The sequence below is a fragment of the Roseateles aquatilis genome, assembly GCF_002205645.1.
Lineage (GTDB): Bacteria > Pseudomonadota > Gammaproteobacteria > Burkholderiales > Burkholderiaceae_C > Roseateles > Roseateles aquatilis.
The window spans coordinates 1-56,358 of record NZ_NIOF01000007.1 but is presented as its reverse complement, the minus strand read 5'-3'; the positions used below and the strand labels follow the sequence as shown (position 1 = coordinate 56,358).

Sequence of the window (56,358 nt, the reverse complement as noted above, 5' to 3'; positions counted from 1 at the left end):
CGGGTGCGGGAGCTCGACGCGCAATTCGACTATCCGGTGCGGCTGATCCGCACCGACCTCGCCAACCTCAGCAACGACCAGCGCGCGCGCCTGGGCCGGGGGGAGATCCTCGTCACCGGCTTCAATCGCCGCATCTACGCGGCGCTGCCCGGGGAGCCCGATCAACTGCTGCTACTGGGGCCGCTCGACTCCAAGCGCGCCGGCGAGTTGCCCAAGGAGCTGGCGGCGCAGCTCGGCGTGGCGGTGGTGCTGGCCCTGGCCGTGGCGATCCTGGCGTGGTGGCAACTGCGACCGCTGTGGCGCGACCTGCGCGGCCTGCAACGCGCGGCGGAGCGCTTGAGCGCGGGCCGGCTCGACACCGAGATGCCGGCGCTCAAGAGCCGCCTGTTCGCGCCGGTCGTCGCGGCCACGCGGGCGATGCTGGAGCGGCTGGCCGCCGCGATGGCGACGCAGCGGGAACTGACGGGCGCGGTCTCGCATGAGCTGCGCACGCCGCTGGCGCGGCTGCGCTTCGCGGTCGACGCGCTCGTCGACGAGGACGACCGCAACGCCCGCGAGGCGGCGGTGCAGGCCTGCGAGCGCGACATCGACGAGCTCGACGAGCTCATCGATGCCAGCCTGACGCTCGCTCGCCTGGACATGGGCGCGCTGCAGCCGCAACTGGCGGCGGGGGACCTGGGCGACATGCTGACGAGGGAAGCGCGCTCGCTGGCGCCGCTGCTCGACGGCAAGGCGCTCGACACGGACCTGCGGCTGCCGGCGTCGCTGCCCTTCGACGAGCGGCTGCTGCCCTATGCGATCCGCAACGGCCTGCGCAACGCGGCGCGATACGCGAAGGGCAACATCCTGCTGTCGTCCTGGGTCGAGGCGGGGCAACTGTGGCTCGCGATCGACGACGACGGGGAAGGTGTGCCGCCAGCGCTGCGCGAGGCGGCGTTCGAGCCGTTCAAGCGCCTGGAGCGCAAGGGGCGCGGCACACGGGGCTTCGGCCTCGGCCTGGCGATCGTGCGCCACGTGGCGCAAGCCCACGGCGGCCATGCGCGCCTGGGCGAGGCGCCCAGGTTGGGTGGGGCGCGGTTGTTGTTGTATTGGCCAGTGGGGTGAGAAGGACTCGGTTGGAGCGCCCATAGCGCCTGCGAAAGCAGGTGTTTGAGCCGCCGAGCCAAGTGAAACCGCCAAGCGCCTGGCAAAGCATCCTGAAAGCCATTCGGGATGGCGGTCCGACGGGTCACCCGCATTTCATTTCCGTCGTCGGACAGTAGATGGCCGGGGCGGTTTCGGCCAATTCCGACGCGTGTGCTCGAAGTTGAGTATGCGAACTTTGGTGCGTGTCAATCGGTAGACGATGAAGTAGTTCGGTCGAACGACCATCTCTCTGACACCTGCAACACGACTCGATTCGCGATAGAGGTTCGGAAAGGTCAAGACCATGGATAGCCGTTCGAAGACTTCATCGTTGAACTCCTCGGCTGCGATCGGGTTCGCGGTCGAGAGTTCATCAATGAACCTGTCGTAGACAGCTAGCGCCCGGGGACTCCATTCAAGGCTTCTTTGGGCGGACATGACGTCCCCCAGCGCTACGGATCCTGTCGCGCGTCTCCTGCCAGACCTGCCGATAGTCCGTGCCAGGCCTTTTGTCCCTGAGAGACAGAAGAATCTGTTCCTTGAACCATGCGTCCCAAGCCGCTTGATCGAAGTCGTCCGCTTGTGAGGGTTCGATCGGCGTTCGCCTGAATGCGACCCGGTCGGTGGATGGTGAATGAATGACGTTGAGATCCACGATGTTCAGCTCCAGAAGACGTCTCGCGAGGGTTTCGAGTGTCCGGAACATGCGCGGCGCACCATTCGGCGATGTCAAGCGGTAGCTGCGGTCCGCTCGCAGCAGCCACAGATGCCAGACGCGTCCATGGGCCACGGCTTCGGCTCGCAGCGTTTTGCCCGAAGCGGCCCATGCGCGCAGCGTGGGTTCGTCGATGGGTGTTGGCGGAGATCCGGTGGTGTCCATGGCGCGATGAAGGGCGGGTGAAGGCTGCAGGGCTCAGTGCGGGAGCATAGGCCGAGTGCCCCACCCGCTCGTTCGACATCGGCGGCATGGACGGAGCTATCGTGGCCGAACGCAGGACTCTCGCCTATGACCCTGACTATTGGCGTTTTGACTTGTGCAGGTCTTTCGAAAATAGGCGAGCTGTGATGCGGGCAGGCGCTCGGCCCCACGTGAAGCACCGTCAAGCGCCCCGCCCCCGGCTGTCATCAACCGTCACACAAGGCCCCAACTCGCGCCACAGACGCGGCGGCGTCGAATTTCCACAATGAGCCCCATGTCGAACGAGCCCTGAGCCCACGGACGACATCGATCAACAGCTCTGAAGGAGTTTCGAATGAACCGCTACAACAACAACACCCGCACCTCGATCAACGGCAAGAAGGCTGGCCTGCTGGCCGCCGCGGCGCTGGCGCTGACCCTGGGCTCGGGTCTGGCGCGCGCCGATGCGCAGACGCCGTATTACATCGGTGGTGACGTGGCCAAGTCGACGCAGCGCGTGGACGGCAATTCGCAAAAGCGCACCACGGACAGCTACAGCATCTTCGGCGGCTACAAGTTCAATGAGAACTTCGCCGTGGAAGCCGCCTACACCGACCTGGGCAAGGCCAACTTCAACGGCGTGAGCGCCAAGAACAAGGTCTACTCGCTGGACGGCATCGCCCGCGCCCCGCTGAGCGACAAGTTCGGCGTCTACGGCAAGGTCGGCCTGGCCTACGCCGAGCGCAACTTCGACGGCGGCCTGAGCGACACGCACAAGACCGGCCTGAAGATGGGCGTGGGCGTCGACTACGCGCTGACCAAGAACGTCACGCTTCGCGCCGAGGCCACCCGCTTCAACAACATGCCCAGCGCCAACGGCTTCGACAAGAAGCTGGACCGCGTCGGCCTGGGCCTGGCTTACCAGTTCTGATGTCCTGACCCGGCATCGGCGCTTTCCGGGCAGCTCCTACGCGACATCCCCCAACTCCCGAATACCGGAAAGCGACAAGGCAGTGCAGCAATGCACTGCCTTTTTTCGTCGCATGACCGATGCGGCGGGCGCTCATCCACAAGCAGCACCAAAAGGATCGGGCCCGCGAGGGCCCGATCATCGTGAGGGAGGCGGAAGGATCCTCAGATCCGCTTGGCCAGCGCCTCGGCCTTGCCGGTGTAGTTGCCCGGCGTCATCGCCAGCAGGCGCTGCTTCTCGGCCTCGGGCAGCTCCAGGCCCTGGATGAAGGTCTGGAGGGACTCGCGCGTGATCGTCTTGCCGCGGGTCAGCTCCTTCAGGCGCTCGTACGGGTTGGGCAGCGCGTAGCGGCGCATCACCGTCTGGATCGGCTCGGCCAGCACTTCCCACGAGGCGTCCAGGTCCGCGTCCAGCGCGCCCTGGTTGAGCTCCAGCTTGTCCAGGCCCTTGCTCAGCGAGTCGTAACCCAGCAGCGCGTAGCCCAGCGCCACGCCCATGTTGCGCAGCACGGTGGAGTCCGTCAGGTCACGCTGCCAGCGCGAGATCGGCAGCTTCTGGCTCAGGTGCGTCAGCACCGCGTTGGCCAGGCCGAAATTGCCCTCGGCGTTCTCGAAGTCGATCGGGTTGACCTTGTGCGGCATCGTCGACGAGCCGATCTCGCCTGCCTTGGTCCGCTGCTTGAAGTAGCCCAGCGACACGTAACCCCACACGTCGCGCGACCAGTCCACCAGGATGGTGTTGGCGCGGGTGACGGCGTCGAACAGCTCGGCCATGTAGTCGTGCGGCTCGATCTGGATCGTGTACGGGTTGAAGGTCAGGCCCAGTTGCCGCTCGATGACCGATTGGCTGAAGGCTTCCCAGTCCAGCTCGGGATAAGCGGACAGGTGCGCGTTGTAGTTGCCCACGGCGCCGTTCATCTTGGCCAGCAGCTTCACGTCCGCGATCACCGCGCGGGCGCGGCGCAGGCGCGCCACGACGTTGGCGATCTCCTTGCCCACCGTGGTCGGGCTGGCCGTCTGGCCGTGCGTGCGGCTCAGCATCGGCGCGGCGGCCATCGCCTGCGCCATCTCCGTCAGCTTGCCGATCACGCGGTCCAGCGCGGGCAGGATCACCTGATCGCGCGCAGCCTTCAGCATCAGGCCGTGGCTGGTGTTGTTGATGTCCTCGCTGGTGCAGGCGAAGTGGACGAACTCGCCCGCCGCTTCCAGGTCCGCCTTGCCGGCGAACTGCTGCTTGATCCAGTACTCGACCGCCTTGACGTCGTGGTTGGTCGTCTTCTCGATGTCCTTGATCGCCTGCGCGTCGGTCTCGGAGAAGTCGGTCACCAGCGCCCGCAGGAACTCGCGCGAGGCCGCGGGCAACGGCTTGAACTCGGCCAGACCGGCGTCCGACAGGGCAATGAACCACTCGATCTCCACCTGAACGCGGCGGTGCATCAGGCCGAATTCCGACAGCAGCGGACGCAGCGCGGACATGCGCGATGCGTAGCGTCCATCCAGGGGCGACAGGGCGGTGAGGGCGGAGAGATTCATGGCGCGCGGCGGCCGGGCGGTCCGGCCGCGTGAGGGTGGGGCAAACCCGTGGATTCTACAGAGGGGGTCGCCGGAGGCGGTCACAATGGCTCCCGCGTTCACGATCGAGCTCCAGAGGGAAGAAGGAAGGCATGAGGGTAGGCATGAGGGTAGGCATGGGGGAGAAGACGATTCGCCGCGGGGCTGTCCGGGGCGCGGATTCGAGGACCACGACGCGGCCGCGCGTGGCGCTGATCGGCGCGATCGCCGTGGCGGGCCTGCTGGTCAGCTGCAAGCCTTCGGACCACGCGCCCAAGCCGCTCGCGCCAGTGGAGGCCGCCTCCGCCAGCCCGGCCGTCAGCGCCACCTTGCTCAAGCAGAGCGATGACCTGCTCGGCCGCTACCGCCAGATGATCGTGCTGATGGACGGCGAGGCCGCCATGAAGCCCGCCGATCGCGAGGCCGTGCACGCCGTCGGCCTGATGCTGTTCCATGACATGCAGGAGAGCATCACCGCGCTCGCCGCCACCGCCGGCCGCAGCACCGATCCCGCCGGCCTGGCCGCGTTGTCCGACCTGCTCGACCGCATCGAGGGCGAGCCGTCGTGGTTCGACGCCGACCGGCTGGCGTTCAAGGAGTTCCTGACCCAGCTGGCGCAGCAGTTCTCCACCTCGCAGAGCATCGCCGGCCTGAAGCTGGCCAAGCGCGCCGGCGAGGACCTGACGGTGCTGGCCGAGATCGAGCAGGCCTACGCGCAGGAGCTGCGCGACACCTTCGGTCGCTTCGCGCAACGGGGCATCGTGCCCAAGCGCGAGAAGTGGACCGACTACGTCGCCAAGCTCAAGGCGGTCTACACCCGCGAGGGCATCCTCAAGGACTACGCGACCGTGCTGCCCGACCTGCAGGCCCGGCCCACCATCACCGAGATCACGGTGCCGCCCGAGACCTCGACGCCGGGCACGCCGGCCACGCGCGGCCCGACCAAGGAAGAGCGCGAGTTCTTCGGCCGTCAACTGCCGCCCAAGACCGTGCTGCTGACCTTCGACGACGGCCCGCACCCGCGCTACACCGACGAGATCCTGGAGATCCTCAAGCGCTACCAGGCGCCGGCCGTGTTTTTCGAGCTGGGCCGCAACCTCGGCAGCGTCGACGCGCAGGGCAAGGTCAAGCCGGGCCCCGGCACGCAGGTCGCGCAGCGCGTGCTGGCGGCCGGTCATCCGATCGCGAACCACAGCTTCAGCCACGGCGTGATGTCCAAGTTCGAGCTGGACAAGGTCCGGCAGGAGGCCAGCTCCACCGAGGCGCTGCTCGATGCCGCCGGCCGCAGCGGCCAGGCGCTGTTCCGCTTCCCCTACGGCGCGCGCAACGACGCGGCGCTCGGCGCGATCGAGGCGTTGAAGCTGCGCTCGATGATGTGGAACGTCGACTCGCTGGACTGGTCCGATCCGATCCCGAAGTCGATCGCGGCGCGCGTGCTGGGCGAGCTCGGCAAGCAGCAGCGCGGCATCGTGCTGTTCCATGACATCCACGCCCGCACCGTCGAGGCGCTGCCGCTGGTGCTGGACCAGCTCAAGGCCGAGGGCTACCGCTTCGCGGCCTGGAAGGACGGCAAGATCGTGCCGGTCGACGCGCCCGCCGACACCGCGGCCGCGCCCGAGCTGGCCGGCGCCAACCTCTATCGCGACAGCGTCGCGCTGGTGATCGGCATCGACCAGTACAAGAGCTGGCCGCGCCTGCAGCACGCAGTGCGCGACGCCCGCGCGATCCAGGAGACGCTGCAGACGCAATTCGGCTTCCGGCCGGAGAACGTCACCACGCTGACCGACGGCGACGCGACACGCGCCAACATCCTGCGCGCGCTCAACGCCATGACGCGCAAGGGCCCCGACGGCAAGGTCAAGCGCGACGACCGCGTGTTCGTGTTCTTCGCCGGCCACGGCAGCACGCGCAAGCTGCCCAGCGGGCGCGACGTCGGCTACATCATCCCGGTCGATGCCGGCACCGACGACCTGCAGACCGACGCCATCGCGATGCCGCAACTGCAGGAGCTGAGCGAGGCGCTGCCCGCCAAGCACGCGTTCTTCGTCATCGACGCCTGCTACTCGGGCCTGGGCCTGACGCGCGGCGGCCCGGTGGGCGGCAACAACTTCGTGCGCGACAACGCGCGCCGCATGGGCCGCCAGATGATGACGGCCGGCGGCGCCGACCAGCAGGTCGCCGACGACGGCCCCGGCGGCCATTCGGTCTTCACCTGGACGCTGCTTCAGGCGCTGTCCGGCAAGGCCGACCTGAACGGCGACGGCCTCATCACCGCGACCGAGCTGGCCGCGTATGTCGCGCCGGCCGTGTCCGCGATCGCGCACCAGACCCCGGCCTTCGGCAGCCTGCCGGGGTCGGAGGGGGGCGAGTTCATCTTCGAGCTCGCGTCGACGCAGGAGCAGGCGCTCAGCGGCGACAGCAACCAGCTCGACGCCAAGGCCAGCGCCCTGGCCAAGCAGGCGGACGAGGCGCGCAACGCGCAGTTGCAGCCCGTCGCCGCTACCGTCGCGTCGGCTTCGGCGCCGGGCGGCGCAACGGCGGCGAGCGCTACCTCGGTGCAGGTCACCCTCAAGGGCCTGGACGGCAGCGACACCGCGATCGCGACCAGCGCCGCGCCGGCCCCGGCCAGCGCGCGCGTGGCCGCGCAGCGCGCCAACGACCGCGGCCTGCAGCTCTACAAGGAGCGCCGCTACGACGAGGCCGAAGCCGCCTTCACCGAGGCACTCAAGCTGCAGCCCCGGTTCGCGCTGGCCGCCAACAACCTGGGCTTCATCTACTACAAGCGGGACAAACCCACCGAGGCCGCGCGCTGGTACCGCAAGGCCATCGAGATGGACGGCAGCCGCGCGCTGGCGCACCTGAACCTCGGCGACGCGCTGCTGCGAGCCGGCGAGGACGCCCAGGCGCAGGCGGCGTACCGCGCGTTCATCGAGCTGTCGCCCAAGCACCCGCGTGCCGCAGAGCTGAAGGCGTGGGTCGAGCATCCGGACAGCGCGAGGAAGCCCGAGCCGTCGCGCTGAGCTTCTCCCTCCACCGCGTGAAAGGAACCGAGGACACACGCCGACGTATCGGTGAGGCGTCCGACATGCCGATGAAGCGCCCGGCACGTCGATGACGTGCGCGATATGTCGGCGACACGTCCGATAGATCGATGAGGTGCCCGATGTCTCGGCGATGCGTCCGATGAGTCGATGAGGTGCGCCGACATGTCGGTGTATGGGGGGAAGGGCTTTCGTGGCGCAGCCGGGAGAATCTTTCTCCCATGCGGATCCGGACAGAAGGCAGGTGGAACCAGCGGCGTCAAAGGGAGCAAAGGCCAGCCGGGTTGTCCCTGATGCAGGGCGCGATGGGCTTGCTGCTTAATCCGTTTTTTTCCGCTCGGTTGACGTTTGGTTACCGCTTCGTTCGATGGATCTCCTGGCTTCCGATGGCGTCGCACCGCGCCTGATCCGCGTGCATCAGATCGATCCCCTGGCTTGGGCGCCGCTGCTGGCGGCCAGCGAGGCCGAGGGCTGGCACATGCTGCGCCGGCTGATGGACGAATGGCGCAGCGGCGCCAACCGCTATGAGCAGCCTGGCGAATCGCTGTGGGCCTGGTTCGACGCGCGTGGCCTGGTGATCGCCGTGGGCGGGCTCAACGTCGAGCCGCCTCCCGGTCGTCCGGGCACTGGCCGCATGCGGCGCTTCTACGTTCATCCCGACTGGCGCGCGCATGGGCTGGCACACCGGCTGGTGAACGCGGTGCTGGCGAGCGCGCAAGGGCATTTCAGCCGCCTGCATGTCAATTGCGAAAGCGCTGGATCGGCCGCGTTCTGGACGCGCTGCGGTTTCGCGCCGGTGGACCTGCAGAGCGAGCCGGTGGAGCGCCCGGCCCGTTACACGCACGTGCGGCTGCTGCCGCGATATCAGGCGGCTTGAGCCCCTCGGGATCCGCCAGGGATTCCCCACACGTCGGCCTGCGGCCGATGCCTGCGCTGATCGAAGCCGATGCCGATGCCGATGCCGATGCCGATGTCAGCGGGCCGGCGGCCAATGCCGCGCGCACACGTCCGCGACCTCGGGCAGCGCCTCGATGCGCTTGAGCAGCGCGAAGAACTCGGGCCGGTGCTGCTCCAGGTGCGGGCGCGAGCCCGACCACTTCGACACGATGACGGCCATCAGGTCCAGCGCGCCGGGCTGCGCCCCGCTCAGCCAGGGCGACGGCGGGAACATGTCCGCGAAAAGCTCCCAATGACGATGCAGCCGGGACTTCGTGCCCAGCACGATCGCCTGATGCTGCGCCTGATCCTCGCTGGTCGTGTAGCGCCGCGGATAGTCGATGACGCTGATGCAGCTGTAGCAGTTGGCGGCGATGTAGACCAGGCCGCGCAGGATCTGATCCCGCCGGGGATCGTTGTCTCCGAGCAGGCCCGCTTGCGGAAAACGCAAGCCCAGATGCATCAGGATCGCGCCGCTCTCCGTCAGCACCGCGCCCTCGGGCGTGCGCAGCGTCGGGATCTGCATCAGTGGATTGAGCGCGCGCAGCTCGTCCTGCGCCGAGCGGTCCTCCCAGGACGACGCGTGCACCACGCGGAACGGCGCGCCGCAGCGCTGCAGGCCGATCTCCACGATCGCCGAGCCGGAGCCCTGCGTGCCGTAAAGGACATAGCCGTCGGCGGGCGAGCCGGCGTGGTCTTGCGGGGAGGCGCTCATCGCTGGAGTCCTTGGCCCGCGAGCGCGGGCGATGAAGGAAGCGGCGAGTGTAGGAGCCAGGGCCGGCGGTGGACGGAAGTCCCGGCCAGGCGCAGGGCCGGGCACGCGAGGTGCCCGCTGGCCGCGATCAGCGCTCGAAGAAACGCATCCGTTCCTCATCGGCCGGGTGCGAGTTGAAGGCGATCTGCAGCAGCTCGCCGGCGCGGTCGAGCGCGGTGTCGGTGGCGGTCGCACCGTCCGCGGTCTGCGCCGCCCTGGCCTTCGCGGCGCGTTCCGTGCGGCGTTCTCCGAGCCGCTCGAACAGCACCAGCATCGCGCGCGGGGGCCGGCCGCTGGCGATCAGCAGGCGCTTGGCCTGTGCGTCGGCGGCGCGCTCGAAGTCGCGGGAGTAGCCGGCGTTCAACAGCACCGCGGGCGCGCCGGCCAGCAGGCTGGAGAAGTCGCCGATCGCCACGCCCACCAGCGCGCTCGCCAGGCTGAATCGCATCATGAGCCGCAGGCCATGGTGCTCGCGGACATGGCCGAGCTCATGCGCCAGGACGCCGAGCACCGCGTCGGGCTGGTCCTTCAGCAGCGTCAGCAATTCGTCGGTGACGACGATGTGGCCGCCGGGCAGCGCGAAGGCGTTCGGGCCCAGCCGGCCGCCGGTGTCGCGGAAGTGCAGCGTGTAGGGCGTCGCCTCGCCCGGCTGGCTGGCCACCATCGCCGCGAAGCGGTCGCGCCACAGTTGTTGCTCCGCGGCCGGCAACTTGCTGGGCTTGAGCAGCGCCGATTCCAGCCGCTGCAGCGATTCGTCGCCGATCGAGTCCTCGATCGACGTCGGCACATTGCGCGCGATCACGTCCGCGGCGATCGGCACGCCCCAGCGCCACGCCGCGACGCCGACGGCGACGACCGCCAGCAGCGCGACCAGCGTGCGGCGCCAGCTGGAGATCCAGTGCATCGCCAGCCCGGAGCCCAGGCCTCGGCCCTGCGTCGCCTCGCTGGCCCAGGTGTCCCACGCGGCCGTGTCGCGCGCGGTCACCACGCCGCCGTCGGGCAACTGCGCCTGACGCTGGCCGTGCCGCGTGCGTTCCGGCCAGACCACGCGACGCAGCGGATAGCGCCGCTCGACGCCGTCGAGGTCCTGGTCGTGCACGACGAGCTGGTCGTGCTCCAGCCACAGGCGGACCGGTCGTGCGCGGGCGCTGCGACCGTCGAAGTAGTCCGCGTGCAGCGTGGGCGCCACCATCACAGCCCCATGTCGATGCCGAAGAAGTCGCCGGCGAACTCGCCCACGGCGCTGGTCTGCGTCGCGTCCTGATCGGCCACCCAGGTCTCCGGATCGCCGTCCATCGTCAGGCTGACGGCTTCCAGGCGCATGCGCGCCATGTCCACCGCGGCGAAGGGCCGGTACAGGCCGAGCGTGATCGCCGTCAGCAGCCAGTTCCTGGCCGACAGGCTCAGCAGCGGGCCGAAGTTCAACTGGCTGGTGACGGTCAGGTCCTCGGTCGAGGTGGCGTTCCAGAGCAGGTTCTGGAATCGCGCGGTGACGTAGGGGGCGACGGCCGCGAACATCAGCAGATAACCGGAGGCGATCGTGATGATCGCGACGATCTTGCCGAAGAGGCCGCCGGTGAAGCCGCCGACCAGCATGCCGAAGAAGAACACCGCGATGAACAGCACCAGGCCGATCAACCCCATGCCCGCCGCGCGCAGGCACAGCAGGTAGACCGAGCCGGCGGTCAGCCGCACCTGGGCATGCTGCGAGGCGATGCGGTAGCCGGTGTGCTGATAGCGCTTGAGCTCGGTGAAGACCCACGGCGTCACCAGGACGGCGAGCAGCAGCAGGACCATCAACACCTTCTCCTCGGTGCCGATGCGGGGCGCGCCGTTGGCGCCGACCCAGGGCGGGCCGAAGACCAGTTGGAGGCCGACGATCGCGGCCCCGATCAGCATCGTCGGCAACATCGGCAGATAGGCGCCGGCGAGCGCGCCGTCGAAGCCGAAGCGCAGCCCGCGCCAGCTGGTGTTGCGAAGCCGGAACTGCAGGCCCGCGCGCCACAGCGCCGGTCCCAGCACGCACAGCAGCACGAACGCGACGGCGCCCGCGAACAGCGAGATGCGGCCGGCCATCGAATAGGCGCCCATCAGCACCAGCATCAGCAGGTGGCCGCAGAACATTTTCCACGCGTCGCCGTGGAAGGCCAGCGCGTGGCCGTCGATGAGGGTGTTGGCGTAGAAGTAGCGGATGCGCCGCGCCTTGGCGAACGGCCAGTACAGGCCGGCGGTGACGATCGTCAACAGCAGGTTGACGATCCAGATGCGGAAGTACTCGCTGCCGGAGCCGGTGAACTGGATGTCCAGTTTGCGCTTGCGATATTCCGATTGCGGCCAGCCGGTCAGACCCCCGGTTGCCGCACCCTCCTCGTGCTGGTGCATGAAATCCCTCTCTCTGTCATCGTGCGCGGATCGTGTGCGTTCCGCCTTGTTTGCCGACCGCTCTTCGGCGGGGCGGGCGGGAGTGTGCGTCACTTGCTAAGGGGACGGCAAGACACCCAAATGAGGGCATCGCCGCCGTTGCGCGCAGGAGTCAATCGCGAGAGGGTGACTGGCTAGAATCCCTCGGCATAAACCCGAGGCAGTTGCTCCGGAGACGAATGAAACTCATCGGTTCACTCACCAGTCCCTACGTCCGCAAGGTCCGCGTCGTCATGGCGGAAAAGAAGCTCGACTACCAGTTCGAGCTGGAGGACGTCTGGGGCAGCGACAACATCCTCAAGATCAACCCGCTCGGCAAGGTGCCGTGCCTGGTCATGGAGGGGCAGGACTCGATCACCGGCGCGGTGTTCGATTCGCGCGTCATCGTCGAGTACGTCGACACGCTGTCGCCGGTGGGGCGCCTGATCCCCGACCGCGGCCGCGAGCGCTGCGAGGTGCGGACCTGGGAAGCGTTGGCCGACGGCCTGATCGACGCCTGCGTCGCCGCGCGGCTGGAGGACACCTGGAGCGGCCGCACGCCCGGCGAGCGCAGCCAGGCCTGGGTGCAACGGCAGATGAACAAGGTCCACGCCTCGCTGCAGGCGATGGCCCTGGGCCTGGGCGAGAAGCACTGGTGCTCCGGCAACCACTTCACGCTGGCCGACGTGGCGCTGGGATGCGCGCTCGGTTATCTGGACTTCCGCTTCCCGGCCATCGACTGGCGCGCCGCGCATCCGAACCTGGCCCGGCATTTCGACAAGCTCATGACCCGCCCGAGCTTCCAGGACACGCTGCCCCCCGCCACGCGCTGACCCGCGGCGGCCGGAGGTCGGCGCGGGAGCGCCTGACTTCCGCCGCGGTCACGACTTGGGCTCACAATCACCGGGTTCGGCGCGAGATCCGTGCCGTCCTGGCAGATCCCAAGGGAGGATTGGATGGGTGTGAAGCGAGCATTGGCGCCGATCGGGCGCTTCTTCGGCAGGCTCTGGTGGCTGGTGGACGGCACGCGGCGCGTGGTGCTGAACCTGCTGTTCCTGCTGATCGTCATCGGCCTGGCGTGGCTCGTCTTCCGGGGCGGCAAGCCGCTGCAGGACAAGACCACGCTGGTGCTGGACATCCAGGGCGAGGTGGTGGAGCAGTTCTCCGGCTCCGCCCGCGACCAGGCGATGGCCCAGCTCAAGGGCGAGAACCGCGCGCAGACGCGCCTGCGCGACGTGCTCAAGGCGCTGGACGCCGCCGCCAAGGACGACAAGATCGTCCAGGTGCTGCTGGACCTGGACGAGATGGGCTCGGCCACGCCGGCCACGCTGCACGAGATCGAGGCCGCCATCGGCCGCTTCAAGCAGAGCAAGAAGCCGGTCATCGCCTTCGCCAACCACTACGACCAGCGCGCCTACTACCTGGCCGCGCAGGCCGGCGAGGTCTACGTCCATCCGATGGGCGAGGTCATGATCGAGGGCTACGGCCGCTATCGCAACTACTACAAGGACGCGCTGGACCGCGTCGGCATCGCGCCGAACGTGCTGCGCGTGGGCACCTACAAGAACGCCGTCGAGCCCTATTTCGCCAACGGTCCGTCCAAGGCGACGCTGGAGGCGGAGGGTTATCTCTACGACGAGCTCTGGACCCGCTACCAGACCAGCGTCGAGACCGCGCGCAAGCTGCCCAAGGGCGCGATCGCGCGTGCCATCGAGGAACTGCCGCAGCGGCTGCAGGCCGTCGGCGGCGACTCGGGCAAGTTCCTGCTGGCCGAGAAGCTGGTCGACGGACTGAAGACGCATGACGAGCTGGAGACCCTGCTGGAGAAGCGCGGCGCCAAGGACGACAAGCACCTGCGCGTGATCCGCCTGGGCGCCTACGTGGCGCAACTGCCGCCCAGGCTGCCCAAGCCCGAGGGGCAGGTCGGCGTGATCGTGGCCGAGGGCGAGATCGTCGACGGCAACGCCGCGCCGGGCCGCATCGGCGGCGAGTCCATGTCCCGCCTGATCCGTCAGGCGCGCGAGGACGACAAGGTCAAGGCCATCGTGCTGCGCGTCAATTCGCCGGGCGGCAGCGCCTTCGCGTCGGAACTCGTGCGGCGCGAGCTGGAGCTCGCCCGCGCGGTCGGCAAGCCGGTGGTCGTGTCGATGGGCGGCGTGGCGGCCTCGGGCGGCTACTGGATCTCGATGTCCTCCGACGAGGTGATCGCCGATCCGTCCACCATCACCGGCTCGATCGGCGTCTTCGGCATGCTGCCCACCGGTGACAAGCTGATGGACAAGCTGTCGATCCACACCGGCGGCTACACCACGACGTGGCTGGCCAACGGCTACGACCCGCGCCGTCCGCTGGACCCGCGCCTGGCGCAGGTGGTGCAGTCCTCGATCGAGCACATCTACGCGGACTTCACCGGCAAGGCCGCGCAGGCGCGCAAGAAGACGCCGCAGCAGATCGACGCCGTCGGCCAGGGCCGCGTGTGGACCGGCGCGCAGGCGCTGGAGCGCGGCCTGGTGGACCGCAACGGCCTGCTGGGCGACGCGATCGCCAGCGCGGCCAAGCGCGCGAAGCTGGGCGACGAGCCCACGGTCCGCTACGTCGAGCCGGAACGCAGCGCCGTCGAGCGCCTGCTGACCAGCGTCGGCGACGCGGCGGCGCCGTCGCTGCGCGGCATGGTGCAGCACGCGCTGGGCGGCATCCCGCAGATCCCGGTCCCGCTGCGCGAGGCGCAGGCCGACATGACCTGGCTGGCCGAGCAGGCGCAGGCCGGACCGGCCGGCACGCGGGCCCCGGTGAAGGCCATCGTGCACTGCCTGTGCACCGCGCCGTAGCTATACTCCCGACCCATCGGCGCCGATTTGTCCGGCTTGCGGGCGCCTAAAAAATGCAGCTAAAGAGGGACACCCGATCCACGGATCGAGACCCGGTGTTCCGCTTCAAGCAGCGGCACCGGGTTTTCTTTTTTCGGATTTGATCGAGGTGTTCCATGGGTTCAGTCGGTGACGTCACACCGCAACGGCTCCTGTTCGACGAGCCGTTGCCCTTGCGCAGCGGCGCCAGCATCGGCGGTTATGAGTTGATGGTCGAGACCTACGGCCGTCTCAACGAGGACAAGTCCAACGCGGTGCTGGTGTGCCACGCGCTCAACGCCAGCCATCACGTCGCGGGCACGCATGCGGGCGTGGAGAAGAGCGAGGGCTGGTGGGACAACCTGGTCGGCCCGGGCAAGCCGCTGGACACGGACCGGTTCTTCGTCATCGGCGTCAACAACCTGGGCTCGTGCTTCGGCTCGACCGGGCCGATGCACCTGAACCCGACGACCGGCCGCGTGTACGGCAAGGACTTCCCGGTGGTGACGGTGCAGGACTGGGTCGACGCCCAGGCGCGTGTGCTGGACCGCTTCGGCATCCGCAAGCTGGCGGCGGTGCTGGGCGGATCGCTGGGCGGGATGCAGGCGCTGGACTGGTCGCTGCGTTATCCGGACCGCATGGGGCACTGCATCGCGGTGGCCACGGCGCCCAACCTGTCGGCGCAGAACATCGCCTTCAACGAGGTCGCGCGCCGCGCCATCATCACCGACCCCGAATTCCACGACGGCTTCTTCTACGAGCACGGCGCCGTGCCGCGCCGCGGCCTGCGCGTGGCGCGGATGATCGGCCACATCACCTACCTCAGCGACGACGTGATGGAGGAGAAATTCGGCCGCCAGATGCGCGCGACGGAGCTGGGGTATTCGACCTCGGACATCGAGTTCCAGATCGAGAGCTACCTGCGCTACCAGGGCGACAAGTTCAGCGAGTACTTCGACGCCAACACCTACCTGCTGATCACGCGGGCCCTGGACTACTTCGACCCGGCGCGCGAGCACGGCGGCGACCTGAGCCGCACCTTCGCGACCGCGCTGTGCAAGTACCTGGTGGTGAGCTTCAGCACCGACTGGCGCTTCTCCCCGGCGCGTTCGCGCGAGATCGTCAAGGCGCTGCTGGACAACAAGCGCGATGTCTCCTACGCGGAGATCGACGCCCCGCATGGCCACGATGCCTTCCTGCTGGAGGACCCGCGGTATCACGGCGTGCTGCGCGCCTACTTCGACCGCGTCGCGAAGGCGTTCGAGCAGCCGATCGCCGGCGCCGGCGTGGTGTCGCATCGCCTGTCGGGGGTGGCGGTATGAGCGATCGCGCCGTGATGGAAATGATCTCGGACCTCGTGCCGCGAGGCGCACGCGTGCTGGACCTGGGCTGCGGCACCGGCGAGCTGTTGGCTCACCTGCAGTCGACCAAGGGTTGCACCGGCTATGGCGTGGAGCTGGACGACGCGAATGTGCTGGCCTGCGCGCAGCGCGGCGTGAACGTGATCCAGCTCAACCTGGAAGAGGGGCTGGCGATCTTCGAGGATCAGAGCTTCGACGTGGTGCTGCAACTGGAGACGCTGCAGAACCTGCGCAACACCGAGGCGATGCTGCGCGAGACCGCGCGGGTCGGCCGGATGGGCGTCGTCAGCTTCCCCAACTTCGCGCACTGGCCCAACCGGCTGCAGGTGCTGGCCGGCCGCATGCCGGTGACGCGCGTGCTGCCGTACCAGTGGTACGACACGCCCAACATCCGCGTCGGCACCTATGCCGATTTCCAGATCCTGGCGCGCAAGTGCGGGCTGCGGGTGCTGGACAGCTTCGGCGTGCAGAACGGCCGCCAGGTGCGGGTGATGCCGAACCTGATGTCGAGCATGGCGGTGTTCAAGTTCGACAGGGATTGAGGCTGGTGCCGGCGCATGCCGGCGATGCCTTCAATCCTCGTAGCGCCCCAGCCTCACCATCGTCTGCCCCGCCTGCCCGGCGCGGCGCGACGGCATGATCAGCACGCAGCCGTCGTGCGGCGTGACCCATTGACGGCCGGCGTCCTCGGCCAGCGGCGTGCCGGCCTGCGGGATGACCATCAGGTGATGCGTCGGCATCAGGAAGCGGAAGCCCGTCGTGAGCGCGGTCACGCCTTCGCCGACGCGCACCAGCCGCTGCCGCGACGGCGTGCGCACGCGCAGTCGCGAGGTCGCCCAGTCGGCGTCGACCATGCCCAACTCGCGCAGGAAGCGCAGCGAGACGTCGATCGCCATGTCCGCCGACGGCGCCTCCCAGTGGGCGCCGCATTCGACCAGCACCGCCCGGCGCGGGCTCGTCGGATCGGAGAACCCGCCGCGGTCGATCAGCCGCAGCCCGGCCGCGTGGCCGGTGTCCACCAGCAACGTCGCCGGCTGGCCGATCGCCCGCGCCAGCGGCACGCTCTTGTCGGTCATGCCGCAGATCGTCAGCGCCGGCGCGCCGGGCTCCTGCATCGAGTGCAGGTCCAGCAGCGCGTCGGCCGAATCGATGAAGGGCGCCAGCTCGCGGGCGCGCCGCAGCTCGCGCGACTCGCGCGGGCCGCGCAACACGGACTCGTCCCAGACGCGGTTCATGTCCTCGTCGAGGTAGCGCGACGAGAAGGGGTCGTCCGGATCGAAGCGCCCGAACGCGGCGACGTTGGCGAAGGCCAGCACCAGCCGGCCGTGCAGCGGACGGACGTCCTGGCGCAGCAGCCAGTCCAGCGCGATCGCCCCGCACAGCTCGTTGCCGTGCGTCAGCGCCACCAGCATCGCGGTCGGGCCCGGGCGGCCGGACTCGCGCACGTGGACGTGGTCGACGTCGCTGCCGCCGTCGCGCCAGGGCCGCAGGTCGGGCGGCAGCAATTCGATGTCGTCGCTGGGGTCGAGCATGGCGGCCGATCCTACACTCCGACCCCATGAAGACCTTGACCGGCCATGACGGCCTGCCCCTGCACTGGCCCGAATGGGGCGCCGACCTGTCCTTGCCGACGCGTGGCACCGTCCTGATCGTGCACGGCCTGGGCGACCACATCGGCCGCTACGAGGCCGTCGCGCAGCGCCTGAACGACTGGGGCTGGCACGCGGCCGGCTACGACCAGCGCGGCCACGGTGCCTCCGGCGGCCCGCGCGGCGACATCCCGGCTCGGGACAGCCTGCTGCTGGACCTGGCCGCCGCCATCGACGGCCTGCGCGCCGACGATCGCAAGGGCCGCGGCCCGCTGATCCTGCTCGGCCACAGCATGGGCGGCGCGGTGGCGGCGCGTTTCGTCGCCGGCGCGCTGGAGGGCGCGCCGTGGTCGCGACCGGTGGACGGGCTGGTGCTCAGCTCCCCGGCGCTGGACGCCGGCCTGTCGGCCTTCCAGCGCGGCCTGCTCGCCGCCACGCTGCCGCTGGTGCCGCACCTGGCGGTGGGCAACGGGCTGGACGCGTCCTGGATCTCCCGCAGCCCCGAGGTGGTCCAGGCCTACCGGGACGACCCGCTGGTCCACGACCGCATCACCCCGACGCTGGCCAGGATGATCGCCAGCTTCGGCCCGGAGACCTTGCCGCTGGCCGACCGCTGGACCACGCCCACGCTGCTGATGTGGGCGCAGGCCGACCGCTGCGTCGCCCCCGCCGGCAGCGCGGCGTTCGCCCGCGCGGCGGCCGCCAACGGCGCGGTGCAGTCCGTCGGCTTCCCGGGGCTGGCCCATGAGATCTTCAACGAGCCTGAGCGCGAACAGGTCTTCGCCCGGCTGCGTGCCTGGCTGGCCACGCGCTCCTAGAATCCGCCGAACCGACACTGCGGCCGACCGGGCCGCGCAGGAGACCCGCATGAACGCACGTGATCCGTCGTTGCCGCTGCAAATGGATGAGATCGGCGCCCTCGGTGCCTTTGCCGAGAAGGTCTGGGACGACGAGATCGTCCCGGCGCTGACCGACTACATCGCCGTCCCCGCCAAGAGCCCGATGTTCGACGCCGACTGGCAGGCCAACGGCTACATCGAGCGCGTCATCCGCGACGCCGCCGAGTGGGTGGAGAGCAAGAAGATCGCCGGCCTGAAGCTGGAGGTCATCCGCCTGGAAGGCCGCACGCCGGTCATCTTCTTCGAGCTGCCGGGCACCAAGGCCGACAGCGCCGACACCGTCGTGTTGTACGGTCATCTGGACAAGCAGCCCGAGTTCAACGGCTGGCGCGCCGATCTCGGCCCCTGGACGCCCAAGTACGAGGACGGCAAGCTCTACGGTCGCGGCGGCGCCGACGACGGCTACGCGATCTATGCCTCGATCACCGCGCTGATGGCGCTGGACCAGCAGGGCATCGCCCGCCCGCGCTGCGTCGGCCTGATCGAGACCTGCGAGGAATCGGGCTCCTACGACCTGCCGGCCTACATCGACCTGCTCAAGCCGCGGCTGGGCAACGTCTCGCTGGTGGTCTGCCTGGACTCCGGCGCGGGCGATTACGACCGCCTGTGGATGACGACCTCGCTGCGCGGCATGGTCTCGGGCGTGCTCAAGGTCGAGGTGCTGACCGAGGGCATCCACTCCGGCGACGCGTCCGGCGTGGTGCCGTCGTCGTTCCGCATCCTGCGTCAGGTGCTGGACCGGCTGGAGGACTCCAAGACCGGCCGCCTGCTGCCCGAATCCTTCCACTGCGAGATCCCCGGCGTGCGCCACGAGCAGGCCCGGGCCACCGCCGCGATCCTCAAGGAAGAGGTCTACAAGCGCCTGCCCTGGGCCTGCGGCGCGGACGGCGGCCCGGTGCTGCCGGTCACCAGCGACCCGGTCGAAGTGCTGCTGAACCGCACCTGGCGCCCGACGCTGTCGGTCACCGGCGTGGACGGCTTCCCCGAGCTGAAGAATGCCGGCAACGTGCTGCGCCCCTACACCGCCTTCAAGCTGTCGCTGCGGCTGCCGCCGCTGATCGACGGCAACGAGGCGGCGCTGCGGCTGAAGGCGCTGCTGGAGGACAACGCCCCGTACAACGCCAAGGTCAGCTTCGTGCCGGACGGCCGGCCCGGCGCCTTCGGCGCCACGGGCTGGAACACGCCGGAACTGTCGCCGTGGCTCAGCCAGGTGCTGGACGCGGCCAGCCAGGCCCACTTCGGCCAGCCGGTCGGCTACATCGGCCAGGGCGGCACGATCCCGCTGATGAGCATGCTGCAGAAGGGCTTCCCGGCGGCGCAGATGATGGTCTGCGGCGTGCTGGGTCCCAAGAGCAATGCCCATGGCCCCAACGAGTTCCTGCACGTGCCTTATGGCAAGCGGCTCACCGCCGCCGTCGCGCAGGTGATCGCCGCGCATCCGTGACCTCGCGGCCGGCACGCTGAGCAAGGAGGCGGGGGCCACGGCATCCGCCCGGAGGAGACGGGATGGACCAGGTCAAGGCCATGCGGGTGTTCACCCGCGTCGTGGACGAAGGCAGTCTCGCCGGCGCGGCGCGGGCGCTCGACCTCGCGCCGGCGGTCGTCACGCGGCTGGTGGCGGATCTCGAGGAGCACCTCGGCGCCCGGCTGCTCAACCGCACGACGCGGCGGCTGTCGCTGACCGATGTGGGCGAGTCCTACCTCGAACGCTGTCGCCGCATCCTCAGCGACATCGAGGAAGCCGAGGCGCTGGCCTCCGCCGCGACCACCGAGCCGCGCGGCAACCTGCGCGTGCTGATGCCGCCGGCGATCGCGATCCACCAGCTGGCGCGGCACATGGCGCGCTTTCACGCCATGTACCCGCTGGTCAGCGTCGAGCTGGTCGCGCCCGGACCGGTGGACACGCTGGACGAGAGCTTCGACATCACCGTCATCTCGACGCGCAGCCCGCTGCAGGGGGACTTCGTCGCCCGCAAGCTGGCCCGCACCGAGGTGATCATGTGCGCCTCGCCCGAGTACCTGACCCGGCGCGGCCGGCCGCAACATCCGTCGGAGCTCAAGCAGCACGACGTCATGCTGCCGCCCATCCATGAGCTGGCCCGCGGCGTGACCTTCGAGCGCTGCGGCGCCGATGGCCTGGCGGCGGAGAGCTACTTCGCGATCCCGTCGCGGCCGGTGATGACGACGTCGTCGGTCGACACCAAGTACGCCTGCGCGCTGCACGGCCTGGGCGTGGCGGGCCTGCCGTCGTTCGTCATCGGCGACGCGCTGATGGAGGGGGCGCTGGAGCGCGTGCTGTCCCAGTGGCGCCTGTACAGCTACACGCTGTGGGCGGCGATGCCCACGCGCAAGTTCGTCCCGGCGCGCACCCGCGCGTTCATGGACTTCCTGCTGGAGGTCTTCGGCGGCCGCGACGAGGATCCCTGGCTGGCCGCCGCGGGCTGCCCCACCTACAAGGCGGCGCAGGAGCTGCTGGCCGCTCAGGCGGCCAGGGCCGCCGCGTCGTCGACCGAGGGCGAGCCGTCCGTGCCGCTCAGCGCAGCGTGAATCCTGTCTGAAGCAACTGAGGCTGCAGATCCTCGATCAGGCGCAGCAGCGGCTTGAGCTCGATGTAGCGCGTCGCCGTCTTTACCACGTAGGCGTAGAAGCGCGGCAGGTCCTCGGCGTAATGCGGCTTGCCGTCGCGGTGCTTGAGGCGGCAGAAGATGCCCAGGATCTTCAGGTGGCGCTGCAGCACCGTCCATTCGAGCGCGCGCCAGAACAGGCCGAAGTCCAGCGCCATCTCGTGCGGATCCTCGCCGCTCGGGTCCAGGCCGAAGAGACCGGCGCGCCTGGCGCCTTCCCAGTACCGCACGGCCCAGTCGAGCTCCTCGGACTCCTCCCAGGAGATGAACGCGTCGCGCAGCAGCGAGGCGATGTCGTAGGTGACCGGACCCAGCACCGCGTCCTGGAAGTCGAGCACGCCGGGATTGCCCGCGCCGCCCGCGTCCGGCGTCCCGGCCGGGCAGACCATCAGGTTGCGCGGCATGTAGTCCCGGTGCATGGGCACCCGCGGCTGGCCGGCGATGTTGGCGGACAGCAGCGCCACGGTACGGTCCCAATACGCCTGCTGCGTGTCGTTCCACTGCTTGCCGTGGTGGGCCTGGACGCACCAGTCCACGAAGATCTGCAGTTCCCGGCGCACGAAGGCGTCGTCGAAGGGCGGCAGCGCGCCGTCGGCGCGCGCCGCCGCGCAGGACTGCCAACGCAGCAGCGTGTCGGTCGCGTCGCGCATCAGGGCGTTGGCGGCAGGCATGTCTGCGTTCCGCTGGGCGTCGAGCAGCGCGTCGAGGTAGGGCCGCGAACCCAGGTCCTCCATCAGCGCGAAGCCCAGCGCCGCGTCGTGCGCCAGCAGCCGGGGCACGTGCAGGCCGCAGCCGGCCATCAGCGCACCGACCTCGACGAAACGCGCCACCTGATTCGGCCGCGCCGGATCGTCCATCACGATCAGCGTGGCGCCGGTGTCCGTGGCGATGCGCAGGTAGCGCCGCGCGCTGGCGTCGCTGCTGGCGGCGGTCAGCGTGTCGGGCCGCAGGCCGTGCCGGGACGCGAGCGGCGCCAGCCAGGACTCGAAAAGCGCGGCACGGTCGGCGTCGGACGCGTGGGACGGGGAAGCCGGCGTGGCGGAAGCGGTCATGGGACTCGGAAGCGGAAGGGCCGCTGCGAGAGCGGCCCCTGGGGGGGGTGACAAGGCGTGGGCGGGCGGTCCTGCCGCGCGACTGGCCTCGTGGATAATGATTCTACAAACCCCGGGCAGCGCGGCGCGATCCACGCGCAGCCGCCTGACCTCTGCAAGACGCTGCCCGCCTGATGCGCCCTCCGGTTTTCCGCCCCCGTCCCTTGTCCCTGGCCGCCGCGCTGGCGTTCGCGCTGCCCGCGGCGCCGTCGGCGCTGGCGCAGGAGGCCGCCGGCGAGCCGCTGGTGCTCAAGTCCGTCAAGCAGCTGAACCAGGCCCGCCGCAAGGACACCCGTCCGGCGATGGCGCTCAGCGCCGACCGCATCACCAGTGAGATGGACCAGACCTCGCTGGCCGAGGGCGACGTCCAGCTGCGCTACGGCAGCATGCTGCTCAAGACCAAGTCGCTGCGTTACGACTATCCGCAGGACCTGGCCGTGGCCGTCGGCGACGTCGAGCTGGTGCAGAACGGCGCCGTGCTGCGCGGGCCCAAGCTGGAGCTCTTCGTCGACCGCTTCGAGGGGCAGCTCGACAGCCCGACCTATTTCTTCGCCGCCACCGGCGGCAGCGGCAGCGCCAAGGCGCTGCACTTCCTCGGCGACCAGCGCATGCGCGCCGACGAGGCGACCTACAGCACCTGCCCGGTGTCGGAGCAGGGCGAGCGCAAGCGCGACTGGGAGCTCGTCACCAGCAGCCTGAAGCTGGACTTCGACGCCGGCGAGGGCGTGGCGACCGACGCGGTGGTGCGTTTCCTCGGCGTGCCCATCCTGGCCGCGCCGTCGCTGAGCTTCCCGCTCGGCGACCAACCGAAATCCGGCCTGTTGCCGCCCAACGTCAACGTCGACAACCGCAGCGGCTTCGAGTACGACCAGCCTTTCTACTGGAGCATCGCCCCCAACCGGGACGCGACGATCACGCCCTTCGTGATGACGCGGCGCGGCGCCGGTGTCGACAGCCAGTTCCGCTACCTGGAGCCCAGCCATCGCGGACAGATCGACTTCGCGCTGCTGCCGCACGACCGCGCCTACGGTCGTTCGCGCTGGGACCTGCGCCTGAACAACGACGGCGACATCACGCCCAACTGGCGCTACCAGATCAACACCGAGCGGGTCTCCGACGACGACTACTGGAAGGACATGCGCAACCGCATGCTCAGCCAGACGCCGCGCCTGCTGTCCACCGACCTGCGGACCCAGCGTGACTTCAATTTCAACTGGGGCGACATGCAGACGTATGCGCGCGTCCAGCATTGGCAGCCGTTGCAGGTGCAGGACGCGCAGGACCGGTTCGTGTCCCCGTACCAGCGCTCGCCGCAGATCGGCCTGCGCGTGCAGACCGGCGCGGACGAGTCGGTGCTGGCCGGCTACCTGCCGACCGGGCGCCGCGCCCGGCTGGAGGGCGGCCTGGAGCTTGAGTACAACCGCTTCGACCTGCCCGGCGGCGCGCTGAACAGCCCGTTGCAGACGGGCGAGCGCGTGCACATGCTGGGCCACGTCAGCCTGCCGTTCAGCGGCGCGGCCTGGTGGCTGATCCCCAAGCTGTCCGTCAACGCCGCGAGCTACCGCGTCGACCAGCCGCTGGACCTCACCGGCCGGCGCACCATCAGCCGCACCATCCCGACCTTCAGCGTCGACCACGGCTGGATCCTGGAGCGCAACACCTCGCTGTTCGGCCAGGCGATGCGGCAGACGCTGGAACCGCGCGTGCTGTACGTCAACACGCCGTATCGCGACCAGAGCGCGATGCCCAACTTCGACTCGGCGCCGCGGGATTACAACTTCGACTCGGTGTTCGCGGAGAACCAGTTCTCCGGCGTCGACCGCGTCAGCGATGCCCACATGCTGGCCTTCGGCGCGACCACGCGCTGGATCGAGGACGAGCGCGGCGAGGAGCAACTGCGCCTGGGCATGGTCCAGCGCTACCTGCTGCGCGACCAGCGCATCACGCCGGACGGCACGCCGCAGACGCACCGGCTGTCCGACGTCGTGCTGCTGGCCTCGGCCCACTTGAACCAGGCGTGGTGGACCGACAGCACGCTGCAACTGAATTCCTCCGACGGCAAGGTCGAGCGGACGGTGCTGCGGCTGCGGTATTCGCCGGGCCCGTTCCGCACCGTGAGCGCGTCCTATCGCCTGGCCCGCGGCACCAGCGAGCAGGTCGAGCTGGCATGGCAATGGCCGCTGTTCGGACCGAATCGCAAGTCGGTCAGCGGCGGACCGGGCTGCGCCGGCGCGTGGTACGGTGCGGGTCGCTTGCAGTACAGCTTGCGGGACAAGCGTTTCACGGACTCGGTGGTCGGCGCCGAGTACGACTCCGGTTGCTGGATCCTGCGTGTCGGCGCCGAGCGCCAATCCACCGGCCGCGCGGAGACCAACACCCGGCTGATCCTGCAGCTGGAGCTGGTCGGCCTCTCCCCCCTCGGTTCCAACGCCCTGAAAGTGTTGAGAGACAATATTCCGGGTTACCGTTCGCTGAGCTCGGAACGCTCGGCTTTTGGCACATATGACTGAATTGCGTTCGATGCGACATCTCAAGCCGGTGGCGGCCGCCATGATTCTCCTGACCGCGGCCCTGGCCGGCCCGACGTCCTGGGCGCAAGCGCAGCCGGCGAAGCCGGTGGCGGCTGCTCCGGCGGCCTCGGCGGCGTCCGCGCCGGCGCCGGTCCGCCCGCCCGTCGAGCAGCGTCAGCTCAAGCCCGGCGACTACATCGCGGCGATCGTCAACACCGACATCGTCGCCGCGTCTGAAGTCATCCAGCGTACCGATCGCGCCCGCGAAGAGGCGCGCCGCCGCGGCGAGACCGTCACCAACGAACTGCTGCACAAGCAGGCGCTGGACAGCCTGATCGACGAGCGCGCGGTGATCACCTACGCCCGCGAGAACGGCCCCCGCGTCGACGAGCCCGAGCTGGATCGCGTGGTCGTCAACGTCGCGACGCAGAACAAGCTGACGATGGACGAGCTGCGCAAGCGGCTGGCCGCCGACGGCGTCGACTTCAAGCGCTTCCGCGAGAACCTGCGCGACCAGATGCTGAGCGAGCGCGTGCGCGAGCGCGAGGTGCAGGGCCGCATCCGCATCACCGACGGCGACATCGACAAGTACCTGGAACAGCGCCAGGCCGCGCTGCAGGACCGCGCGCAGCTGAACATCGCGCAGATCCTGGTGCCGGTGCCCGAAGACGCCAGCCTCGCCGTGGTGGCCGAGCGCCGCGCCCGCGCCGAATCCGCGCTGCAGCGCGTGCAGGCCGGCGAGGACTTCGCCAAGGTGGCCAAGGACCTGTCGGAGGACGCGAACAAGAACCGTGGCGGCGAGATCGGCCTGCGCGCCGCGGACAAGCTGCCGGACGTCTTCGTCGACGCCGTGCGCGACCTGAAGAACGGCGAGGTGCGTCCGCAGCTGCTGCGCTCCGGCGCCGGCTTCCACGTGATCAAGCTGCTTGAGCGCCAGGCCGGCAAGGCATCGATCAACTTGGTCGTGCAGACCCACGCGCGCCACATCCTGCTGCGTCCGTCGGAGCAACTGACGCCCGAGCTGGCCGCGCGCCGCCTGACCGAGTTCAAGCGCGCGATCGAGTCCGGCCGCGCCACCTTCGAGCAACTGGCCCGTGCCAACTCCGAGGACGGCAGCGCGCAGGAAGGCGGCGACCTGGGCTGGGTGTCGCCGGGCGGCTTCGTGCCCGAGTTCGAGGAAGCGATGGACGCGCTGCCGCTCAAGGGCATCTCGAATCCGGTGCCATCGCGTTTCGGCATCCACCTGATCCAGGTGCTGGAGCGGCGCGATGTCGTGCTCGACAACAAGCAGCTTCGCGAGCAGGCGCGCAACGCGCTGCGCGAGCGCAAGTACGACGAGGCCTACAACGACTGGATGAAGGAACTGCGCGCGCGCGCCTTCATCGAGACGCGCGAGTGGCTGGACTGACCGGCCGGGGCTGAGCGTTCATGGGACATGTCGCGCGCAAGCGCTTTGGTCAGCACTTCCTGACCGACCGCGCCGTCATCGACGCCATCATCGACGCGATCGCCCCCGGCGACGACCAGGCGATGGTCGAGATCGGTCCGGGCCTGGGCGCGATGACGCTGCCGCTGCTGCAGCGACTGCCGGCGTCCAGCCAGCCGCTCACCGTCATCGAGCTGGATCGCGATCTGGCGGCGCGGCTGCGCAAGCGCGGCGACCTGACCGTGGTCGAGTCCGACGTACTCAAGGTCGATTTCGCCGCACTGGCGGCGGAGCGCGGTCGCAAGCTGCGGGTCGTCGGCAACCTGCCGTACAACATCTCGTCGCCGATCCTGTTCCACCTGCTGGGCTTCGTGAACCATGTCGTCGATCAGACCTTCATGCTTCAGAAGGAAGTCGTCGACCGGATGGCCGCCGGGCCGGGCGGCAAGGACTACGGCCGGCTCAGCGTGATGCTGCAGTGGCGTTATCAGGTCGAGGGGCTCTTCGACGTGCCGCCCGAGGCCTTCGATCCGCCGCCGCGGGTGGATTCGGCGATCGTCCGCATGGTGCCGCACGCGGTGCCGGTGGCGCTGGACGAGGCGCTGCTCAGCGAGCTGGTCGCCTCGGCGTTCTCGCAGCGCCGCAAGCTGCTGCGCCATTCGCTGGGCCGCTGGCTTGAGGCGCGTGGTTTCCAGGGCGAGTTCGACCTACAGCGCCGCGCCGAGGAAGTACCGGTCGCGGAGTTCGTGAAGCTCGCCCAGTCGGTCTGAACGGCGCCGTCCGTCGCGAAGGGCCGCCGCCGCCAAACAAAAAGGCCTTCCAGTGATGGAAGGCCTTTTGTTTGGGCGATCGATCCGGCCTTGCCGGATGTCGCCCGATCCGAGGACCGGTCGCTCGCGCTGCCGATCAGACGGTGCCGATCAAGCGGCGCCGACCCACATCGATGTGTCGAACGCGCTGCACATCATCGGCATGTTCATGCCGAAGTTGGGGTTCGGATTGTTCTTGGTGCTTTTGATCACCGGCTTCTCTACGGGGGCCACCTCAGCAGCCCGCTCCCATGACCCTGATTCTTGGGAGCGGGCTACTGAAAAGAATAGAAACAGCGGAATGAAACTTTCCGTTCACCCCAGTAGTCGGCCGCCTCTCTGAAGACGTCGAGCAGTTGCTCGCGGGCTTCGCGGTCGAAGCGGGCATGGTCCGGCAACTGGTCCAGCACGACGACGAAGCCAGGCTGCGAGCCCGACTTGTGGACGAGGTCCGTCATGCAGTCGAACAGCGCGTCCATGTTCTTCCCGAAATGGGCTGGGAACAGGAAGTTGCTGGCGATCAATTCCAGCACGTCCTGCTTCGTCTCCGCCGATGACAGGTTTGCGTACAGGAAATGCTGGCCGGCATCCTGGGCGGCCAGCATCAAGTCCTCTACCCGGTAGGCTCTGATCGCCTGCACGATGTTGGGACGGACTGTCTGCAAAAGCATGGTCGCGTTCCTCCTTGATGGTCACAGATTGCGGTGGCGCCGGTTCACGAAAGGTGCTTCAAGAAGCGCATGTCGTGATCGTCGGTGTCGAATACAAGGGTCAGGTTCTCGCGGCCCCGTGCCATCCGACATGACCCAGGCGGTGGTCTTGTGTGCGTCGGTGGGGGTGGGCCGTGCTGGTGAAACCCGTGTCGAGGGCGACACTTCCCGAGTGGCGCCAGCCGCCGTCGACGGGCTGCTGGGCGGACATCCGGACCGCTGATTTGTCGAGCAAATACACGGGTTTACCCTGAATCCTGAAACCAAGATGGTACAGAAATGGCCCCGAATGCTCAAGCCGGTGTCTGCCACGATGCCTTAAAAAGCGGCATAGTTAGCATGTGCACACATTCAGTGGAGGCCTAGTGAATTCGAGTAGTCATCACACAGAAATTAACTGGTGAGCCTCTACAAACTTTTTCTATAGGCGCAGGCGGAGGTCGGGCTTTCAGGCGCTCGAACCGGCGAGTGTACGGGGGAAATCGGGTGATTTCGGCCGCGCGGCCCCGCCGGCGCCGGGTGGCGCGGCGGGGTGTTTCACGGTCGATCAGCGGGCCGCGTTGGCGTCCGCGACCGTCAGCGCGGTCATGTTGACGATGCGCCGCACCGTCGCCGACGGCGTCAGCACGTGCACCGGCTTGGCCGCGCCCAGCAGCACCGGGCCGATGGCGATGCCGCCGCCGGCCGCCGTCTTCAGCAGGTTGTAGCTGATGTTGGCCGCGTCGATGTTGGGCATCACCAGCAGGTTGGCCTCGCCGGTCAGCGTGCTGTTGGGCATCAGCTGCGCGCGGTAGTTGGCATCCAGCGCGGTGTCGCCGTGCATCTCGCCGTCGACTTCCAGCCAGGGCGCGGTCTGCTGGATCAGCGCCAGCGCGTCGCGCATCTTCACTGCGGACGGGCAGTTGCTCGATCCGAAATTGCTGTGCGACAGCAGCGCCGCCTTCGGACGCAGGCCGAAGCGCATCATTTCCTCGGCGGCCATGATGGTGATCTCGGCGATCTGCTCGGCGGTCGGGTCGTAGTTGACATGCGTGTCGACCAGCATCACCTGGCGGCCCGGCAGGATCAGGCCGTTCATGCAGGCGAAGTTCTTGACGCCGGGGCGCTTGCCGATGACCTGGTCGATGTACTGCAAGTGCATCGCGGTGTTGCTCCAGGTGCCGCAGAGCATGCCGTCGACCTCGCCCTTGTGCAGCATCATGGCGCCGATCAGCGTCAGGCGGCGACGCATCTCGATCTTGGCGAGTTGCTGGGTCACGCCCTTGCGCTCGGTCATGGCGAGGTAGGTCTGCCAGTAGTCGCGATAGCGGTGGTCGAACTCGGTGTTGACGACGTCGAAGTCGCGGCCTTCCTGCAGGCGCAGGCCGAAGCGCTCGCAGCGCTGCGCGATGACCTCGGGGCGGCCGATCAGCGTCGGACGCGCCAGGCCTTCGTCGACGACCACCTGCACCGCGCGCAGGACCCGCTCCTCCTCGCCTTCCGCATAGGCGACGCGCTTGTGCTGCGCGCGCTTGGCGATCTGGAAGATCGGCTTCATCGTCGTGCCCGAGGCGTAGACGAAGCTCTGCAGCTTCTCCAGGTAGGCCGGCATGTCCGCGATCGGACGCAGCGCCACGCCCGATGCCTCGGCCGCGAGCGCGACCGCCGGGGCGATCTTGATCATCAGGCGCGGGTCGAAGGGCTTGGGGATCAGGTACTCGGGGCCGAAGCTCAGCGTCGCGCCGGCATAGGCGGCGGCGACGACCTCGCTCTGCTCGGCCTGCGCCAGCTCGGCGATCGCGCGCACCGCGGCGATCTCCATCTCGTCGTTGATCGTGGTCGCGCCGCAATCCAGCGCGCCGCGGAAGATGTACGGGAAGCACAGGACGTTGTTGACCTGGTTCGGGTAGTCCGTCCGGCCGGTGGCCATGATCGCGTCGTCACGGATCTGCTTGACCTCTTCCGGCTGGATCTCCGGATTCGGGTTGGCCAGCGCGAAGATGATGGGCTTGGCCGCCATCGTCGCGACCATGTCCTGCTTCAGCACGCCGCCGGCGGACAGGCCCAGGAAGACGTCGGCGCCCTGGATGACGTCGCGCAGGCTGCGCTGGTCGGTCGGCTGGGCGTACTCGGCCTTGTCCGGGTCCATCAGCTCGGTGCGGCCCTGGTAGACGACGCCGGCCAGGTCGGTGACCCAGATGTTCTCGCGCGGCATGCCCAGCTTCAGCAGCAGGTTCAGGCAGGCCAGGGCGGCGGCGCCGGCGCCGGAGGTCACCAGCTTGACGGTCTTGATGTCCTTGCCCTGCACCTTCAGGCCGTTGAGCAGCGCCGCGCCGACGACGATCGCCGTGCCGTGCTGGTCATCGTGGAAGACGGGGATCTTCATGCGCTTGCGCAGCTCGCGCTCGACGTAGAAGCAGTCCGGCGCCTTGATGTCCTCCAGGTTGATGCCGCCGAAGGTGGGCTCCAGCGCGGCGATGACGTCGACCAGCTTGTCCAGGTCGTGTTTCTCGTCGATCTCCAGGTCGAAGACGTCGATGCCGGCGAATTTCTTGAACAGGACGCCCTTGCCCTCCATCACCGGCTTGGAGGCCAGCGGGCCGATGTCGCCCAGGCCCAGCACGGCGGTGCCGTTGGTGATGACGGCGACCAGGTTGCCGCGCGAGGTGTAGCGGAAGGCGTTGGCCGGATCGGCGACGATTTCCTCGCAGGCCGCCGCCACGCCCGGGGAGTAGGCCAGCGCCAGGTCGCGCTGGTTGATCAGCTGCTTGGTCGCGGCGATCGCGATCTTGCCCGGGGTCGGGAACTCGTGATATTCGAGAGCGGCCTGGCGCAGTTCGGCGCGTTTTTCTTCGGACGTGGACATAAGGGCTCTGTCTGGTTGGCCGCGACCTCGCGAAGGGGTCCCGGGGTGTCTCTCGGATTGGCCGGCGCGCCGTCGACGAGGGCTTTGACAGCGGTCAAAGGGCTTGACGCGACGCGGGCCGGGTCGGCGATTGTAGGAGTCCGACCATCCCGGGACAGTGCGGACTATGCGTATGCCGCATGCGGGCCAGCCGGCCCGGGATGGCGCCCGCGAGGCCCGATCGAGGCTCGCCCGGACCTTGCCGGCGGCCTCACCCGCGGGACCGCGCTTCGGGCTCGCGGACGCGGGCGCCACGCATCGGCGGAGCGTCTGTCGACGTTTCGACCGAGCGCTCGTCCGGTGGATACGCGAAACTGCGCATCGCGCCGTCCGGCGCGCGCGCCATACTGCCTGCCCCCTCCGTCCCGTGTCCTCGCCCATGTCGTCCGCCGCTCCCTTCACCCGTCCGGTGCCGGCCGTGCGGCCGCGCCGTTGGCGTCGCGCCTTGCTGTGGGGGGCGTTGGTGGGGCTGCTGCTGATCGCGCAGTCGCTGCTGCTGTCGCTGACGCTGAGCCACGAGGCCGCGCGCGCGCAGGAGGCCTCCGAGCAGGCTGGCGCCGAGGTCGCCGCCCGCGCCAAGCAGCTCATCGGCCGCGACCTGCAGGGCCTGCAAGGGCTGATGTGGGCCCAGGACGACGACTGGCGCGGCAACGCCGCCGGGCTGCTGAGGCAGACGCGCGTGCTGTTGCGCATCGAGCTGCGGGACGAGAACCGCCAGGTCGTCCGCGCCGTCGACACGCCGTATGCGCCGCCGCTGTTCTCGACGCTGTCGCGCGGGCAGTTGCAGCTGGAGACCGAGCTCGCCTGTATCGCCGCGCTGCGCCAGGGCACGCCGCTGTTCTCCCGCTCCTACTTCGTGCCGCTGGCCGGCGGCGACGGCCTGGAGGTCGCCGACCTGTGCCTGCCGCGCGTGCGCGCCGGCGAGCCGCGGTCCTACGTCGTGGCGACGATGGGCCTGCGGCCGCTGCTGGAGGAATCCATTTCCCAGGACCAGGCGCGGCGCTTCGAGATGTCCTTCGTCGAGGGCGACGGCACCCGGCTGGCCCGCACCGGCCTGACGCGCGGCACCGGCTTCTACCTCTCCGAGCGCCTGCTGGACCTGCCCGGCCTGAGCCTGCAACTGCGCGTGGACAACGCCACCGGCCGTCCGCAGCTGATCCCCAACCTGGCGACGGCGCTGGTGCTGGGCCTGTCGATGGCGCTGTTCGCGCTGGTCATCGTGCTGGCGCGGGACGGTCGCAAGCGCGCCCAGGTGGAGCACGCGCTGGCGGAATCGCTGGCGTTCCGGCAGGCGATGGAGAACTCGCTCATCACCGGCCTGCGCGCGCGCGAGCTGGACGGCAACATCAACTACGTCAATCCGGCCTTCTGCGCGATGGTCGGCTACGGCGCCGAGGAGCTCGTCGGCAGCGGCCGCCCGCCCCACGCGCCGCCGTACTGGCCGCCCGAGTTCACCGACGAGTACTGGCGCCGCCACCATGACCGCGAGGCCCGCTGGGAGGCCGGCCTGCCGCCGCGCGAGGGCTTCGAGACCGTCTTCGTCCGCAGCACCGGCGAGCGCTTCCCGGTGATGATCTACGAGGCACCGCTGCTCAACGCCGAAGGCCAGCAGACCGGCTGGATGAGCGCGGTGCTGGACCTCAGCGCGCAGCGCAAGGTCGAGGAGCTGTCGCGCCAGCAGCAGGACCGGCTGCAGGCCACGGCGCGGCTGGCCACGGTCGGCGAGATGGCCTCGCTGCTCAGCCACGAGCTGAACCAGCCGCTGGCGGCGATCGCCAGCTACGCGACCGCGTCGATCAACCTGATGGTGCGCGAGGCCGACGACCCGCAGACCCCGGCCATGGTCCGCCAGGCCGTCACCCGCATCGCCGAGCAGGCCGAGCGCGCCGGCCGCGTCATCAAGAGCGTGCACGACTTCGTCCGCCGGCGCGAGGCGGCGCGCGAATGGGTCCGCGTGGACCAGCTCATCGACGCCGTGCTGCCGCTGGTGCGACTGCAGGCGCGCAAGAGCGGCGCCCGCATCGAGCTCGACGTCCCCGACGGCATGCCGCGCGTGCGCTGCGACCGCACGATGGTCGAGCAAGTGCTGCTCAACCTGACCCGCAACGCCATCCAGGCGATGGACGGCCCCACGCCGCTGGCGGACCGCGCGCTGATCCTGCGCGTGCGACGGCTGCAGCCGCGCTGGCTCAGCTTCGCCGTCGTCGACCATGGCCCCGGCATCCCGTCCGAAGTCGCGCGGCAGCTGTTCACGCCCTTCTTCACCACCCGCACCGAAGGCATGGGGTTGGGCCTGAGCCTGTGCCGCACCGTCGTCGAGCAGCACGGCGGCGCGATGGACTTCGAAAGCCGCGTCGCGCCCGCCTCGCCCACGGGCACGGAGTTCCGATTCAGCCTGCCGTGCGAGGATGCGGCCGGCACGACCCCGCGCGCCGGGGCCGACAGCCACCCCCTTTCTGGAGAGTCGTCCGCATGAAGCCGCAGTCCCTGCCGATGGTCTACCTCGTCGACGACGAGGAGGTGGTGCGCGACGCGCTGTCCTGGCTGCTGCGCTCGCGGCGGCTGCTGTCCGAGGGCTTCGGCAGCGCGGAGCTGTTCGAGTCCATGCTGGACGCGCTGCCGCGCCAGGGCGTGGACTGGCCGTCGGCGCCGAGCTGCCTGCTGCTCGACGTGCGCATGCCCGGCATGAGCGGCCTGGCGCTGTTCGACCGGCTGATCGAGCGCGGCCTGCTGGACACCCTGCCGGTCATCTTCCTCACCGGCCACGGCGACGTGCCGACCGCGGTCGCGGCGGTCAAGCAGGGCGCCTACGACTTCGTCGAGAAGCCGTTCTCCGACAACGCGCTCGTCGACCGTGTCGAGCACGCGCTGGCGCAGAGCGCCGCCGCGATCGAGGCGCGCGACGTCAAGGGGGCGCTCGGCCAGCGCGTCGGCGACCTCACGGAGCGCGAGCGCGAGGTGATGTTGCTGGTCGTCCAGGGCCTGCCCAACAAGCTCATCGCCGACCAGCTCAACATCAGCGTCCGCACCGTCGAAGTCCATCGCGCCCGGGTCTTCGAGAAGATGAATGTGAAGTCCGCGGTCGAGCTGTCCAACCTGCTGCGCGGCGACAATGCCGCCCATGGGTGAATTCGATCTGATCGCGCGCTACTTCGCGCGCGGTGCCATGGCCGCGAACCCCGACGCCTTCGGCGTCGTGCTCGGCATCGGCGACGACTGCGCGGTGCTGGCGCCGACGCCGGGCCATCACTGGCTGGTCTCGGCCGACATGCTGGTCGAGGGGCGCCACTTCCTGTCCACCGTCTCGCCGCGCCGGCTCGGCCACAAGGCGCTGGCCGTGAACCTGAGCGATCTCGCCGCCTGCGGCGCGTCGCCGCGCGCGTTCTTCCTCTCGCTCGCGCTGCCTCGTGCCGACGAGGCCTTCCTCGCCGGGTTCTCGCAGGGCCTGTTCGAGCTCGCCGATGCCCACGGCATCGTGCTCGCCGGCGGCGATACGACCGCCGGGCCGCTCAACATCAACATCACCGTGATGGGCGAGACGCCGCGGGGTCAGGCCCTGCTCCGCTCCGGCGCGCGCGCCGACGACGACCTCTGGGTCAGTGGCACGCTGGGCGACGCGCGCCTCGCGCTGGAGGTCTTCCGCGGCACGCTGTCCTTGCCCGGCCACCAGTTCGACGAGGTCCGCCTGCGCATGGAATTGCCCGAGCCGCGCGTCGCCCTGGGACGCGCGCTGCGCGGCCTCGCGACCAGCGCGATCGACGTCTCGGACGGACTGGCCGGCGACCTGGGCCACGTGCTCGCGCGCTCCGGCGTCGGCGCCACGCTGCGGCTGGCCGACCTGCCGCGATCCGCCGTGCTCGGCGCCATGCCGCAGGACATCCAGCAGCTCTGTCTGCTCAGCGGCGGCGACGACTACGAGCTCGTCTTCACCGCACCCGCCGAGGCCCGCGAACGCGTGCTCGCGGCAGGCCGCGAGTCTGCGACGCCGGTCTACCGCGTCGGTCGCATCGACGCCCAACCCGGCCTTCGCGTCGTCGACGGCGCGGGGCGGCTCATCGAGCAACCGTTGCAGAGCTTCGACCACTTCAAGTCATGAGCCAGTCCATGAGCGACGAGGACATCCTGGGCGCCAAGCCCTTCGGCGACGACGACCCGGTGCCGCTCGCCCCCGGCGTTCCGCCTGACCCGGAGCCCGCGCCGCCGGCCGCGGCCATGGCGTCGAGCGCCGCTTCAGACGCTGCTTCCCACGCGCCCTCAAGCGCCGACGCCAATGCGCCGTGCCGGCCCACCTTCGGCTTCATGGCGCGTCACCCCGCGCACTGGATCGCGATGGGGTTCGGCAGCGGCCTCGCGCCGCGCGCGCCGGGGACGGTGGGCACCTTGTGGGGATGGGCCGCGTTCGCGCTGCTGAACCTCTGGCTGACCCCATTCGCCTGGGGCGTCCTGATCGCTGCGGGCCTGGTCATTGGCGCCTGGGCGTCGACGGTCACGGCGCGGAACCTGCGTGTTTGCGACCCGGGCGCGGTCGTGTGGGACGAGATCGTCGCCATCTGGCTGATCTTGTGGATCGTGATGCCGGCGGGCTTCTGGTGGCAACTGGCTGCCTTCGTTGTCTTCCGGTACTTCGATGCTGCCAAGCCGGGGCCGGTGCGGTGGGCTGATGGGCTCTTCAAGATCGAGCCTGGACAGCCGGTCGGATTCCGCCAGGGCTTCGGGATCCTCTTCGACGACCTGGTCGCGGCCGGATGTACGCTCGTGGTGCTGGCCATCGCGCGCGCGGTCCTCGGCTGAGGTCTCGCGGCGCCACACCGACGTCCTGCCCCCAGATCCATCGACGAGGAGGTTCCATGCTGTTCCCCGACGAATCCGAACTGATCGACCGCATCGCGCTCGCGCTCATTCAGCGCAAGGAGCGCATGGGCACGGCGGAGTCCTGCACGGGCGGGCTCATCGCCGCCGCGTGCACGAGCCTGGCGGGTTCCAGCCAGTGGTACGAGCGTGGCGTGGTGAGTTACAGCAACCAGGCCAAGACGGAGTTGCTGGGCGTGCCCGCCGCGATGATCACCTTGCACGGCGCGGTCAGCGGCGAGGTGGCCGAGCAGATGGCGCGGGGCCTGATCGCCCACTCGCCGGTCGATTGGGCGCTGGCCGTGACGGGCGTGGCCGGCCCTGGCGGAGGCAGCGATGCCAAGCCGGTGGGCACGGTCTGGCTGGCGCTGCTGCACGGCCGCCAGCCTGTCCGGGTGTGGAAGGAGCTGTTCATTGGCGACCGCCACGCGGTGCGGGCTCAAACGGTGCGAGCCGGTCTCGAATCGTTGTGCGACGCCCTCGAGGACCGCGACAGCTGAAGTTACCCCCCACGCGCCCGACCACCGACGCGCCACGACAGACGCGCCAAGGACCTACCCGCAGACGCTGGTTGCCTCGGTCGGCGCGTCCCGCGAACGCGGGCAAGCCTTCGCAGCGAGGAGGGTGAGCGGCAACGAGCGGTGGGGGTTCCAGTAGCAATGCTGGACGAGTCTCGGAGCGCAGTGACGAGCGACGGACCGCGTGTCAGCGAGCAAGCTCGCCGGGAGTCAGCGCTTCTTTTGCTTCCTTTTCTGGGCGCGACCAGAAAAGGGAGTCGCCTGCCGGGGCGAAATCCCGGCGGGCTCTCCCGCGGGGAGCCTGAAAGGCTGGCTCAAAGCCCCGCCAGGATGGTGCTCGCCCTCGCATCCCCGAGGTCTGGCGGCTGCCAGGTCCGCAGCCACTGCGCGAACTGTTCCCCAGGCATGGGTCGAGCCAGCAGATAGCCTTGTCCCTGATCGCACCCCAGGGTCTGGAGCAACGTCCAGGCCTTGGCTGTTTCCAGCCCTTCCGCCACCACGCTCAACCCGAGGTTATGCGCGAGCTCGATCGTCGACCGGACGATTTTGGCGTCGTCGATATCGCGTTCCATGTTCATGACGAAGCTGCGATCGATCTTCAGCTCATCCACCGACAACTGTTTCAGATAGGCGAGCGACGAGTACCCCGTCCCGAAATCATCAATCGACAACTTGAACCCCAGCGCATGGAGTTGTTCGAGCGTTTGCAGCGCGCGTTGCGGGTCGTCCATGATCGCCGACTCGGTGATCTCCAGGCAGAGGGCGGATGGAGGCACGCCCGCGACGAGGTCGGCGACCTTGATGGGCAGATCCTGGTCCATCAAATCGCGGGTCGAGAGATTGACGCTGATGGGCACGGCGAGCCCTTCGCGCTGAAGGTTGATCCATGTCTGCGCCGACGCGTGAAGCATCCATGCGGTGATCTGCCGGATGAAGCCGGTTTGTTCCGCGAAGGGGATGAACTCCATCGGCGGCACCAGCCCGCGCGTGGGGTGTTCCCACCGCACCAACGCTTCCGCCCCGGCGATGCGTTGCCGATGCAGGTCGACCTTGGGCTGCAGGAACAGCCGCAGCTCTCCGGCGTCGATCGCGTGCCGCAGCTCGCTCAGCAGGGAGAGGGATTCCTGGCTGGCCGCGTCCATGCTGGGCGCGTAGACCTCGCAGCCGCTCTGGCCGCGCTTGGCGGTGTGCATGGCCAGTTCCGCGCGCGCCATCAGCAGGGTGGGATCGCGCCCGTGCTGGGGATAGAGCGACACCCCCATGCCGGCGGACAGATCGACGGTCTGATCGTCGATGCTGAGCGCCCGCTCGAAGTCGCGCTGGATGCGTGCGCAGATGGCTTCGGCGCGTGTTGCGCCGGCGCCTTCGATCATCAGCACGAACTCATCGCCACCCAGGCGCGCGATCAAGCGCACCTCATCCTTCAGCAGGTGCTGCAACCGCTCTGCCACCGCCCGCAGCAACCGATCGCCGAAGGCACGCCCGAGCACATCGTTGACGTGCTTGAAGCGATCCAGATTCAGCATCAGCAGCGAGAACCGCACGCCGCTGTCCGCGACGCGACGCGCCAGGGCCTGGATGAATTGCTCGCGATTCGGCAGGTCGGTGAGGGGGTCCCAGAAGGCGAGCCGATGGACTTCTTCCTCGCGCGCCCGGATGCCTTGGCGCATGGCCTCGAAGGCTTCGGCCAGATCGCCGATCTCGTCGCTCGATGGCCGCAGCACCGGCTGCGCGTAGTCGCCTTGACCGAGCCGCCGCGCCGCGCTGGCCAGCACCTTGACCGGTCCGCTGATGCGTCGGGCCGTCAGCACCGCGCCGACCGCGAAGACGGCCACCCCCGCCAGGCTCAGCCCCAGCAGCATCCATTGCAACTGCCGATAGGGCGCCAACGCATCGTCGACGGAGCGCAGCAGCAACACCGCCATCGCCTGCGTATCGTCGCCGCCGTGCGCCAGCGGCTGCAGCCGGGCCTGGAACTGCTCGCCATCGATCTGGATGAGGAAACTTTGCGCGTCGTGCTCGGCCGAGCTGGTGGACGCGGCGGGCGGGGGCAGCGCGGTCACCACCCGCGCGCTGGCGGGCGCGTCCAGCACGCTGGCCAGCACCTGCCAGGACCCTTGCGCCGGATGGCTCAGCAGCACGCCCTGGATGTGGGCGATGCGCTGCAGCTCCTGCAACTGGTCCTGCCGCATCTCGAAGCCCATGAAGACCCAGCCGCCCAGCCCTGCCGCCCGCATCCGCGCGACGACGACCTGATAGGCCTTGCCCTCCAGCAACACCAACTGGCTCTGCGTCCGGCCCTGCTGCTGCCGCGTCACCCCGCGCAGCAGCGGCGCGACCTTGCCGGCGACGGCGTCGGTCGCGGTGACGAGCTGGAAGGCGTCGTTGGCGTAGCCGATGAAGCTGGCCTCGCCGCGCTCGCTCAGGTTGGTGAAGACATCCTGCAGCGTGGACCGCAGTTCGTCGCCCTCGATGCCGGCGCCGACCAGCTGGCGCAGGCCGTAGTCGGACTGCAGCAGGTCGGCGATCAGCCCGCGCTGCTCGGCGTCCTGCGCGAGCAGCTGGGTGTAGATGCGTTCACCGGCGGCGAGTTCCTCGGCCACCGATGCCCGCGCGTTGCGCCCGATCCCCTGTCCGATCAGCGCCAGGTTCAGCACCTGGACGACCAGCAGCAGCGCCAGGAACAGGGCGACGATGCGCCCCTCCAGCCGCCGCAGGTTGAGGAAATCGGGCCAGCGCATCAGTCCCGCAGTTCCACCTTGAGCACGCCGGGGGCACCGGCGGCCACCGTCAGCGGCTGCGCGGTCGGGGCGGCGTTGCCCAGGCGCGGCGCCCACAGGCGCACCCGGTGGTCACCGGGCGGCAGGTCCAGGCGGACCTCGCCTTGGGCGTCGGCGCGGCCGAAGAGGGGCGTGTCGACGACGACGATATGAGCGCTCATCCGATCGTGAATGTTGCAGCCGAGCTGGGCGACGCCGGCCTTGTCGAACACTACCGGTTCCACCGGCGTGCCGGCGTAAAGCTTCAACTCGAAGCGCTTCGTCGGCGAGAACGAATACACGTGATGCCGCACGGTGTCGAAGTTGGGGAAGTTGACCGCGGTGCCGGTCTGCACGATCAGCAGTTGCGGCTGGAACTGGCGGTCACGCTGCCCCATGGTCGCCGCGGTGCCTGCCGCCGCCTTGCTCGGCTGGCCCTTCAACTCGACCGCCACCACCGCGTCCGGCACCGGCGCGCCGCCGGCGTCGCGCACCTGCACCGTCCAGACCGCGGCGTGGACCAGCGGCGCCGACAACACCGCCAACGTGGCCAGCAAGGCCGCGCGCGCGGCGCGACCGGCCGGCGATCCGCGGCGGTCGATCCGGCGCGTGCCGCGCGTTGGATCAGGGCCGCGCGAAGCCGCGCGCCGACCAGCGCAGAGGGAGCGGAAAAGAGGGGAGCGAGGCAGACTCATCGCGATGCCTGATGGACGACAAAACGTCAACCATAGCGGGTTTTCTGGGCCGGCGGACGCAGGGCTTGTTCCAGCATCAAGGCCAATCGGGCCAGTGCTTCCCAGGGGTCGGACGGCCACTCGGGGTGCCGCAGGCCCTTGACGATGCCGTCGCAGATCTGCGCCGCGACCAGCAGCCGCGCCAGCGCCGCGCCGTGCAGCTGCGGGACGATGCGCTCGAAGAGCCGCTCCTTCGGACCCCACACCCGGGCCTCCCGCAGCGCCATCGGCAAGGGCTTGCCGGCGGCCACCGCGTCGTGGACGCGCTTGAGGCCGCGGATGTCCTCGGCCATGGTCCAGTGCACCAGCACGGCGGCCTCGCCCTCGGCCTTCAGGCCGTCGAGCATGCGCAGCACGCGCGCCACGCGGCCGCTCAGCAGCGCCTCGCTGAGCTTGAAGACATCGAAGCGCGCCACGTCCAGCACCGCCGCCTCGATCTGCGCCAGGCCGAGCTCGCCCGGCGGGTGCAGCAGCGCCAGCTTCTGCAACTCCTGATGGGCCGCGAGCAGGTTGCCTTCCACCCGATCGGCGAAGAACTCCAGCGCCTGCTGGCCGTCCGGGCCGGCCGCCACCGACTGCCCCTGCTGCTGCAGCCGCCGCGCGATCCACGCCGGCAGCTCGCGCCGCTCCACCGGATCGACCTTGACGGAGACGCCGGCGGTGTCCAGCGCGGTGAACCAGGCGCTGCCCAGCTGCGTCTTGTCCAGCCGCGGCAGCGTGACCAGCGTCAGCACGTCCGGCGGCAGGCCCTGCACATACCGCTGCAACGCCTCCGAGCCGTCCTTGCCGGGTTTGCCGCCGGGGATTCGGATCTCGATCAACTGCTTGTCGGCGAACAGGCTCATCGCCTGCGACGCCGCGATCACCGGACCCCAGTCGAAATGGGCGCCGCCGACGATGAAGACCTGCCGCTCGCCGTAGCCCTGCTTGCGCGCCTCGGCGCGCAGCATGTCGGCCGCTTCCTGCGCGAGCAGCGGCTCGTCGCCGTGCACCGTGTAGATCGGCTTCAGGCCCTTGGAGAGATGGCCCGACAGGGCCTCGGCTTTGATCTGCATGCGAGGGGAGGAGGGCGGCGGGGCGGGCGGGACGTGGGCGACGACGCGGGCAACCGTCGGCGATGGCGTGGGCGACTTCGGGCGGCTGGCGGCGTCAGCCGGCCAGATGCACCGCCGCGAGCCGGCGCAGCAGCAGCCCGACGGCCTCCACCTGCATGGCCTTCTGCAGCGACAGCTCCTCCTGCTCCTTGCCCAGGGCGGCGCTTTCGCTGTAGTTCATGTCCCGGGTCAGGCGCAGCTCGGTGCGGGGCAGCAGGATTTCCCCGCCCGCCGTGCGCAGCGAGTAGTCCACCTGCAGCCGCAACTGCCATTCGGTGATCTGCCCGGCGGCGGTCGTCGCCACCGAGGTCTTGTCGCGCACCTCGCGCTCGACCGCGATGATCACGTCGGCGCGGTTCGGGTCCTCGACCAGCCGCACGGTGCTGCGCTGCACCTGCCGGCGCAGCTCCTGCGCCAGCGGCGAGTGCGGGACGAAGCCGGTCAGCGCCAGCGTCTTGAAGTGGTACTCCGGCTCCTTGCGCAACTCGAATCCGCAGCCCGACAGCAGGACCACGGCACCCATCGACAACAGATCGCGGCGATGCATGACGTCAGACCACCAGGTTGACGAGACGGCCGGGGACGATGACGACCTTCTTGGGCGTCTTCCCCTCGGCGAACTTCTCGAAGTCCGGACTGGCCAGCGCGATCGCCTCGATCGCGGCCTTGTCGGCCGAGGCGGGCACCTTGATGGCGCCGCGCAACTTGCCGTTGACCTGCAACATCAGCTCGACCTGGTCCTGCACCAGCGCCGCCTCGTCGACCTGGGGCCACGGGGCATCGAGCAGGTCACCCAGCTCGGCCTCGAAGCCCAGCTCCGCCCACAGCGCATGCGCCACGTGCGGGCAGGCCGGGTAGATCACGCGCAGCAGCACCGAGAAGCCCTCGCGCACCGCGGCGTCCTGGCCGGTGGCCTTGAAGCCTTCCAGCGCGTTCAGCAGCTTCATCGCGCCGGAGACGACGGTGTTGTACTGCATGCGCTCGTAGTCGTAGCTGACCTGCTTGAGCACCAGGTGCACCTCGCGACGCAGCGCCTTGCCGTCGTCGCCGAGCGCGCCGAAGTCGGCGCCGCCGGCCTTGATCCCGTCGACGTGCTTGGCGCCGAAGCCCCAGACGCGCTTCAGGAAACGATGCGCGCCCTCGACGCCGGCGTCGTTCCACTCCAGCGTCTGCTCCGGCGGGGAGGCGAACATGACGAACAGGCGCGCCGTGTCGGCGCCGTACTGGTCGATCAGCGCCTGCGGGTCCACGCCGTTGTTCTTCGACTTGGACATCGTCGTCATCTCGTACTCGAGCGGCAGGCCGTCGGCCTTCAGCGTGCCGCCGATCGGCTGGCCGTGCTCGTTGCGCAGGACGTCGACCTCGTGTTCCCAGTAGTAGTTCTTGCCCGCGTCCTCAGGCTTGCGGAAGTAGGCGCCTTTCAGCACCATGCCCTGCGTCAGCAGGTTCTGGAACGGCTCGTCGAAGGTGATGAGCTTCAGGTCGCGCATCACCTTGGTCCAGAAGCGCGCGTACAGCAGGTGCAGGATCGCGTGCTCGATGCCGCCGATGTACTGGTCCATCGGCATCCAGTAGTCGGTGCCGGCGCCGACCATCGCGTCGTGGTTCGTGGCGTCGCAATAACGCATGAAGTACCACGAGCTGTCCACGAAGGTGTCCATCGTGTCGGTCTCGCGCTTGGCCGGCGCGCCGCAGGTCGGGCAGCTGCAGTTCAGGAAGTCGTCGCGCTTGTTCAGCGGGTTGCCGCTGCCGTCGGGGATGCAGTCCTCCGGCAGCACGACCGGCAGGTCCTTCGCCGGGACCGGCACCGGGCCGCAGGTCTCGCAGTGAATGATCGGGATCGGCGTGCCCCAGTAGCGCTGGCGGCTGACGCCCCAGTCGCGCAGGCGCCAGGTGGTCTTCTTCTCGCCCAGGCCCTTGGTGCCGACCAGCTCGGCGACCTTGTCGACCGCCTGCTTGTGCGTCAGGCCGTCCAGCGCGCCGGAGTTGACGCACACGCCGCGCTGCTTGTCGCCGTACCACTCGGCCCAGCCGTCGGTGGAGTAGGTCTCGCCCTCGACGGCGACGACCTGCTTGATCGCGATGCCGTACTTCTTGGCGAACGCGAAGTCGCGCTCGTCATGCGCCGGCACGCCCATCACCGCGCCGTCGCCGTAGCTCATCAGCACGTAGTTGCCGACCCAGACCTCGACCTTCTCGCCGGTCAGCGGGTGCGTCACGAACAGGCCGGTGGCCAGGCCCTTCTTGTCCTGCGTCGCCAGCTCGGCCTCGGTGGAGCCGCCCTGCTTGCATTCCTCGATGAACGCGGCCAGCGCGGGGCTCGTCGCGGCGGCGTGCGTGGCCAGCGGATGTTCCGGCGCGACGGCGCAGAAGGTCACGCCCATGATGGTGTCGGCGCGCGTCGTGAAGACGTACAGCAGGCCGCCCTGCACCGGTTGGCCGTCCGCGCCCTGGATGTCATGAGGGAAGGCGAAACGCACGCCCTCGCTCTTGCCGATCCAGTTCTCCTGCATCAGCCGGACCCGGTCGGGCCAGCCGGCGAGGTAGTTCTTGTCCGACGGATCGGCGACGGCGGCCAGCAGCTCCTCGGCGTAGTCGGTGATCTTCAGGTAGTAGCCGGGGATCTCGCGCTTCTCGATGATCGCGCCCGAGCGCCAGCCCTTGCCGTCGATGACCTGCTCGTTGGCCAGCACGGTCTGGTCGACCGGATCCCAGTTGACGACCTGCGTGCGGCGCTCGGCGATACCGGCTTCCAGCATCTTGAGGAACAGCCACTGGTTCCAGTGGTAATACTCCGGCTTGCAGGTGGCGATCTCGCGCGACCAGTCGATCGCCAGGCCCATCGCCTGCATCTGCTTCTTCATGTAGGCGATGTTGTCGTAGGTCCACGCGGCCGGCGGCACCTTGTTCTTCATCGCCGCGTTCTCCGCGGGCAGGCCGAAGGCGTCCCAGCCCATCGGCATCAGCACGTTGTAGCCCTTCATGCGCAGCTGCCGCGTCAACATGTCGTTGATCGTGTAGTTGCGGACATGGCCCATGTGCAGCTTGCCGCTGGGGTAGGGCAGCATGGAGCAAGCGTAGAACTTGGGCTTGCCGGCGTCCTCGACGACGCGGTAGGCATCGCGGGCGTTCCAATGATCGCGGGCGGCCTGTTCGACCTCGGAGGGGGCGTATTTCTCGTTCATGGATGGCTCGGGCAACGTAGCCGCGGATTGTAGGAGGGCGCGGGACCGGGGCTGGGCGCTCTTGATGAGGGGGGCGCGGCCGTGCCTGGGGCTGGTGGACCGAGCGCGGTCAGCGGAAGCCGGGTCCCGGGGCTCGTACGTCCGCCAAATTGCCCGCGAGCCCCCGGGCCCCCGGCTCCCTCCGACCAGGACACGACCTGCTCCTTCGTTGGAGGGGATCGGCCGATGTCGGTCAGCGTGGGGTGGGCGAGGTGTCTTCGCCGTTCTCGGCGACGAAGGCGATGCGGTTCAATCCCGCCGATTGCGCCCAGCCGATCAGCTGCGCCACCTGGCCGTAAGGCACGGCGCGGTCGGCGCTGAGCCGCAGTTCGGCATCGGGCTGGCGCTCGGCCAGTTGTTTGAGACGCTCGCGCAGGGCCTTCGCGTCGAGCTTGTCCTCGCCGAGCAGGTATTCGCCCTGGGGCGTGATCGCCAGGGCGATGAAGTGCGCGCCGGGACCCGGTGCGGCGGCATCGCTCCTGGGCAGGTCCAGCTTCAGCGCGCTGCCCATCAGCGGCGCCGCGATGATGAAGATCACCAGCAGCACCAGCATGACGTCGATCAGCGGCGTCATGTTGATCTCGCCCATGGGCCTGGGCGCTTCGCGGCGTTCGAGGCGGCCGAATTTCATGGCGCGCTGACGGGGTGCGAGGCGACGGCGCTCAAGCGCCGCCCAGCAGTTCGCGCAGGTCGTGCGCGAAGCCTTCAAGTTCCGCCTCACAGGCGGCGACCCATTTGCCGAAGAGGTTGTAGGCGAGCACCGCCGGGATCGCGACGGCCAGGCCAGCCGCGGTCATGATCAGCGCCTCGCCGACCGGGCCGGCGACCTTGTCCAGGCTGAAGTTGCCGGTCGAGGTGATGCTCATCAGCGCGTGGTAGATGCCCCAGACAGTGCCGAACAGGCCGACGAAAGGCGCCGTGCTGCCGATCGTCGCCAGCACCACCTGCCCACGGCCCAGGCCGCCCAGCACCACGTGCAGCGCGTCGCGCAGGCGCCGCGTCAATTGAGAGGTCCGCTGCGCGCAGGCGCCGAGGGTGCCGTTGGGGCTGTCCTGGATCGCGGCGTCGATCAGCGGGACCATCAACCGCTCGCGATCGAGCGCCAGCAGTTGCTCGCGCCCCTGGCTCAGCGCGGGCGCCGCCCAGAACACCGGCAGGCCGCGGCGCAGGTCGCGCCGGGCGCGGGCCAGGGCCCAGGCGCGCCAGAAGATCAGCACCCAGCTGCTCACCGACATCGCCAGCAGCAGCAAGGAAACGAAACGGGCGACACCGTCGCCCGCCTGCCAGAGGTTGATCAGTTCACGCATCGGGCGTCCGCGGGGTCCCTGTCAGGTCGAGGTCGAGCGCGGGGCCGATGACGACATCGTCGTGCTCAGGCGATGCCGAGCACGTCGTTCATGTCGAACAAGCCGGTCGTGCGCGACCCCAGGAAACGCGCCGCGCGCAGGCTGCCCTGCGCGAAGGTGGCGCGGCTGGAGGCCTTGTGGCTGATCTCGATGCGTTCGCCGATGCCGGCGAACAGCACCGTGTGGTCGCCGATGATGTCGCCGCCACGGACGGTGGCGAAGCCGATCGTCGACGGATCGCGCTCGCCGGTGACGCCTTCGCGGCCGTAGACGGCGCAGGTCTTCAGGTCGCGGCCGAGCGCGTCGGCGACGACCTCGCCCATCTTCAGCGCGGTGCCGCTGGGCGCGTCGACCTTGTGGCGGTGGTGGGCCTCGACGATCTCGATGTCATAACCCTGCGACAGCGCCTGCGCGGCCTGCTGCAGCAGCTTGAGCACGACGTTGACGCCGATGCTCATGTTGGGCGCCATCATGACGGCCGAGCGCTGCGCGAGCTCGGCGATCCGGGACTTCTGTTCCTCGCTGAAGCCGGTGGTCCCGACCACGGCGCGCACGCCCAGTTCGGCGCACAGCGCCAGATGGGCCATCGTGCCTTCGGGCCGGGTGAAGTCGATCAGCACGTCGGCCCGGGACAGGCCGGCCTTCACGTCGCTGGAGATCGCCACGCCGGTGGCCTGGCCCAGGAAGGCGCCGGCGTCCTGGCCGAGCGCCGGGCTGCCTTCGCGGTCGAGCGCGGCGGTCAGCTCGCAGTCGTCCGCGCCCAGCACCGCCTCGATCAGCATCCGGCCCATGCGGCCGGACGCGCCGGTGACGGCGATGCGCAGACCGCTCATCGGCGCGCCTCCAGCGGCGGGTAGTCGCGCGTCGGACCGATCGGATCCGGCGCGGAGGCCGCGGCCTGGCGCACCGGCGGCGGCAGCGCCTTGCGCTCTTCCTCGGTCAGCTCCAGCTTGGGCTCCTTGCCGGAGCCCTTCAGCGTGTTGATGGCCGCGATGAATTCCTTCTCCGTCGGCAGGTCGTCCGGCGCGTCGATCTTGGACAGCTTGTCGCCGTCGAAGGTCAGCTGGATGTGGCGGTTCTGCGGTGCGGCGCCCTGGCGGCGGATGGTGAAGACGTAATCCCAGCGGGATTCGTGGAAGACGTCGGTCAGCAGCGGCGAGCCGAGCGCCTCGCGTGCCTGCATGCGGGTCATGCCGGGCTTGACCTGGGCGAGCTGCTCCTTGGTCACGACGTTGCCCTGGACGATCTCGACGCGGTAGGGCGTGATGAGGCCCATCACCTTGTCCCCGCTGACGGAGAACGCATCGAACTTCGGCATTTGAGAGCATCCGCCCAGCGCCAGGAGACCGAGGGACAGTCCCGCCACGGTGGCGGACGACGAGGTCCGGCGCGCGAGGCGGGCAATACGGGAATTCAATGACATGGCGGAAACTCGCCGAGGCGCTAGGGCTATGATGGCCGGAATTCTAGCGGCTGGCTCCAGTCCGTCCGAAGGACGCAAACCCCATGAACCGGTCAGACGAAATCAAGAACAGCGGCCTCAAGGCCACGCTGCCCCGCATCAAGATCCTCGAGATCTTCCAGACCACCCAACAGCGGCACATGACCGCCGAGGATGTTTACAAAGCTTTGCTCGATGAGCGGGCGGACATCGGTCTGGCGACGGTCTACCGCGTGCTCACGCAGTTCGAGCAGGCGGGCCTGCTCTCGCGCAACCATTTCGAGTCCGGCAAGGCTGTCTTCGAGCTTAACGAAGGCCATCATCACGACCACCTGGTCTGCCTGACCTGCGGCTTCGTCGAGGAGTTCTACGACCCGAAGATCGAAGAGCGCCAACATGCGATCGCCGAGGAGCGCGGTTTCCAGCTGCAGGAACACTCGCTGGCGCTCTACGCCAACTGCGTGAAGAAGGACTGCCCGAACAAGATGGCGCGCTGATCGCTCAGGCCGCGCCGACGTTCCCGTCGACCGCGGCAGGCAATCAGTTGGCGTCGTTCAGGCCTTGCTCGATGGCGCGCTGGTGGCGCTCGACGAACTCGCGGTAGGTGTCGATGCCGCGCAGTTGCAGGATGGTGTTGCGCACCGCGGCCTCGACCAGCACCGCCAGGTTGCGGCCGGCATCCACCGCGATCACCACCTTACGCACGGGCATGCCGAGCACGTCCTCGTACAGCGGCTCGTAGGGCAGGCGCTCGAAATCGCGCTCCATGGTCTCCTTGCGGACCAGGTGCACGATCAGCTTCAGGCGCATCTTCCGACGCACCGCCGTCTCGCCGAAGATCGCCTTGATGTCCAGCAGGCCGATGCCGCGGACTTCCAGCAAGTTCATCAGCAGCTCGGGGCAACGCCCCTCGATCGCCGTCTGCGCGATGCGGAAGAAGTCGACCGCGTCGTCCGCCACCAGGCCGTGGCCGCGGCTGATCAGCTCCAGACCCAGTTCGCTCTTGCCCAGGCCGGACTCGCCGGTCAGCAGCACGCCCAGGCCCAGGATGTCCATGAACACGCCGTGCCGCGTCGTGCGATTCGCGCAGACGTGGGCCAGGTAGGCGCGCACCAGGTCGATGACGTGGCCGGCCGATTCGGCGGTGGTGAACAGCGGGATCTCGGCGCGATCGCACATCGCGACCAGCCGGTCCGGCGCGGGCTGGTCGTCGGCCACGATGATCACCGGTGGCTCCAGCGTGACGATGCGCGCGATGCGGCGGTCCAGCACGTCGCCCGAGGCCTGGCTCAGATAGGCGACCTCGCGTCGGCCCACGATCTGGACGCGATACGGATGGATGTAGTTCAGGTAGCCGACCAGGTCGGCGGCCGATTGCGCGTCGCGCAGCGCGGCCTCGTCGAAGCGGCGTTCAGGGTGTGCGTGCCCGGCGACCCATTCCCAACGCAAGGCCTCGCGGTGTTCCTCGAACAGCCGATCGGCGCTGATGGAGGTGGCTTTCACGAAGGGCGGACGGGGCGGGCGGTTGGAGGAGGGCGGCGGCGAGGGCCGATCAGGCGACCGACTTCAGCGGTTCCCAGTCAGCGATCAGGCGATGCACGGTGCTGGCTTCGGACTCCGTCTTGAGGCGTTCGCGCAGTTCGCGGTCGGACAGCATCTCGGCGATCTCCGACAGGATTTCCAGGTGCCGTTGCGTGGCGGCCTCCGGGACCAGCAGGAAGATCAGCAGCGTGACGGGTTCGTCGTCGGGGGCGTCGAAGCCGATCGGCTGCTGCACGCGCAGCACCGCAGCCAATGGATTCTTCAGCCCCTTGATCCGGCCGTGGGGGATCGCGACGCCGTGGCCCAGGCCGGTGGAGCCGAGCCGTTCACGCGCGAACAGATTGTCGGTTACCGACGCGCGCGGAATGGAGTGGTTGTTCTCGAACAGCAGCCCGGCCTGCTCGAAGATCCGCTTTTTGCTGGAAGCGTCCACATCGACCAGCACGTTGCTGGCGGGAAGGATGGCGGCGAGACGATTCATCGGGCGGAGCGCCGGTCGCGTGGATCGGCGGGGCTGGGGAAGCACTGCGCACCGCGTTGGCGTGCAGATCCGGGGTTGAAGGCGAGGATTATAGGAATCCGCTTGCCAACACGGGCGTGACGGATGCGACGCTCCTGTGAAAACGTCGCCATTGCTGTTGCATTGCAACAATTCTCGACAAAAAGGCGGCCCCGTGGGCCGCCTTGGCGTCGAACCTGGGGAAAGCCCCAAGGTCTTCAGGGCTGCCGGCCGCCCGCGTTCCGCGCGGCGCACCCGGCTCCCCAGGTCATCCGGCGCTCACATCCATGCGCTTGGCGGAGGCGTGATGATGGTTTTGCACCCGATCCTTGTGTCGGCACACCTGCCGGTCCAGCTTGTCCATCAGCTCGTCGATCGCGGCGTAAAGATCCTCGTGGGCGTGTTCGCAGAAAATTTCCCGTCCCTTCACATGCATCGTGACTTCCGCGCGTTGGCGTCGATCCTTCTCCTTCTGCTTCTCCACGGTCAAGAGGACATTGACGTCCACGACCTGGTCAAAGTGGCGGATCACTCTGCTGAGCTTGTTCAGCACGTATTCACGCAGAGCCTGAGTTACTTCGAGATGGTGGCCACTGATGGTCAGGTTCATAAAGCCTCCTTTCACAAGGGCTTGGTCGGAAAGAGTGAGGGGCCCGTAGGCCGATATCGATGGGGAGATGGAATGTCTGGAGGTGGCTGTGCTTGGGATGAGAAGGTTGCGGAGGAGACGGAAGCGTCGAGGAGAGGCTGAAGGCGGCTCGAAGTGAATCGTCGGGATTCGGTCGGGGATCTGGCAAGGATCGACGGAGAAGACGGCGTCAGCAGGCTCGGCGTTCCAGGGAGCACGCATCGTGGCGGGGAGCCGCGACACGCGGGGGGATCGAATGACGGAGGCCGCGAGGGCCGATGTCATGCGGGTTCTGAGGCAGATTTGTGAAAAGGACGGGACCAGTCTGCTCTCGTTCCCAGCCCCGCACAAGTGAACAAAAGCAAGGTTTGGGGGCGAATATTCCCGCCTTGCGACATGGCCCGGGCCGTGCTCGAATGCTGGATGTTGCGCGGCGAGTCCGTCTGCCTTGCCGGCCGTCCGGACGCGATGTGATAATTCCGCGTCCCGATTACTGGAGTCCCTCTTGGACAGCGACCACCCTCGGTGGCCTTCCGCTCCAGCGTCAATCCGCCGCGGTTTCTGAGCGCATCCTTCATGGCCGATGACGGCGCTGGCTGAAGCCGGCGCCTTCGGCCATCCCCCGCGCCGCCGCGACGCTTGTCCGGAGTGAGACGGCCACGCTCTCATCTGCCCGGACGCCCTGAACCGCGGGCCGTCCTCTCTCGCAAAACATCGCGCCTCGACGCGGCCCGCACATCGATCGACGGGTCCGTCAACGCGCTCTCGGGCTTGTGCGTTCGCCTCAGCGCGCCACACGCCGACGAAGGACCCGCATGCTGAATGTGTTCACGCTGGATAACGGCCGCCTCAAGGGCGGCATGGTCCAGGAAGAGGTCTCGACGGCCGCCGAGCTGGCCTCCGTGTCCGGCGCCGACCGCAATGCCGTCTGGGTCGACCTGGAATCCCCCAGCGCGGAAGAGAAGGACTGGATCCGCGAGCGTTTCGGCCTCGTGATCCCCGAGGACATCGTCGACGAGGACTTGGAAGAGTCCGCCCGCTTCTATGAGGAAGACAACGGCGAGTTGCACATCCGCTCCGACTTCCTGATCGACGACATGGAGACCCCGCGCAACGTGCGGGTGGCGTTCATCCTGTTCAACAACGTGCTGTTCTCGGTCCACAACGAGGACCTGCCGGTGTTCCGCCTGCTGCGCCTGCGCGCGCGCCGCATCCCGGCCCTGATCGAGGACGCCAAGGACGTGCTGCTCAAGCTCTACGACGCGGACGCGGAATATTCGGCGGACGTGCTCGAAGGCATCTACGACAACCTCGAGAAGGTCAGCGCGCGCGTATTGAAGAAGGACGTCAACGACACCGAAGCGGGCGAGGTCCTCTCGGCGATCGCGCGCGAGGAAGACTTGAACGGCCGCATCCGCCGCAACGTGATGGACACGCGCCGCGCGGTGAGCTTCATGATGCGCAGCCGGATGCTCAATGCCGAGCAATTCGAGGAATCGCGTCAGATCCTGCGGGACATCGATTCGCTCGACTCCCACACCGCGTTCCTGTTCGACAAGATCAACTTCCTGATGGACGCGACGGTCGGCTTCATCAACATCAACCAGAACAAGATCATCAAGATCTTCTCGGTCGCGAGCGTCGCGCTGCTGCCGCCGACGTTGATCGCCAGCGTGTACGGCATGAACTTCAATGCGATGCCGGAGTTGCAGTGGCGGTATGGCTACCCGTTCGCGCTGTGCTTGATGATCGCCTCGGTGGCCGCGCCGTTCATCTACTTCCGCCGCAAGGGCTGGCTCCGCTGAGCGGCCAACACAAAGGGCTTCCGCGATGCGGAAGCCCTGGGTAGAAAAGTAGCCTCAAGACGCCCCTGGCCAACGAGGGAGGGAGGGAGGAGGAGGAGAAAGGCCTCGGGATTGCAGCTTTACGAGAAAGCAGGTCTTGCGGCTGAAATGGTGACTTGACTGTACTCCCGTCGATGACGGGATCAATGGAAACTTCCCAATGCCCTCGGTCGCTACTTCGACTTCCACCCCGTTTAAGGCCCATCAAAGCAAGCGCTGATACGGGGACTCATGCATCGGCGTCACGCCGGTGTCGCCGGGTCTCCGGCGTGAACGCCAGCGATCGAACGAGGCCCAATGGTGCAGCGCCTCGGCGCCGATGTCATCCTGCCGATGAATGAAAAAGTGAGCATCTGTCACCGGTGTCCCGCCTAGTCGGGACAGTTTTCAGGGTGATGACGGAGCTGCGCCACAGGCTCGCCGATTGCCGAATCCCGCGCCTTTTTCTTCGGCTCGACCGATCTTCATGAACCGGACCGAGCAAGCTTTCTCGAACTCCCGGCGCGGCGAGCTGAGGCTCGCCGCATCGTGCCGTCGGCGTGGTTTCAGCGCTGGGCCAGCAGTCGTTCCACCGCTTGCTCGAACTGCGGGCTGTCCGGGCTGACGCCGGAGGCGAAGCTCATCACCTCCTTGCCGGAGCGGGAGATGAGGTACTTGTGGAAATTCCACTTCGGCGATTGGCCGGTGCGCTTGGCCAGGTCGGCGAACAGCGGGTTCAGATCGGCTTTGCCGGCTGCGACGCTGCTCTTGCTGAACATCGGGAACTTGACGTTGAACGTGTTCTCGCAGAACTCGGCGATTTCCTTGTTGCTGCCGTACTCCTGGTTGCCGAAATCACCGGATGGAAATCCCAGCACCACGAGTCCCTTGTCGGCATAACGCGCGGAGATCGCCTCCAGCGCCTTGTATTGCGGCGTGTAGCCGCAGAAGCTGGCCGTGTTGACCACCAGCACGACCTTGCCGGCGTACTGGCACAGCGCCTGCGGCTTCTCGTCCTGCAGGCGCGGCATTTGCCGCTGCAACAGATCCGGGCAATTGGCGGCGCTCGCGGGGGCGGTGGTCTCTGCGGCCGGCGCGGCTTGGGCGACGAAGGGCGCGAGCAGCGCGGCGGCGAAGGCCAGCCGGCGGGCGAGGATTCCGAAGGACTTGTTCATTGCAGGGTCTCCTGGAGGGGGCGATCCGGATGGGCTCGCACTGCGTATCAACCAACGCGTGCATGAGATTTAGCAAGCGCATTAGGCCAGAAGGCCTCCACTGTTCTTCCCTGTAAGGGATTGTCATGGTGCGGCCGTTAGAATCCGCCGCGCTTACAAGGACGTGACATGCTTTACCCAGAACTTTTCAAGCAACTCGAAGCCGTGCGCTGGAACATGGACACGGACATCCCATGGGACAAGTTCGACGCGTCCAAGCTGACCGACGATCAGGCGCGCACGATCAAGATGAACGCCATCACCGAGTGGTCGGCGCTGCCGGCCACCGAGATGTTCTTGCGTGACAACAAGGACGATAGCGACTTCTCGGCCTTCATGAGCGTCTGGTTCTTCGAGGAGCAGAAGCACTCGCTGGTCCTGATGGAGTACCTTCGCCGCTTCCGTCCGGACATGGTCCCGACCGAAGCCGAGCTGCACGAGGTTCGTTTCGAATTCGATCCCGCCCCGGCGCTCGAGACGCTGATGCTGCACTTCTGCGGTGAGATCCGCCTGAACCACTGGTATCGCCGCGCCGCTGAATGGCACACCGAGCCGGTCATCAAGGCGATCTACGAAACCCTGTCGCGCGACGAAGCCCGCCATGGCGGTGCCTACCTGCGCTACATGAAGCGCGCGATGACGAAGTTCGGCGACGAGGCCAAGGCGGCGTTCGCCAAGGTCGGCGTGCTGATGGCCAGTGCCCGCCGCACCGCGCAGGCGCTGCACCCGACGAACCTGCACGTCAACGCCAAGCTGTTCCCGCGTGACACCATCCAGAGCCGCCTGCCGGATCCGGAATGGCTGGAGCGCTGGCTGGACAAGCAGATCCAGTTCGACAGCGTCTGGGAGAGCAAGGTCGTGGAGCGCATCCTGCACAACATGAGCCTGCTGATGGAGCGCAGCTTCGCCAGCGTCCAGGAGCTGAACCGCTATCGCAAGGAGCTGTCGCAGCGGGTGGCCCAGGCCGCCGCGCTCGCCGCTCAGGGCGATGCCGCGCCCAAGGCGACCTGACGCCCGGACGGGCGCCAACTGGCGCACTCGACGAGGCCCGCGATCGCGGGCCTTTCTCGTTTCTGGGCGATGGGTGGCGCGTCGATTCGCCGGGTTGCTCTTCGCACATGCCCAGAGGGCATGCGCCGCAGGCCAAGCCCGGCCACAATCGCGCACCTGATCGCTCCCTCAGCCATACGCCAATCGCTCATGAAGTATTTGCACACCATGGTCCGCGTGACCGATGTCGACGCCTCCCTCAAGTTCTACCGCGACGCCCTGGGCCTGGAAGAAGTGCGACGCAGCGAGCACGAGGCCGGCCGCTTCACCCTGATCTATCTGGCCGCGCCCGGCGACGAGGACGCGCAGATCGAGCTCACCTACAACTGGGACGCCGAGACCTATGCGGGCGGCCGCAACTTCGGCCACGTCGCCTATGCCGTGCCGGACATCTATGCCGCATGTCAGCGCCTGAAGGATCACGGCGTGACCATCAACCGCCCGCCGCGCGACGGCCGCATGGCCTTCGTGCGCTCGCCTGACGGCATCTCGGTCGAGCTGCTGCAGGACGGCCCCGCGCTGCCGCCGGCCGAGCCCTGGATCTCGATGCCCAACACCGGCGCCTGGTGATCGGCCGCGCCTGACCGATCTCACGTCCTGTTCCCCTTCTTTCGTCATGACACAGCGACTGCTTCGCCCGCTACTTTCGTTGCTCCTGGCTGTTCCGCTGGCGTGTGCCGCGCAGGCGCAGGGCAAGCTGCTGCTGACCGGCGGCGTGAGCAGCATCGACGGAGCCGCCGGAGGCGGCCTGTCGCCCTGGGCGCTGACCGGCAGCTACGCGACCAGCGGGCAGATCGGGGCCACGGCTTACTTCACGCGGCTGCCTGTTCAGGACTACAGCCTGAGCGCCTACGGCGCGTCGGTCGCGTTCGGCGAGCGGGTCGAGATGTCGCTCGGCAAGCAGGACTTCTCGGCCGGCGGGACCGGCGCGGCGCTCGGCGTGCCGGGGCTGAAGCTGAGGCAGACGATCCTCGGCGCGAAGGTTCGCCTGATCGGCGACGCGGTCCTGGACGCGGACTCCTGGATGCCGCAGATCGCGCTGGGTGTCGAGTACAAGCACCTCGACGCGGGTGGCCTCGCGCCGACGCTGGATGCGCTCGGCGCCCGGCGCAGCGGCGTCGATGTCTACCTGAGCGCGAGCAAGCTGTTCCTGGCGCAGAGCACGCTCGTCAACGTCACGCTGCGGGCTTCGCGCGCCAACCAGAACGGCCTGCTGGGTTTCGGCGGCACGGCGAGCAAGAGCTACTCGCTGCTGCCCGAGATCTCGGTGGCCTATCTGCTGAGCAAGCAGTGGGCGGTGGGCGTCGAATACCGGATGAAGCCGGACAAGCTGAACCCGTCGATCCTTGGCGACGCGCTGCGCGAGGACGACTGGAAGGACATCTTCGTCGCCTGGGCGCCCAACAAGCACCTGTCGCTGACGGCGGCCTATGTCGACCTCGGTCGTGTGGTGCCGGGCATCCAGCCGCGGCGGCAACGCGGCGTGTATGGATCGATTCAGCTGGCGTATTGAACGAAGAGACGAGTGAAGAAACATCGATGACGCGACGTGCCAGTCCTTCTCCCTCGTTGGCCATGCTGCTGCGATCTGGCGTGCTGGCCTCGGCGCTGCTGGTGGCGGGCGGGGTCTTCGCCGCCGATGACTCGCTCTATCGGGCGCTCGGAGGTACCGAGGGCCTCACCCGCATCGCCAGCGGCTTGGTCGACCGCGCTTACGCGGACGAACGCATCAAGCTGAAGTTCGATGGCGTCAATCCGAAGTTCCTGAAGGAGCAACTGCGCAATCAGTTCTGCCAGTTGAGCGGTGGCCCTTGCGTCTATGACGGCGAGACGATGAAGAACTCGCACGCCCACCTGGCGCTGACGAAGGCCGACTTCAATGCGCTGGTCGAGGATCTGCAGGCCTCGATGGACGAGCAGGGCGTGCCGTTCTCGGTGCAGAACCGGCTGCTGGCGCTGCTGGCGCCGATGCATCGGGACGTGATCACGAAGTGAAGCCTGGGAACCGCCGCCAGCTCGGTGGCGACTCGATGGATGGCGGCCTCGCCGTGAGGCTGCGTTCATCACGCCTTGAAGGCGGAGGAGTCGCGCATGTTCGTTTCTGCCCCTGGAAATTCACCGATGGTCGATGCACGGGAGAGCGGTGCCTCCGTCAGCACGGCGCCCCGCGTCCGGATCAATGCGGTGGCGCTGGATCGATTGGCGCGAGAGCTTTTGCCCGAGCTCAAGGCGTTGTCGGTGCCTCTGGAGGAGGGATTGTTCGCCGCGTATGAATTCCTTCGCTCCGGCGAGACGCATGGCTTCGACGCGGCATTTCAACGAGCTCGCGAGCGCCCGGCGGCGCGGTCGATGTTCTTCGACGAGGCTTCCCGGTCGCTGCCGGAAATGGTCGCCGCGATGCGGGACCGAGGGACACAAGCGCGCTACGTGCTCGGAACACCACCGGATCAACTGAAGCTGCGGTCAAGCTTGACGCGAGGATGGTATGCGCTGCCGGCGGATTCGAAGCAACTGTCTCCGCCACCACCGGGCGTGAAGGGCGACTGGGGTCGGATGGTGTCCGACTCGCTGCTGCGGCGTTCCATCGATGGATTGGCCGCGGGCGAATGCCTGCTGGTGTTCCCGCCGTCCAATGATCCGATGGTGGTCGCGAAGACGGATGGCGGAGACAAGGTGGTGCTGGCAGGTGACAGGCGAATGGGTGGGGCTGCCGCGCTCGCGCTATATGAGTACAAGGCCGTTGTAGTGGCGGGGAGGCGGGGGCTCGACGCTGAGAATCGCATCTCGATGTCCCTGAGCCTGCCCGGTGGGAGTCGATGGGCGATGGTGCTGGCCCCCTTCACACGGCTCGCTGTCGGGCAATGAGCCGATATGACTCGGTGGCCCAACCGGAAGGCCTGGCAGTGGCGGGCGATTGCTTGCATTCGATGACATTCACCAGAGCCCGAAGGGGCAGGTCTTGCGCGACTGCTTTCCATTGACGGCACATGTTCCGGTGACAAGACGGCCCCGCGAGTCGGGGGAGGCGTCCATGCGGCTCGGAGGCGGCCCGTAGACTCAAAGAAGAGCAACGCCAATGGCCTTCCGATGCGCTTCATGCCCCGCCGTCCGGGTGTGTCAGAAATTCTGTGTTTGAGGCGCTTCTACGAGGCTACGAGCCGGTCCTGGTGAATCGGTCTGCGTAGAGGATGGCGAATTGGTTCATTGCCTCTCGC

49 protein-coding genes and 1 riboswitch (1 of these 50 only partly in view) are annotated in these 56,358 nt (G+C 68.5%); of the genes, 26 read left to right on the top strand and 23 right to left on the bottom strand.

Features of this window, described 5'->3' with window-relative positions; all coding sequences use genetic code 11:
- Nucleotides 1-1,104: the 3' portion of an ATP-binding protein gene (locus CDN99_RS16165; protein ID WP_088385915.1), read on the top strand. The gene continues 207 nt to the left of window position 1, outside the view; only the last 1,104 of its 1,311 coding nucleotides appear in the window; its start codon lies beyond the left edge, outside the window; its stop codon occupies nt 1,102-1,104.
- A 135-nt stretch (nt 1,105-1,239) separates the two neighbouring features.
- Here CDN99_RS16165 and CDN99_RS29750 read toward each other — a convergent pair whose 3' ends face one another.
- Nucleotides 1,240-1,563, bottom strand: a complete 324-nt coding sequence (locus tag CDN99_RS29750; RefSeq protein WP_088385914.1) for a type II toxin-antitoxin system RelE/ParE family toxin — start codon at nt 1,561-1,563, stop codon at nt 1,240-1,242.
- Nucleotides 1,541-2,005 (bottom strand): hypothetical protein, encoded by a 465-nt coding sequence (locus CDN99_RS28275; RefSeq protein WP_141100825.1) that lies wholly within the window; start codon nt 2,003-2,005, stop codon nt 1,541-1,543. The genes CDN99_RS29750 and CDN99_RS28275 overlap by 23 nt, the downstream gene beginning before the upstream one ends.
- 373 nt (nt 2,006-2,378) lie before the next feature.
- Here CDN99_RS28275 and CDN99_RS16155 point away from each other — a divergent pair, with 373 nt between their 5' ends.
- Nucleotides 2,379-2,954: an outer membrane beta-barrel protein gene (locus CDN99_RS16155; protein WP_088385913.1), complete on the top strand. Its 576-nt coding sequence runs from the start codon at nt 2,379-2,381 to the stop codon at nt 2,952-2,954.
- Nucleotides 2,955-3,157: 203 nt separating this feature from the next.
- On the opposite strand, the gene purB is transcribed toward CDN99_RS16155, so the two are convergent.
- A complete protein-coding gene (gene purB, locus CDN99_RS16150) occupies nt 3,158-4,525 on the bottom strand; it encodes an adenylosuccinate lyase (protein WP_088385912.1) in 1,368 nt (455 codons plus the stop codon).
- Between the two features lie 155 nt (nt 4,526-4,680).
- Between purB and CDN99_RS16145 the strand changes: the two genes are divergently transcribed.
- Nucleotides 4,681-7,563 carry a polysaccharide deacetylase family protein gene (locus CDN99_RS16145; RefSeq protein WP_088385911.1) on the top strand — a complete coding sequence of 961 codons (2,883 nt, stop codon included), beginning with the start codon at nt 4,681-4,683 and terminating at the stop codon, nt 7,561-7,563.
- A gap of 388 nt (nt 7,564-7,951) precedes the next feature.
- Complete coding sequence (locus CDN99_RS16140) at nt 7,952-8,461, top strand: GNAT family N-acetyltransferase (RefSeq protein WP_088385910.1); 510 nt, start codon at nt 7,952-7,954, stop codon at nt 8,459-8,461.
- A gap of 96 nt (nt 8,462-8,557) precedes the next feature.
- On the opposite strand, the gene CDN99_RS16135 is transcribed toward CDN99_RS16140, so the two are convergent.
- The 3 genes from CDN99_RS16135 to CDN99_RS16125 form a co-directional block, all read right to left on the bottom strand.
- Nucleotides 8,558-9,235 carry a glutathione S-transferase family protein gene (locus CDN99_RS16135; RefSeq protein WP_088385909.1) on the bottom strand — a complete coding sequence of 226 codons (678 nt, stop codon included), beginning with the start codon at nt 9,233-9,235 and terminating at the stop codon, nt 8,558-8,560.
- A gap of 127 nt (nt 9,236-9,362) precedes the next feature.
- Entirely contained in the window at nt 9,363-10,466 is a 1,104-nt protein-coding gene (locus CDN99_RS16130; RefSeq protein WP_088385908.1) for a M48 family metallopeptidase, read from the bottom strand.
- Nucleotides 10,466-11,656 (bottom strand): YjgN family protein, encoded by a 1,191-nt coding sequence (locus CDN99_RS16125; RefSeq protein WP_088385907.1) that lies wholly within the window; start codon nt 11,654-11,656, stop codon nt 10,466-10,468. Before CDN99_RS16125 ends, CDN99_RS16130 begins: the two co-directional genes overlap by 1 nt.
- 218 nt (nt 11,657-11,874) lie before the next feature.
- On the opposite strand from CDN99_RS16125, the gene CDN99_RS16120 reads away from it, so the two are divergent.
- From CDN99_RS16120 to metW, 4 genes are all read left to right on the top strand, one after another.
- Nucleotides 11,875-12,507 carry a glutathione S-transferase family protein gene (locus CDN99_RS16120; protein ID WP_088385906.1) on the top strand — a complete coding sequence of 211 codons (633 nt, stop codon included), beginning with the start codon at nt 11,875-11,877 and terminating at the stop codon, nt 12,505-12,507.
- Between the two features lie 123 nt (nt 12,508-12,630).
- Nucleotides 12,631-14,502 (top strand): signal peptide peptidase SppA, encoded by a 1,872-nt coding sequence (gene sppA / locus CDN99_RS16115; protein WP_088385905.1) that lies wholly within the window; start codon nt 12,631-12,633, stop codon nt 14,500-14,502.
- A gap of 9 nt (nt 14,503-14,511) precedes the next feature.
- Nucleotides 14,512-14,586: riboswitch (SAM riboswitch) on the top strand.
- A 71-nt stretch (nt 14,587-14,657) separates the two neighbouring features.
- Complete coding sequence (metX, locus tag CDN99_RS16110; RefSeq protein ID WP_088385904.1) at nt 14,658-15,842, top strand: homoserine O-succinyltransferase MetX; 1,185 nt, start codon at nt 14,658-14,660, stop codon at nt 15,840-15,842.
- Nucleotides 15,839-16,423 carry a methionine biosynthesis protein MetW gene (metW, locus tag CDN99_RS16105; RefSeq protein WP_088385903.1) on the top strand — a complete coding sequence of 195 codons (585 nt, stop codon included), beginning with the start codon at nt 15,839-15,841 and terminating at the stop codon, nt 16,421-16,423. The genes metX and metW overlap by 4 nt, the downstream gene beginning before the upstream one ends.
- 30 nt (nt 16,424-16,453) lie before the next feature.
- Here the strand turns inward: metW and CDN99_RS16100 are convergent, their stop codons facing one another.
- Nucleotides 16,454-17,413, bottom strand: coding sequence for a M14 family metallopeptidase (locus tag CDN99_RS16100; protein ID WP_088385902.1), 960 nt, complete (start codon nt 17,411-17,413; stop codon nt 16,454-16,456).
- 26 nt (nt 17,414-17,439) lie between these two features.
- On the opposite strand from CDN99_RS16100, the gene CDN99_RS16095 reads away from it, so the two are divergent.
- From CDN99_RS16095 to CDN99_RS16085, 3 genes are all read left to right on the top strand, one after another.
- Complete coding sequence (locus CDN99_RS16095; protein ID WP_088385901.1) at nt 17,440-18,288, top strand: alpha/beta hydrolase; 849 nt, start codon at nt 17,440-17,442, stop codon at nt 18,286-18,288.
- A 49-nt stretch (nt 18,289-18,337) separates the two neighbouring features.
- Nucleotides 18,338-19,813 carry a M20 family metallopeptidase gene (locus CDN99_RS16090; RefSeq protein ID WP_088385900.1) on the top strand — a complete coding sequence of 492 codons (1,476 nt, stop codon included), beginning with the start codon at nt 18,338-18,340 and terminating at the stop codon, nt 19,811-19,813.
- A gap of 62 nt (nt 19,814-19,875) precedes the next feature.
- A complete protein-coding gene (locus CDN99_RS16085; RefSeq protein ID WP_088385899.1) occupies nt 19,876-20,916 on the top strand; it encodes a LysR family transcriptional regulator in 1,041 nt (346 codons plus the stop codon).
- Here CDN99_RS16085 and CDN99_RS16080 read toward each other — a convergent pair.
- On the bottom strand, nt 20,903-22,045 hold the full coding sequence (locus CDN99_RS16080) for an aminoglycoside phosphotransferase family protein (RefSeq protein ID WP_088385898.1): 1,143 nt from the start codon (nt 22,043-22,045) through the stop codon (nt 20,903-20,905). The two genes, CDN99_RS16085 and CDN99_RS16080, sit on opposite strands and share 14 nt — an antisense overlap.
- A 173-nt stretch (nt 22,046-22,218) precedes the next feature.
- Between CDN99_RS16080 and CDN99_RS16075 the strand changes: the two genes are divergently transcribed.
- The 3 genes from CDN99_RS16075 to rsmA are packed head-to-tail and all read left to right on the top strand — an operon-like array spanning nt 22,219 to nt 26,790.
- Nucleotides 22,219-24,594, top strand: a complete 2,376-nt coding sequence (locus tag CDN99_RS16075) for an LPS-assembly protein LptD (protein ID WP_088385897.1) — start codon at nt 22,219-22,221, stop codon at nt 24,592-24,594.
- A 40-nt stretch (nt 24,595-24,634) separates the two neighbouring features.
- Nucleotides 24,635-26,002, top strand: a complete 1,368-nt coding sequence (locus CDN99_RS16070; protein WP_088386142.1) for a peptidylprolyl isomerase — start codon at nt 24,635-24,637, stop codon at nt 26,000-26,002.
- Nucleotides 26,003-26,022: 20 nt separating this feature from the next.
- A complete protein-coding gene (gene rsmA / locus CDN99_RS16065; protein WP_088385896.1) occupies nt 26,023-26,790 on the top strand; it encodes a 16S rRNA (adenine(1518)-N(6)/adenine(1519)-N(6))-dimethyltransferase RsmA in 768 nt (255 codons plus the stop codon).
- Nucleotides 26,791-27,104: 314 nt separating this feature from the next.
- On the opposite strand, the gene CDN99_RS16060 is transcribed toward rsmA, so the two are convergent.
- The gene (locus CDN99_RS16060) at nt 27,105-27,500 is read right to left on the bottom strand and encodes a barstar family protein (protein WP_088385895.1); all 396 of its coding nucleotides are present in this window, start codon (nt 27,498-27,500) and stop codon (nt 27,105-27,107) included.
- Nucleotides 27,501-28,086: 586 nt separating this feature from the next.
- Nucleotides 28,087-30,384 carry an NADP-dependent malic enzyme gene (locus tag CDN99_RS16055; protein WP_088385894.1) on the bottom strand — a complete coding sequence of 766 codons (2,298 nt, stop codon included), beginning with the start codon at nt 30,382-30,384 and terminating at the stop codon, nt 28,087-28,089.
- A gap of 418 nt (nt 30,385-30,802) precedes the next feature.
- Here CDN99_RS16055 and CDN99_RS16050 point away from each other — a divergent pair, with 418 nt between their 5' ends.
- The 5 genes from CDN99_RS16050 (at nt 30,803) to CDN99_RS16030 (ending at nt 35,771) form a co-directional block, all read left to right on the top strand.
- A complete protein-coding gene (locus tag CDN99_RS16050; RefSeq protein WP_088385893.1) occupies nt 30,803-32,899 on the top strand; it encodes a sensor histidine kinase in 2,097 nt (698 codons plus the stop codon).
- Complete coding sequence (locus tag CDN99_RS16045; protein ID WP_088385892.1) at nt 32,896-33,552, top strand: response regulator transcription factor; 657 nt, start codon at nt 32,896-32,898, stop codon at nt 33,550-33,552. Before CDN99_RS16050 ends, CDN99_RS16045 begins: the two co-directional genes overlap by 4 nt.
- Nucleotides 33,545-34,519: a thiamine-phosphate kinase gene (thiL, locus tag CDN99_RS16040; RefSeq protein WP_088385891.1), complete on the top strand. Its 975-nt coding sequence runs from the start codon at nt 33,545-33,547 to the stop codon at nt 34,517-34,519. Before CDN99_RS16045 ends, thiL begins: the two co-directional genes overlap by 8 nt.
- Before the next feature lie 116 nt (nt 34,520-34,635).
- Entirely contained in the window at nt 34,636-35,214 is a 579-nt protein-coding gene (locus CDN99_RS16035; RefSeq protein ID WP_088386141.1) for a phosphatidylglycerophosphatase A family protein, read from the top strand.
- 56 nt (nt 35,215-35,270) lie between these two features.
- The gene (locus CDN99_RS16030; RefSeq protein ID WP_088385890.1) at nt 35,271-35,771 is read left to right on the top strand and encodes a CinA family protein; all 501 of its coding nucleotides are present in this window, start codon (nt 35,271-35,273) and stop codon (nt 35,769-35,771) included.
- 332 nt (nt 35,772-36,103) lie between these two features.
- Here CDN99_RS16030 and CDN99_RS16025 read toward each other — a convergent pair whose 3' ends face one another.
- The 9 genes from CDN99_RS16025 to CDN99_RS15985 form a co-directional block, all read right to left on the bottom strand.
- On the bottom strand, nt 36,104-38,530 hold the full coding sequence (locus CDN99_RS16025; RefSeq protein ID WP_088385889.1) for a putative bifunctional diguanylate cyclase/phosphodiesterase: 2,427 nt from the start codon (nt 38,528-38,530) through the stop codon (nt 36,104-36,106).
- The gene (locus tag CDN99_RS16020) at nt 38,530-39,105 is read right to left on the bottom strand and encodes a methylamine utilization protein (protein WP_088385888.1); all 576 of its coding nucleotides are present in this window, start codon (nt 39,103-39,105) and stop codon (nt 38,530-38,532) included. Before CDN99_RS16020 ends, CDN99_RS16025 begins: the two co-directional genes overlap by 1 nt.
- Before the next feature lie 164 nt (nt 39,106-39,269).
- Nucleotides 39,270-40,337 carry a DNA polymerase III subunit delta gene (gene holA / locus CDN99_RS16015; RefSeq protein ID WP_088385887.1) on the bottom strand — a complete coding sequence of 356 codons (1,068 nt, stop codon included), beginning with the start codon at nt 40,335-40,337 and terminating at the stop codon, nt 39,270-39,272.
- 94 nt (nt 40,338-40,431) lie between these two features.
- Nucleotides 40,432-40,899 (bottom strand): LPS-assembly lipoprotein LptE, encoded by a 468-nt coding sequence (locus CDN99_RS16010; protein WP_158218858.1) that lies wholly within the window; start codon nt 40,897-40,899, stop codon nt 40,432-40,434.
- Nucleotides 40,900-40,927: 28 nt separating this feature from the next.
- Nucleotides 40,928-43,561 (bottom strand): leucine--tRNA ligase, encoded by a 2,634-nt coding sequence (gene leuS / locus CDN99_RS16005; RefSeq protein WP_088385885.1) that lies wholly within the window; start codon nt 43,559-43,561, stop codon nt 40,928-40,930.
- Between the two features lie 232 nt (nt 43,562-43,793).
- Nucleotides 43,794-44,231, bottom strand: a complete 438-nt coding sequence (locus CDN99_RS16000) for an ExbD/TolR family protein (RefSeq protein WP_088385884.1) — start codon at nt 44,229-44,231, stop codon at nt 43,794-43,796.
- Nucleotides 44,232-44,262: 31 nt separating this feature from the next.
- On the bottom strand, nt 44,263-44,907 hold the full coding sequence (locus CDN99_RS15995; RefSeq protein WP_088385883.1) for a MotA/TolQ/ExbB proton channel family protein: 645 nt from the start codon (nt 44,905-44,907) through the stop codon (nt 44,263-44,265).
- A 65-nt stretch (nt 44,908-44,972) separates the two neighbouring features.
- On the bottom strand, nt 44,973-45,779 hold the full coding sequence (dapB, locus tag CDN99_RS15990) for a 4-hydroxy-tetrahydrodipicolinate reductase (RefSeq protein ID WP_088385882.1): 807 nt from the start codon (nt 45,777-45,779) through the stop codon (nt 44,973-44,975).
- Nucleotides 45,776-46,264, bottom strand: a complete 489-nt coding sequence (locus CDN99_RS15985) for an outer membrane protein assembly factor BamE (RefSeq protein WP_088385881.1) — start codon at nt 46,262-46,264, stop codon at nt 45,776-45,778. The genes dapB and CDN99_RS15985 overlap by 4 nt, the downstream gene beginning before the upstream one ends.
- Before the next feature lie 188 nt (nt 46,265-46,452).
- Between CDN99_RS15985 and fur the strand changes: the two genes are divergently transcribed.
- Nucleotides 46,453-46,884 carry a ferric iron uptake transcriptional regulator gene (gene fur / locus CDN99_RS15980; RefSeq protein WP_088385880.1) on the top strand — a complete coding sequence of 144 codons (432 nt, stop codon included), beginning with the start codon at nt 46,453-46,455 and terminating at the stop codon, nt 46,882-46,884.
- Between the two features lie 43 nt (nt 46,885-46,927).
- Here the strand turns inward: fur and hprK are convergent, their stop codons facing one another.
- From hprK to hpf, 3 genes are all read right to left on the bottom strand, one after another.
- Nucleotides 46,928-47,890: an HPr(Ser) kinase/phosphatase gene (hprK, locus tag CDN99_RS15975; RefSeq protein WP_088385879.1), complete on the bottom strand. Its 963-nt coding sequence runs from the start codon at nt 47,888-47,890 to the stop codon at nt 46,928-46,930.
- Nucleotides 47,891-47,939: 49 nt separating this feature from the next.
- Nucleotides 47,940-48,410: a PTS IIA-like nitrogen regulatory protein PtsN gene (ptsN, locus tag CDN99_RS15970; RefSeq protein ID WP_088385878.1), complete on the bottom strand. Its 471-nt coding sequence runs from the start codon at nt 48,408-48,410 to the stop codon at nt 47,940-47,942.
- Between the two features lie 286 nt (nt 48,411-48,696).
- Nucleotides 48,697-49,038 carry a ribosome hibernation-promoting factor, HPF/YfiA family gene (gene hpf, locus CDN99_RS15965; RefSeq protein ID WP_088385877.1) on the bottom strand — a complete coding sequence of 114 codons (342 nt, stop codon included), beginning with the start codon at nt 49,036-49,038 and terminating at the stop codon, nt 48,697-48,699.
- Nucleotides 49,039-49,871: 833 nt separating this feature from the next.
- On the opposite strand from hpf, the gene corA reads away from it, so the two are divergent.
- On the top strand, nt 49,872-50,861 hold the full coding sequence (gene corA, locus CDN99_RS15960; RefSeq protein WP_088385876.1) for a magnesium/cobalt transporter CorA: 990 nt from the start codon (nt 49,872-49,874) through the stop codon (nt 50,859-50,861).
- A gap of 584 nt (nt 50,862-51,445) precedes the next feature.
- Here corA and CDN99_RS15955 read toward each other — a convergent pair.
- Nucleotides 51,446-52,054, bottom strand: coding sequence for a glutathione peroxidase (locus CDN99_RS15955; protein ID WP_088385875.1), 609 nt, complete (start codon nt 52,052-52,054; stop codon nt 51,446-51,448).
- Between the two features lie 168 nt (nt 52,055-52,222).
- Between CDN99_RS15955 and CDN99_RS15950 the strand changes: the two genes are divergently transcribed.
- The 5 genes from CDN99_RS15950 to CDN99_RS15930 all read left to right on the top strand — a co-directional run bounded on the left by CDN99_RS15950 (nt 52,223) and on the right by CDN99_RS15930 (nt 56,008).
- Nucleotides 52,223-53,104, top strand: coding sequence for a ferritin family protein (locus CDN99_RS15950; RefSeq protein WP_088385874.1), 882 nt, complete (start codon nt 52,223-52,225; stop codon nt 53,102-53,104).
- 189 nt (nt 53,105-53,293) lie between these two features.
- A complete protein-coding gene (locus CDN99_RS15945; protein WP_088385873.1) occupies nt 53,294-53,713 on the top strand; it encodes a VOC family protein in 420 nt (139 codons plus the stop codon).
- Nucleotides 53,714-53,792: 79 nt separating this feature from the next.
- A complete protein-coding gene (locus CDN99_RS15940; protein ID WP_310732483.1) occupies nt 53,793-54,656 on the top strand; it encodes a DUF3034 family protein in 864 nt (287 codons plus the stop codon).
- A gap of 26 nt (nt 54,657-54,682) precedes the next feature.
- A complete protein-coding gene (locus CDN99_RS15935; RefSeq protein ID WP_238139553.1) occupies nt 54,683-55,138 on the top strand; it encodes a group I truncated hemoglobin in 456 nt (151 codons plus the stop codon).
- A gap of 96 nt (nt 55,139-55,234) precedes the next feature.
- Nucleotides 55,235-56,008, top strand: coding sequence for a hypothetical protein (locus CDN99_RS15930; RefSeq protein WP_141100824.1), 774 nt, complete (start codon nt 55,235-55,237; stop codon nt 56,006-56,008).
- Nucleotides 56,009-56,358 lie beyond the last annotated feature (350 nt).

Coding starts and splice junctions, on each gene's coding strand:
- CDN99_RS15935 (WP_238139553.1), top strand. CDS start 54,683: ATGACGCGACGTGCCAGTCCTTCTCCCTCGTTGGCCATGCTGCTGCGA.
- CDN99_RS16045 (WP_088385892.1), top strand. CDS start 32,896: ATGAAGCCGCAGTCCCTGCCGATGGTCTACCTCGTCGACGACGAGGAG.
- CDN99_RS16155 (WP_088385913.1), top strand. CDS start 2,379: ATGAACCGCTACAACAACAACACCCGCACCTCGATCAACGGCAAGAAG.
- CDN99_RS16095 (WP_088385901.1), top strand. CDS start 17,440: ATGAAGACCTTGACCGGCCATGACGGCCTGCCCCTGCACTGGCCCGAA.
- CDN99_RS15945 (WP_088385873.1), top strand. CDS start 53,294: ATGAAGTATTTGCACACCATGGTCCGCGTGACCGATGTCGACGCCTCC.
- CDN99_RS16090 (WP_088385900.1), top strand. CDS start 18,338: ATGAACGCACGTGATCCGTCGTTGCCGCTGCAAATGGATGAGATCGGC.
- CDN99_RS15950 (WP_088385874.1), top strand. CDS start 52,223: ATGCTTTACCCAGAACTTTTCAAGCAACTCGAAGCCGTGCGCTGGAAC.
- CDN99_RS16035 (WP_088386141.1), top strand. CDS start 34,636: ATGGCGTCGAGCGCCGCTTCAGACGCTGCTTCCCACGCGCCCTCAAGC.
- CDN99_RS16145 (WP_088385911.1), top strand. CDS start 4,681: ATGGGGGAGAAGACGATTCGCCGCGGGGCTGTCCGGGGCGCGGATTCG.
- CDN99_RS16075 (WP_088385897.1), top strand. CDS start 22,219: ATGCGCCCTCCGGTTTTCCGCCCCCGTCCCTTGTCCCTGGCCGCCGCG.
- dapB (WP_088385882.1), bottom strand. CDS start 45,779: ATGAGCGGTCTGCGCATCGCCGTCACCGGCGCGTCCGGCCGCATGGGC.
- CDN99_RS16010 (WP_158218858.1), bottom strand. CDS start 40,899: ATGGGTGCCGTGGTCCTGCTGTCGGGCTGCGGATTCGAGTTGCGCAAG.
- CDN99_RS16120 (WP_088385906.1), top strand. CDS start 11,875: ATGAAACTCATCGGTTCACTCACCAGTCCCTACGTCCGCAAGGTCCGC.
- CDN99_RS15985 (WP_088385881.1), bottom strand. CDS start 46,264: ATGCCGAAGTTCGATGCGTTCTCCGTCAGCGGGGACAAGGTGATGGGC.
- CDN99_RS16050 (WP_088385893.1), top strand. CDS start 30,803: ATGTCGTCCGCCGCTCCCTTCACCCGTCCGGTGCCGGCCGTGCGGCCG.
- CDN99_RS28275 (WP_141100825.1), bottom strand. CDS start 2,005: ATGGACACCACCGGATCTCCGCCAACACCCATCGACGAACCCACGCTG.
- CDN99_RS16080 (WP_088385898.1), bottom strand. CDS start 22,045: ATGACCGCTTCCGCCACGCCGGCTTCCCCGTCCCACGCGTCCGACGCC.
- CDN99_RS16130 (WP_088385908.1), bottom strand. CDS start 10,466: ATGGTGGCGCCCACGCTGCACGCGGACTACTTCGACGGTCGCAGCGCC.
- metW (WP_088385903.1), top strand. CDS start 15,839: ATGAGCGATCGCGCCGTGATGGAAATGATCTCGGACCTCGTGCCGCGA.
- CDN99_RS16070 (WP_088386142.1), top strand. CDS start 24,635: ATGATTCTCCTGACCGCGGCCCTGGCCGGCCCGACGTCCTGGGCGCAA.
- fur (WP_088385880.1), top strand. CDS start 46,453: ATGAACCGGTCAGACGAAATCAAGAACAGCGGCCTCAAGGCCACGCTG.
- CDN99_RS16030 (WP_088385890.1), top strand. CDS start 35,271: ATGCTGTTCCCCGACGAATCCGAACTGATCGACCGCATCGCGCTCGCG.
- holA (WP_088385887.1), bottom strand. CDS start 40,337: ATGCAGATCAAAGCCGAGGCCCTGTCGGGCCATCTCTCCAAGGGCCTG.
- CDN99_RS16060 (WP_088385895.1), bottom strand. CDS start 27,500: ATGCTTTTGCAGACAGTCCGTCCCAACATCGTGCAGGCGATCAGAGCC.
- CDN99_RS16055 (WP_088385894.1), bottom strand. CDS start 30,384: ATGTCCACGTCCGAAGAAAAACGCGCCGAACTGCGCCAGGCCGCTCTC.
- rsmA (WP_088385896.1), top strand. CDS start 26,023: ATGGGACATGTCGCGCGCAAGCGCTTTGGTCAGCACTTCCTGACCGAC.
- CDN99_RS16135 (WP_088385909.1), bottom strand. CDS start 9,235: ATGAGCGCCTCCCCGCAAGACCACGCCGGCTCGCCCGCCGACGGCTAT.
- metX (WP_088385904.1), top strand. CDS start 14,658: ATGGGTTCAGTCGGTGACGTCACACCGCAACGGCTCCTGTTCGACGAG.
- CDN99_RS29750 (WP_088385914.1), bottom strand. CDS start 1,563: ATGTCCGCCCAAAGAAGCCTTGAATGGAGTCCCCGGGCGCTAGCTGTC.
- CDN99_RS15930 (WP_141100824.1), top strand. CDS start 55,235: ATGTTCGTTTCTGCCCCTGGAAATTCACCGATGGTCGATGCACGGGAG.
- CDN99_RS15955 (WP_088385875.1), bottom strand. CDS start 52,054: ATGAACAAGTCCTTCGGAATCCTCGCCCGCCGGCTGGCCTTCGCCGCC.
- CDN99_RS16085 (WP_088385899.1), top strand. CDS start 19,876: ATGGACCAGGTCAAGGCCATGCGGGTGTTCACCCGCGTCGTGGACGAA.
- CDN99_RS16000 (WP_088385884.1), bottom strand. CDS start 44,231: ATGAAATTCGGCCGCCTCGAACGCCGCGAAGCGCCCAGGCCCATGGGC.
- CDN99_RS16140 (WP_088385910.1), top strand. CDS start 7,952: ATGGATCTCCTGGCTTCCGATGGCGTCGCACCGCGCCTGATCCGCGTG.
- leuS (WP_088385885.1), bottom strand. CDS start 43,561: ATGAACGAGAAATACGCCCCCTCCGAGGTCGAACAGGCCGCCCGCGAT.
- CDN99_RS16025 (WP_088385889.1), bottom strand. CDS start 38,530: ATGCGCTGGCCCGATTTCCTCAACCTGCGGCGGCTGGAGGGGCGCATC.
- corA (WP_088385876.1), top strand. CDS start 49,872: ATGCTGAATGTGTTCACGCTGGATAACGGCCGCCTCAAGGGCGGCATG.
- CDN99_RS16125 (WP_088385907.1), bottom strand. CDS start 11,656: ATGCACCAGCACGAGGAGGGTGCGGCAACCGGGGGTCTGACCGGCTGG.
- hpf (WP_088385877.1), bottom strand. CDS start 49,038: ATGAACCTGACCATCAGTGGCCACCATCTCGAAGTAACTCAGGCTCTG.
- thiL (WP_088385891.1), top strand. CDS start 33,545: ATGGGTGAATTCGATCTGATCGCGCGCTACTTCGCGCGCGGTGCCATG.
- sppA (WP_088385905.1), top strand. CDS start 12,631: ATGGGTGTGAAGCGAGCATTGGCGCCGATCGGGCGCTTCTTCGGCAGG.
- purB (WP_088385912.1), bottom strand. CDS start 4,525: ATGAATCTCTCCGCCCTCACCGCCCTGTCGCCCCTGGATGGACGCTAC.
- ptsN (WP_088385878.1), bottom strand. CDS start 48,410: ATGAATCGTCTCGCCGCCATCCTTCCCGCCAGCAACGTGCTGGTCGAT.
- CDN99_RS15995 (WP_088385883.1), bottom strand. CDS start 44,907: ATGCGTGAACTGATCAACCTCTGGCAGGCGGGCGACGGTGTCGCCCGT.
- CDN99_RS16100 (WP_088385902.1), bottom strand. CDS start 17,413: ATGCTCGACCCCAGCGACGACATCGAATTGCTGCCGCCCGACCTGCGG.